This is a genomic window from Parendozoicomonas haliclonae, assembly GCF_900174585.1.
Taxonomy (GTDB): Bacteria; Pseudomonadota; Gammaproteobacteria; order Pseudomonadales; family Endozoicomonadaceae; genus Sansalvadorimonas; species Sansalvadorimonas haliclonae.
Genome location: NZ_FWPT01000001.1, coordinates 57,672 through 114,957, shown reverse-complemented (window position 1 = coordinate 114,957; position 57,286 = coordinate 57,672). Strand labels below are relative to the sequence as shown.

Sequence of the window (57,286 nt, the reverse complement as noted above, 5' to 3'; positions counted from 1 at the left end):
GCATCTGCTGATTTGATTTCCCATCGTGGTGATCGTATTGATGCCGCGCTTCAGGAAACAATCAAAAACCATCATATTCGTCTGAAAGGCCTTCTCTCGACCGCACTCTCATCTGATGATTCAGAGAAACTGTCAACCGCTCTGGATAGCTACCTCACCATTGCCGAGGATGCTCTGGCTTATGACCCTCGGGAAATCGATTACTACTGGGAATTTAACCTGAACTTCAGCAATGCCATGTATGAGCTGGATAAACAGATTATCTTGCAGGAAGCCAAAGCAACACCTTCCAATCCTGATACAGAAGACTTGCTGGAACATGCCGTTCGTCTTGAGTTCCTGGCCACTCGCTACGCTTCCCGTGCTTACATGAGCCCGCTGCACACTCGTAGCAAAGAAGGCTACTTCGGTATGGACCTTCAGATTCTGGCAGAAAACACCGAAGAGATTTTTAACTCCTCAGCGTTTAATGAAAATAACAAAGCCTATCGCTTCTGGCAGTTTATCAAGTCCCGCTATCTTGATTACGAACTTCAGCTGGCCCCTATGATTGTGGTGCGCAACTCCCGCAAAATTACCGACTGGATCTTTGCCGACGAAGGCATCTCAGCCGAAGCTGGCTAATAACCCGCACGGGATGCCTTGGACATGACCAGGCATCCCTGTTTATCCTGTCCCTCCGATAGACTCTCCATAACAATAAAAAGCAGGTCAGTTCATGGATATTTCGAGTGCCGTTCTCAACCGTCGTTCATGCCGTGGTTTCAAGCAAGAGCCAGTCAGTGAGGCTTTGCTGCGAGAGATTTTCAGTCTGGCCCAGCAGGCACCTTCCGGCTGCAATGTTCAGCCCTGGCAAGTCATTGTTGTGTCTGGCGAGAAAAAGGATCAGCTCAAAAACCAGTTAATGATGGATGTGATGCAAAAGCAGAAGCCCTATCCTGACTTCGATTGGAGCGTTGCCTACAGCGGCAAACACAAGGAGCGCCAGTTCGGCTCTGCCGATGCGCTGTACAGTGCGATGGGTATTGAGCGTCAGGATAAGATGCAGCGCAATATCGCCATGATGAAGAACTGGGCTTTCTTTGATGCGCCCCATGTCGCCATTTTCACCATGGATAAATATCTGAACCTGATGGGTGCTGTGGATATCGGCATCTATGCACAAACCCTCTCTCTGCTGATGATGGAGCGGGGAATCAGCAATTGCATGCAGGGTGCTCTTGGGCAGTTTCCAGGGCCGATCCGGGAGATGTTTGATCTGCCAGAAGAACGGGGTGTTATCTTTGGCATGTCTTTTGGCTATGCCGATAATGATGTGCCGGCCAACACCGCCCGCACCTCACGAGAAGCTTTGGAAGAGGCCGTTCTGTTTGCCAGCTAAACTGGCAAAGGTGACCTTTTCCCGATTATTCCTATACAAACAGTGATGCGTTTATGGCCACGACCTCTGAGAGTCATCAATTTGTACTGAAAGCCACCTGTCAGGCTGGCACCGGTATTGTTGCCGGTGTAACTTCCTTTCTGGCAGACCATGGCTGCTATATCAGTGAGTTGAACCAGTTTGATGATCAGGACAGTGGTCAGCTCTTTATGCGGGCCCGCTTCCATGTTGAACAGGGCAATCTGACCCTGAAAGATCTGCAGAACAAATTCCCATCCGTTGCAGAAACATTCGGCATGGAATGGAAGATTCAGTCTGCCACTGCCCCAGTCAAAGCCATTATCATGGTCAGCAAGTTTGACCACTGCCTTGATGACCTGCTCTACCGCAAGCATAAAGGCGAGCTGAATATGGATGTGGTGGCTGTGGTCTCCAACCACCTCGATCTGCGCCCAATGGCTGAACGTGAAGGCATCCGCTTTATTTACCTGCCAGTCAATAAAGGCAACAAGGCTCAACAGGAGCAGGCATTAATGGATGTGGTTGAAGAAACCGGCACCGAGCTGGTGATCCTTGCCCGCTATATGCAGATTCTCTCGGACAATCTGTGCCAGCAGCTGGAAGGTCGTGCCATCAATATCCATCATTCCTTCCTACCGGGTTTCAAAGGGGCACGTCCTTACCATCAGGCTTATGAGCGCGGTGTTAAGCTGATTGGCGCAACCGCCCATTACGTCACCAAAGATCTGGATGAAGGCCCGATTATCGAACAATCCGTCCAGCCCGTAGATCATACCTTCACACCAGAGATGCTGGTTGCTGTAGGCCGTGATACTGAAACGGTGGCTTTGGCCCGGGCGGTAAAACTGCATACCGAGCATCGGGTCTTTATGGACGGTAACAAGACCGTGATTTTCAAATAGCCTTTATCTGACAATCCCGCATTACTTCCGTCTGTAACCATTGGGAGGACGATGCCCCGGTGGCCTGGTGCGGGTAAATTTAACATCAGGCTGTGGCTGCATCTGGTAAACCGGCTGTACCGCGACTCCCTGAGGGGTTGGCGGTTGACAGTAAGGCGTACACACCTCAATTGTGATCTGCTGCTCTTTGGTAATCGTCAATTCTGCCTCAGTACCGTTTTCATCCTTAGCGGTTATCTTTCCGTCCTTAATCTTAAAGTCCGAGGAATATTCCTCGGCACTGCCCTCATCCGGCTTTTGCATGATGATCGCCATAGTTACCAGCGTCTCTTTTTCATAAGCCGTCTTAGCCGGGTAATGACGGATATAAAATGCATTCCCGGACTGATCTTTCACTATGTACTGCTTCACCGTGGTTTTCCCTGCCCACACTCCGCTGCCGCTCAAACCAGCCAACAGCAACAGTCCCCAAACCATAACTCTCGACCAGAATGACCACATCGTTGAAAACCCGTTCACTCTCTCGTTCAGGAGAGTATAATCCCGCGATTCATTTACGCCTTATCCCGCCCGCGAGGAGCCATGTCTGACTTTATCCAGGAAGTGAACAAGCGCCGCACGTTCGCCATTATTTCTCACCCCGACGCCGGTAAGACCACCATTACCGAAAAGCTGCTGCTGTTCGGAAACGCCATCAAGATGGCGGGCACCGTCAAGGGCAAGAAGTCCGGGCGTATGGCTACTTCCGACTGGATGGCAATGGAACAGGACCGTGGTATTTCCATCACCACCTCGGTTATGCAGTTCCCTTACAACGGCCGTATGGTCAACCTGCTCGATACCCCGGGACACGAAGACTTCTCAGAAGATACCTACCGCACCCTGACCGCAGTGGACAGCTGCCTGATGGTGATCGACGGCGCCAAGGGTGTCGAAGACCGGACCATCAAACTGATGAACGTGTGCCGGATGCGTGAGACGCCGATCTTCACCTTCGTCAACAAGATGGACCGTGAAGTGCGTGACCAGATCGAAGTGATGGATGAGATTGAATCCATCCTCAAGATCGACTGTGCGCCTATCACCTGGCCGATCGGCATGGCCAAGAGCTTCAAGGGTGTGTACAACCTCTACACCGATACCATCCACGTATTCCAGCCGGGTAAAGGGCACACCATCCCTGATGATGTGCGCATTCAGGGTTTGGAATCCGATGAAGCCAAAGAGCTGCTGGGTGATTACCACGAAGAGTTTGTCGATGAGATCGAACTGGTTCGTGGTGCTTCCCACGAGTTCGATATGGAAGAATTTATGGCTGGTCAGCAGACGCCTGTATTCTTCGGTACCGCTCTGGCGAACTTCGGTGTCCGTGAGATGCTCTACTACTTCACCGAGTGGGCACCGGGCCCGCTACCTCGTCCAACCGAGAATCGTGAAGTAGAACCGTCCGAAGAGAAGTTCTCCGGCTTTATCTTCAAGATCCAGGCAAATATGGATCCGAAGCACCGTGACCGTATCGCCTTTATGCGGGTTTGCTCAGGCAAATACACCCGTAATATGAAGATGAAGCACGTGCGGATCGGCAAGGACATCAAGATTGCTGACGCTGTAACCTTTATGGCCGGCGACCGTGAGCAGGTGGAAGAAGCGGTATCCGGTGACATTATCGGTCTGCACAACCACGGTACTATCCAGATCGGCGATACCTTCACTCAGGGTGAAGAGCTGAAGTTTACCGGTGTACCTCACTTCGCCCCGGAACTGTTCAAGCGCGTGCGCCTGAAAGACCCGCTGAAGATGAAGCAGCTCCAGAAAGGTCTGCAGCAGCTATCTGAAGAAGGTGCAACCCAGCTGTTTATGCCACAGCGCAACAACGACCTGATTCTCGGTGCTGTCGGTGTGCTCCAGTTCGACGTGGTTCTGCAGCGTCTGAAGGATGAGTACAAGGTTGATGCCATCTACGAGCATGTGAACGTGAACACTGCCCGCTGGGTTGAGTGCAGCGATAACAAAATGCTGGAAGACTTCAAACGCAAGAACGTTGAGAACCTGGCTATCGACGGCGGCGGCCACCTGACTTATCTGGCTCCTACCCGCGTGAACCTGTCCCTGGCAGAAGAGCGCTGGCCGGATGTGAAATTCCGCAACACCCGCGAGCACTGATTGTGATGGATATGCGTTCCTACGGGAGACCGTAGGAACGAGTATCCAGAGTGAGCTGCTCCAACATACTGGCTCCCATGCTCCTGCATGGGAGCCGTTATCCCGCCTAACCTGACAGATTGCCCTGCTCGGACACCTGCTTTTTCACCACAGCATTCACAGTAATCTCTTTGCCATTACTGAAGGTCAGGGTCAGAGGAACAGACTCCCCGACTATCGGGTGCTTTTTCAGCCCCATAATCATGATATGCAGACCACCCGGCTTGAACTTCACCTTCTTACCGGCAGGGATATTGACGGACATCTGATGAACCATGCTCATCTTGCCATCTTTCTTGATATTGTCGTGGAGCTGAACATTATCCGAGATTGGTGAGGTCGCCTTGACCAGTTTCACATCGGACGTGCTGACATTTTTGATCGAAAGGTAGGCCGCCGTATTCATACTGCCGGGGGGCATGGCCCGAATACGAGGCTCGGTGACAATGATATCGCCAACCGGGGCAGCAAGACTTAACGTACTGCAGAAAAGAACCAGAACACCTAACCACAAAGACAGCTTTCTTTTTATCATTTTGCTACTCCCTTTTATTCAGCCCAAGACTGGCAAGAGTTTAGGCCGCTTTTTTATTTCCGACTGCAAACTTACTCTGCCCTATCCCTCAGCAAAAAAGAAGCGACATAAAGACGCACCCTGCGCTTTTTTTGTGAGAAAACTTCCGCTTTAAAAATCTCTCCCTGTGACATAGGTATCCGTCGTCGTACACTCGAGCACAACCACAACTCCTTGAAAACAAAAACAATATGGCTTTGAGAAAACTATTCACGATTCTTTTATGCAGTGCCATGCTGACTGCCTGTAAGGGCGGTGGAGGCGGAAACGACTCCTCTGATGCAAATGCCCAGACGCCCACACCTACACCACCTGCGCCTACAACTCCTGCAGATCCGAATGACCCGACAACTCCCACTGATCCGAGCGATCCGACAACTCCTGCAGATCCGAGTGACCCAACAACTCCCACTGACCCGAGCGATCCGACACCTCCTGCAGATCCGAGTGATCCAACAGCTCCTACAGATCCAACTGAACAGGCTTTGATGAAGGCATTCAGAACCGGTGATGCTTCGGATATCGCTTCTGCCGAACCTGTGCTGGCAAAAATTGATGCCCAGATTGCAGAGGATCGCTTTCAGCATAAAGAGATCATCAACCGCCTGTTTCAGCTTAATGACGATGGCACAGCCAACAATAACAGCCTGACCAGCATCACCTGGGATGTCACCTGGGATGCGCCGATCATGGCGCCAACCTTTGGCAAGAACAGAACCTTCCTGCATGCCAATGGCAGTAACAAGGAGAGTTTTGACCCCAGCACCTCTGGCACGTTGGGCATCGTAGGAGAAGACGGTGACAGCCGTTACATTGCTTTGTCATCCAGCCCAATGCGGATATGGAAGCGCTATCCGGATGCGATCAATGATCAGACCCACAGCCTGACGATCAATTCTATTAACTGGCTGGCCGGCCCGGCTGATCAGGCTGATGAGCCCCGCAAAATTGTTATCGCTAATCTGCCTGAGTCCTATTATTTCCCGGATCAAAGCTCGACCCGTGAGTGGCTGGACGAGTATATGCCCGGCAAGTTCACCTATAACGATGCCACCGTCTGCGATAACGAGGCTCTTTATAGCTGTCTCGACGGTGCCTCTTTGCTGATTCACTCCAGCGTTGGCGAAATCTCCGATGACTGGAAGAACGCCATCGCCCGTGCCCAAAGCGAAGACATCGGCATCCTCTACATTCATACCGATGGCGGGCAGACAACCGTTGGCCAGCATATGTTTGAGGAGCTGGATCTCAGCTATGTTGGGGACAACTACTGGCAGCAGTTGGTACTGAAAGAGTTTGATATCACCAATCTGGGCTATCAACTCCCTGATAATCTGCAAAAGATCGTCGCACTGCTCGATACCGCCAGAACACCGGGTAGTATTGATTTCAGCCGCTGCGACGGCAGCGACTGCTCACCGATCGCAGATATTAATGCCAAATTCTTTGATGGCCTCTCAGCCCTGCAGGGTGAGCTGCGCCGCCTGGATCGTGAAGCTGGCAGCCTGTTCACCTCCGCCAATGATGACTACGCCGTCTGGCGCTGGCTGATTCTGCTGGCTGATTACTACCGGGGGCAGACCAGCTATCCGCTGGACAAGGTGAAAGATTCCGAAGCCTTTATTAAAGCCGCGTTTTCGGATGCCGGTGTTTACCAGTCCCGATCAACCAACACTGTTCCGGCCGACCTTGGTAACTTCAGCCGCACCGATTTCAGCCATATTACGCCGGTGACCAAAACCATTAACCTGATCAGCAAGAGCAACTTCCGCTCAACCGGCGTTTATGTGCTGCCTGGTCAGGAAGTCACCATCCGTCGAACAGATAACAGTGATGTTGTGGTGAGTGCCTTTGTAAACTCCGTCCGCGATGGTGCCACCCATTGGCTGGATGTAGATGGTTACAAGCGTCCGCGCTACCTATGGGGGCAAAGCTTTCCTCTCGTCACCGGTGAGTCGGTTTCCTTTACCTCCCCCTATGGCGGACCTCTGCAGCTGAGCTTTGACCGCAACCATGAACCAGTCACCATCGAGGTTCGCAACGTCGGTGAACACCCTTACTGGAACGGCCCGGAAGATGATGATGCTTTTGCCGCCGCTCTGGAAGCCGGCCATTACGACTGGGCCGAACTGGCAACTGACGGCTTCGAGGTTCACTCCAAGCTGGATAAGATGCAGGCCAGCATGAGCAACTGGAACAACTCGGCATCCGATCTGGCGGCTGCGACCGAGCTGTACATGTCCAACCTGCCTCACGCTCTGGCCGGATTCCGCGGAGAGCGCATTGAAGTCTTCGATGAGGTGCATGACTTCGCCGGAGACAAAGACCTCACCATTGACCTGATCGATATGGTGAAACATATGAACGCCGATCAGGCGACCTGTGGCTATGGTTGCTCCGGCAACCCTTATGATGCTTACTGGGACTTTGATCCTCTGGGCCACGGTGATATTCACGAGCTTGGACATGGTCTGGAAAAAGGCCGATTCCGGTTCACTGGTTGGGAAGGTCACTCCACCACCAACTTCTATTCCTACTTCTCGAAGTACAACTCCTGGAAGCGGGAACAGCGCAACCCAAGTTGTCAGGCTCTGCCCTTCCGCACGCTGTTCGATTGGCTGCAAACCGCTCAAGACGCTGATGACCCGGTTGCCACCATGGCAGACAACGATGACGGCGGCTGGAGTTACGGTACTGCCATTTATATCCAGATGATGATGGCGGCTCAGGATCAGGCTGGTCTGCAGGATGGCTGGATGCTGCTGCCACGCCTGCATATTCTCGAGCGAGAGTTTTACCGGGCTACCCGCTCGGACGAAGCCTGGGCTGAGATGAAAGATCGTCTGGGCTTTGGCAGCTACACCCGAGAACAAGCCAACGCACTGCCCCAGAACGATTGGCCGACCATCGCCCTGTCTGTGGTGACCGGCCGGGATATGACAAATTATCTGGAAACCTGGGGGCTGGTCAGCAGCGTTAAAGCCAAGGAGCAGGTAACTGCGCTCAGTCTTCCGGCCATGAGCCCGATCTTCTACACGGCAGACGGCAGCGACTTCTGTTATGGTCTGGATAAACCCGGTGTTGAAATTAAGAAAGGCATGGAGTGGCCTGAAACGCCGGCAGAGTAAATCCAGCCAAGAGGTTACGCATGCTGTTCGACAGCCACTGCCATCTGGACTTCCCGGTCTTTGATCAAGATCGGGATGTTCTCCTTCAACAATGTGCCGAAGCCGGGATTCAACATATATGTATCCCGGCGACCGAGCGGGAACATTGGCCAAGGCTGCAAAACCTGCTGGGGCGTCATAACAGTGGTGTCCATATCTGGGGCGCTCTCGGCCTCCACCCTTACTTTTTAAACAGCCATAAAGATGATTATCTGGCCGAGCTGGACAGCCTTGTCGCCAGCAAGCCGGACAATATTATTGCGATTGGCGAAACCGGCCTCGATCTGTTTATTGATGACCCTAACCTGCCACGACAGGAGGAGTTGCTTGCTGCCCAGATTCTGATTGCCGCTCACCATGGCTTGCCTCTGATCCTGCATGTACGAAAAGCTCATGATCAGGTTGCCAGCCTGCTGCGCAAACTGAAGTTTCAGGAAGGGGGAATTGTTCATGCCTGGTCCGGCAGTGATCAGCAGGCGGAGGCTTTTTTCCGACTGGGGTTCAAGCTGGGTATTGGTGGCAGCCTGACTTACGACCGTGCTAAACGGTTACATAAACAGGTTTCCAACTTCCCTCTTGAGCACTTTGTTCTGGAAACCGATTCCCCTGACATTCCGCCAGCAGGACTGACAAACGGCCGTAACACTCCGTTAACTCTCGTTGCCGTTCTTGCGAAAATGTCTGAGCTCCGTGAACAGGACAGCGCTGTTATCGCACGACAAATGTTTACTAACACCCGTGACGTGTTTCGTATCCCCTGAAAACAAGGGACTTTGCGAACTTATGGTTAAGGGAAATAACACCTGCGTCAGCCTCGGTTATCCAAACCAACAACCACAACAACGCTGCCTCAACTTCTGACACCGGAGAAACTTTCTCCCGTTCTCCTATTCCAACCTGAGCATTAACCCTGACCGGTTTATCACCATTCTCCCAACGGAGACAGGCAAGACTGGTCCTAACGAGTGACAGGTAAGGTAGAACATGGCCGACTTACAGGCGTTTTATTCCTTCCGCCACACACTGGATTACAAAGTGGCACTGTTACGCAACCGGATTGCCTGGATCGATTACCACAAGGGTCAGAACGAACTGTTTGTTCAAGACCTGCCTGATGGAGAGCGGCGCTGCCTGCTCACCAGTGAAGGCGATGATGGTCAGCCCCTGCGGCTGGTGCAAATCGCACCTTCGGGCCAACACCTGCTCATCACCCGTGGCGAGTTCACAGAAGATGCACCCTGCCAGAATCCCCGTCAGTCGGTTCTGCCGCCGTCAGGACAGCTGCAGGTCATTGATCTGGACAGCGGCAGCCCTCTGCTCTCTCTGGGCGAGTTCACCACCGCCACCCTGACTCCCGATGACCGGGCCGTACTATGGGCGGAAAAGGGAACCGTGTATATCCAGAATCTGTACGAGCGGACACCACGCATTCTGTTCTCGGTGCGTGGACAGGTGATTTCTCTCGACTGGTCGCCCGATGGCCAGCATCTGGCGTTTATCTGCCAGCGCCAAGAACGAACATTGCTGGGGCTGTTCACGTTAGGCAGCTCTCGCATCCAATGGGTTTCCCCTGGCTTTGATCGGGATATGTCGCCCTGCTGGTCACCCAACTCCCGCTACATTACCTTCCTGCGCTTTCTCGGGCCGGCTATGGATGTGGCGGAACGGTTGTTCTCCAATCAGGCCGATAGCTTTGCCATCATGCTGGCTGATCTGGAAAGCAATATCGTACAGACCATCTGGGATACCGGGCAGGAGGAGCATGCCGGGCTGTCGCTGGAGTACGGCAACCGCCCACTGACCTGGCTGGATAATGATCGCCTGCTGTTCTCCCACGATAACTGTGGCTGGGATCATATCTATCTGTTTGAGCTTGAAAACAATCAAGGCTTTGCCGTGACGGATGGCTCCTGGCTGGTACAGGATTATGCCGCCAGTCGTGATGGCCAATGGCTGGCCTACAGCCATAACCGCAGAGCACGCCATCACTATGCTCTCGATCTTATGGATATGGACTCCGGCAAAAAGGTCGAGCTGCCTTTCGATATTCAAGCTTGCGATACCAAGAGCAGTACCAATCAATATTGGAAACCGGCCATCAGCGGTGACAGCGCGTATCTGGTGTTTATGTCTGGCAGCAAAACCGCGCCGTGCCACCTGAACTATCTCGATCTCGCCACCCAGACCTCCCACCGCCTGACCGCAGAAGATAATTATCCACAACACATCACCAGCCACTTTATCACTCCGGTCAAGGAAGTGATTAAGTCCCGGGATGCGCAGGTTCTCTATTCCCAAGTCTTTGAGCCGGAAGGGCAAGGACCATTCCCAGCCATTATTAATATTCATGGCGGCCCCTGGGTACAGAGCCTGCCCGGCTTCCACCCGGAACTGGGTATGAGCTTTCAGTACGCCTTCTGCCAGTTGCTCGCCAGTTCCGGTTATCTGGTGCTGGATATCAACTATCGTGGCGGCAGCGGGTACGGAAAATTATTCCGGCAAGCCGAAGAGCGGGGCTGGGAAGGGGCAAGTGATTATCTGGATGTGCAGGCAGCTGCGCAGTGGTTGTCTCGGCATAACAATGTCGATCGGTCACGGATTGGTGTGATTGGCGAGTCCTGGGGCGGTTATCTCAGCGCCATGGCACTGGCGAAAGACAGCACGCTGTTCAGGGCAGGCGTGGTGATCAATGGCTGTCACAGCTTCCCACGGGAGCTGCGCCGCTCCCATTGGGGCTCAACACTGTTCTCCTGTCTGGAAGGTGAAACCGCAACAGAAGCGATTGCCCGCGCCAAGATTGCCGAAGAATCATCCCCCTGGGGTTGGCTGGATCAATGGATGAGCCCGGTGCTGATTGTTCATGGCGATGATGATCGCACAGTCAGCTTTGAAGAGAGCCAGCATCTGGCTCATGCCTTACAGATGCGTTCAGTGAAAGTAGAAAGCCTTGCTCTGCCCGATGAAGCGCACAGTTTTCTGCTCCATGAATCCTGGCTGCGTATCGGCAACCGGGTGTTGAAGTTTCTGGGAAAAAACCTGAAAGGTTGAAGGGCTGAACGAACGTCAGCCCAGTTTGTTCTTCCTGCGGAACTTGCGTGATTTGTTCTGCACCATCTGCTTTTTCACCGGTTGCAGATGGTCGATAAACAGAACCCCGTTCAGGTGATCAATTTCGTGCTGCAGACACTCCGCCAGTAAGCCATCCCCGCCAATCTCGAAAGGCTTGCCGAACCGATCCTGTGCTTTCACCCGCACAGTCGCTGAACGTTCTACTGCAGCAAAAGCACCGGGCACAGAGAGACAGCCTGCTTCCATATTATGAATGCCGGTGCGCTCAATAATTTCAGGGTTCACAATCACGAAAGGGTTGGCTGGCTCTTCACCGAGATCTATCACGGAGACCTGCAAGCCAATACCGATTTGAGGAGCAGCAAGACCACAGCCTTTATTGGCATACATGGTCTCGAACATATCATCCACCAGCTGCTGGAATTCATCGCCAAAGTCAGAAACCGGATCAGCCTTCTTTCTCAGAATGGAATCCGGCTCGTACACCATTGCTCGCTCAGCCATACGCGTCTCTTGTGGATCGTATGGCTATGAGATTAGCGTTTTTTCAGCAGCATGGTTTCCAGCCCCTGACCGGCCAGTTGCTGGCGAACACTCTCGGCACTGGCTTCATCACTGAAAGGCCCTAACTGAACACGGTGCCAGGTTTCCTTGCCGCGAACTGTCACGGTTTCTACCCGAGCCTCATGGCCGGTAATAATCAGCTGAGCGCGCAGACGGTCCGCATCCTGTGAGCTGCGGAAAGACCCGGCCTGCAGAAGATATTGCCCCTGAGCTGCCGGCTTAGGTGTTCTCTCGACAACAGCGGGCTTACTGGGCTGTGTAGCAGGTTTGCTCTCTGGCTTGGGTTTTGGCTTCTCTTTAACCGGAGCCGGTTTATCTGCAGTTTTAGCAGAGCCGGATTGTGGAACCATAACTTCCGATTCTGGAAGCAGGGTATAAAAATCAAAAACCGGGCCCTGATCCTCTTTGGTTTCCGCCTGTTGCTGACCTTTGGACCCCTGTCCGCCCGGAGGTGTTACCCCAACATTCGGTGAAAGGCGGGTCAACATGGTGACAAATACACCAATCACAACACCTGCCGTCAGCAGCAGCCAGCCTGGAACCCGTGAAGAAGTGCTTTTGGCCGGTTTGCTTTTTGCCGTTCTCTTTCCGGTTTTGGTACCAGTCCTTGAACTGTTTGCTGCCATATATCCCTCTGATGAGCAAAGCTTCATGAACTCTAAGTTCATGACAACATGAAACTAGCGGCTGTAGTTTCATGATAGAAATCGGACTGCCCATCCTGCCATAACGCAGCATTTTGTGCATGGCAAATAACCGTATTTCCGGCAATCCCTGATAGCATAGAAGCAGCCCGGATAAACTCTCAGGTACATGGCATGTCCTTCTACTTCACCAACATAAATTCCATTGTCGTGCTGACCGGTGCCGGCATCTCGGCCGAGTCCGGCCTTAGCACCTTCCGCCTGAAAGACGGACTCTGGGATAACCATCCGGTTGACGAAGTCGCAACGCCTGAAGGTTTTCAGCGTAACCCGGCACTGGTGCATGAGTTTTACAATGCCCGTCGACAGCAACTTTCCTCCGTAGAGCCCAATGCTGCTCATCTGGCGCTGTCCGCTTTTGAGAAAAGCTTCTCTGGCAACATTCTGCTGGTTACCCAGAATGTCGATGATCTGCATGACCGGGCCGGGTCACACAACCTTGTGCATATGCATGGCGAACTATTGAAGTGTCGCTGTACAGCCTGCGGAACTATTAAGGAGATTCGCAGTGACCTCTCCACAGACAGTCTCTGTGAAGATTGCGGCCGCAAAGGCACGCTGCGCCCGGACATTGTCTGGTTTGGCGAAATGCCCATGGAGCTGGATCGTATCTATGATGCGTTAGCCCAGTGCGACCTGTTTGTGAGTATCGGAACATCTGGCAATGTTTATCCTGCAGCCGGGTTCTTTCAGGAAGCTAAGATGGCAGGCGCTCACACGGTAGAGCTCAACCTTGATCCCGGCGAACACGCCAGTGGTTTTGATCAATGCCTGTATGGTCCGGCCACACAACTGGTACCGGAGTTTTTCGGCGCCAGCTAACGCAAATGAGCCTGATCGTCTCAATATCTCTGACGCTTAAAATCAGGCGCGAATGCTTTTCTAATACCTGATCACAATAACTACTGAAAATATGAGGAATACCAAGGGCTTGGTGTCTTGTCGGGGTTATGGATTTCCTATAGCATTCGATGCATGATGACAGCGAACTATTCAACCTCCCAGCACTTAGCGCACGTCGGCACTCTCACCGTCGCAACGGCTGCTGCCTGTGCAAACGCTGCTCATCTCGCTCGAAAAGATTCCTGCCGACGACGATTTCAATGATCATCGCCCGGGCGCCATGTGGTAATTTTTTACAACTGGCGGCGCCACCATTTTTCCAAGACCTAAACTTACGCCTGTATTCCAATTTGTTGTTAACAAATAAGGCACAGCCTGAATTAAGGATTGCTCCATGAACGTGCTCAAGTTCCTTGACCAGAAGATAACCGCCGCCCTTGTGGCTGCCGGCGCCCCGGAAGGCAGCCAGGCCATGATGCGCCAGAGCGCTCGTGCCCAGTTCGGTGACTATCAGTCCAACGGTGTAATGCCGGTGGCCAAGAAGCTGGGCATGAACCCGCGCGAACTGGCACAGAAGGTTATCGACAATCTGGATCTGGGCGATGCCTCAGAGAAAGTTGAGATTGCCGGCCCTGGTTTTATCAACATTTTCCTGAAGCCTGAGTGGATGGCTGAGAAGCTGGCCGCCACCATGAGCGATGACCGTGCCGGTGTTGAGAAAGCTGAAAAGCCTCAGACCATCGTAGTGGATCTGTCTGCTCCGAACGTTGCCAAAGAGATGCACGTTGCCCACCTGCGTTCCACCGTTATCGGTGATGCAGTGGCCAAGACTCTGGAATTCCAGGGCCACAAGGTTGTGCGCGCCAACCACATCGGCGACTGGGGTACCCAGTTCGGTATGCTGATTGCCCACCTGGAAGATCTGCAGGCGACCAACCCGGACGTTATGAACTCCGAATTGGGCGATCTGGAAGAGTTCTACCGTCAGTCCAAGAAGCACTACGACGAAGATCCGGCTTTCGCAGAACGTGCCCGTAACTACGTGGTAAAACTGCAGGGCGGTGATGAGTGGTGTCTGGAGCAGTGGAGAAAGCTGGTTGATGTAACCATGGAGCAGAACCTGCACACCTACGGTCGCCTGAACTGCAATATCACTGCCCAGGACACCATGGGTGAAAGCATGTACAACGACATGCTGCCTGGCATTGTTGCTGATCTGAAAGAAAAAGGTCTGGCGGTTGAAGACCAGGGCGCCATGGTTGTGTACCTGGACGAGTACAAGAATAAGGATGGCGACCCGATGGGCGTTATCATCCAGAAGCGTGACGGTGGCTTCCTGTACACCACTACTGACATCGCCTGTGCCAAGTACCGTTATGAGACTCTGGGCGCTGATCGTGTTCTGTATTACATCGACGCCCGTCAGGCTCAGCACCTGCAAATGGCATGGACCATCGTTCGCAAGGCCGGCTATGTGCCTGAGAGCGTACCTCTGGAACACCACGCTTTCGGTATGATGCTGGGCAAGGACAACAAGCCGTTCAAGACCCGTGCTGGCGGCGTTGTAAAACTGGCGACCCTGCTGGACGAAGCTACTGCCCGTGCCACCAGCCTGATCGAAGAGAAGAGTGGTGATCTGCCAGCCGACGTGAAGGCTCAGGTTATCAATGCTGTTGCCATGGGTTCGGTTAAGTACTCCGATCTGTCCAAGAACCGCACCAGCGATTACGTGTTCGAGTGGGACAACATGCTGTCCTTCGAGGGCAACACCGCACCTTACATGATGTACGCCTACACCCGTGTACAGAGCATCTTCCGTAAGGCTGGCGTTGACGCTGCAAGCCTGACTGGCCCGATTGCGATCACGGAAGAAGCCGAGCGTGAGCTGGCCATGAAGCTGATGCAGTTCAGCGAAGCAGTTGAAAGCGTTGCCCGTGAAGGTATGCTACATATCCTGTGCGCTTACCTGTACGATCTGGCCGGCAGCTTTATGAAGTTCTACGAGTTCTGCCCAATCAACAAGGACGACGTACCTGCTGACGTGAAGAACAGCCGTCTGCAGCTAGCTGCTCTGACTGCCCGTACCCTGAAGCTGGGTCTGGGTTGCCTGGGCATCGACACTGTTGAACAGATGTAATTGAGCCTCTTACAAAAAAGCCGCTAATGAAAGCGGCTTTTTTGTATCTTCAAGACAAGCCCCTAGGGATTCGAGGCAATCAAAGTCTGCTCTTCTGGAGTCAGGGTCAGCAGAGCCGCTTCCTGCTTCGTAAACATTTCCACATTCCCCTGCTCCCGTAATCCATAGATCACCCGGAAGGCCAGCACATTCTGAACATAGCCACGGGTTTCATCATAGGGAATCGTTTCAATCCAGATATCCAGTGGCAGATCACCTCGGGCCGCCAGCCAGCGCTTCACAGCAGAGCTGCCAGCGTTATAGGCAGCTGTCGCATAAATCGTATTACCTTCAAAGCGCTTCGCCAGCCAGGCCAGATGTGCCGTGCCGATGGAGATATTCTTCTCCGGGTTATACAGGTCTGAGGCTCCACGATATGGCACATCCCCCTTTCTCGCGGCCTGTTTTGCCGTTCCCGGCATCAGCTGCATCAAACCTCTTGCCCCAGCATGGGAACGAGCTCTGGCATTAAAAGCACTTTCCTGACGGGCAATAGACAACGCCCACAAACCATCAATCTCACGATCTTTCGAGTACCGGGCAAACAAGCTGCTCTCTGGTGAGGGAAAGCGCAGCTCAAGATCATTCCAGAGTGCTTCCCTGGCAGCCGCCATAATCGCCTGATGATGCCAGCCGTAGCCCTTGGCCAGATAAGGCAGCAGCTTTCGCTCTTCTGCAGTTAACCTTGGACGAATACGGTTCAGCTCAGATTGAGCAAGGCTGACTCGCTCCAGCTCCAGCCACTCTCCGATTCGGGCAAAGCCTCGGTATTTAGCCGCCAAAGCTTCAATACTTTGAGGGGAATGTTCTGGCGTCTGATGATTAAGCTGGAAAGGCAGCTCTGTCATCCCAGCCACCAGAAAGCCATAGAAACTACGTTCCTGACTCAGACGAACAAGTGCCTGGTTGTTGGTCACACTTTCATAATTATTCAGCTTCAGTCGGGCAACTGTATCCCAGTAGCTCCAACGGTTTTTATTCCGCAGGGACGGTGGCAGCTTTTGTATCCGTTCAAGAACATCGCCCCAATTTTGCTCAGACAGTGCCAGACGAATACGCCACTTGGTCACTTCCGGGTATTTGTAGGCTGGATCAATGCGGGCAATCTGCTCGTCAGCATTATCAGTAAAGTTTTTGGCAAACTTCAACGCCAGCCGCTTGTCTGTTCGCTCAATCTGGGCAACATCAAAGGCGTGCTTATTCCGCAATGCCAGCCAGATATCCGCAGCCTTATCTTTGTCTTTGGAGATCAGCCGGTTGATCCCGTACAGCATGATCTTTTGATGACTTTTCTTTTTACCATCAAACAGATTCTGTTTTGCCAGCAGGGATGCGTCTTTATGAATGCGCCAGAACAACCGGGTGGAATTTTTGTATTGTGGAGCGGTAATAGATCTGTCGATATATCTGGCCAGAGACAGTTCTCGTTTATCCACTGCCAGCCAGAACCTTTGAGCCGCCAGTTTCTGAGTTAGCCCACCCGCTTTCTTCCAGCGAGTAAACAGCATATCGCAGGTTTTATCCTGGGATTTCCCTACCAGCCACAGCTGCTCAGCTTCTTTCCAGGCTTTACTCTTTTGGCCTGTGGCCAACAACGCGCGCCCTTTAAAACACTGGTAGCGGCCGCCCTGAATATTCATTTTGTCATAGGCAATCAGATAGTTTTTCCAGTGCTTTTTAGCCGCCAGCCAGCGGAGCCACTGATATTGCAGGGAATAGGCCTGAGGCAGATCCGGGTTACGGGCAACAAACCGATCAATATCTTTCTGACTCAGCTTGTCGAAACGATTGGCAAGATAAAGGGACTCCAGATAATCCGTAAGAGGGTAGCCCTCCAGCTGATCACGACTATCAAGGTAGAGTTGGGAGTTACCCTTTTTCAGCGCTGCTTCCATCTCCAGGAACAACGCTCTCTGATCGCTCTGCTTAGCCTGTCCGCTTGCGGCATAAAGAAAAGCCGGCAGCAACAGACAGCTACAAAGAAGAATAAAATTTTTATAAAAACGCTTTGGCATCACAAACCCGAGGTTATTCGCCAGAAAGCCCGTCAAATTTTTGTTATCAACGCTTTCTGGCTGGCTTCACAAGTCAACTTCCTGGTAGAAAACTGTCCTTCAGCTTTATTATCGGTTCTTGTTGCTAACCCTAAGCGTATTCCATCCTCTTTGGTTGCTACAAGGAATTTTCAGCTCTCCAGCCAAAATGTCACAGGACCGTCATTTAACAGACTGACCTTCATATCTGCCCCAAACTGGCCTGTCGCAACCTCACCATGGTTGCCTCTGGCCTGCTGAACAAAGTACTCATAAAGCTCTTCTCCCAATGCTGGCGACGCTCCTGAACTGAAACTCGGACGCAGCCCTTTTCGGGTGTCAGCCACAAGCGTGAACTGGGAAACAACCAACAAGCCACCACCGGTATCGGCCAGACTCAGATTCATCTTTCCATCGTCGTCTGAAAAGACACGGTACTTGAGAACCTTATCCAGCAGCTTCTTTGCCCGCTCAGGCGTATCGTCTTTCTCAACACCCAGAAGCAGCAAAAGGCCGGCACCAATTTCTCCGACGGTCTCGCCATCAACAACTACACTTGCATGGGTTACACGCTGAATCAGCCCTTTCACTGTTCACTCCGTTAGCGTCGCTTAATCTCAGATTGCTAGTTTCAGATTATTAATCTCACCTAGCTTCAGATTATTAGTCTCACATAGCCGGCCAGCTTCCCACAGATTTCCGGATTCGACCAGTATTGGGAACGACCTGCTCTCCAACTCATTTCATCTCTTGCGCTGAGAGGAGCACATCATGCTTCATGACAGCCTGACCGCAGCACTCAATGCCAGCAAAAACTGGATCAAACACTTTAACCGGGGCGATGTCGATTACTGCGTCTCGGCCTATGCCATCGATGCAATTATGGAAGCCAAACCTCTGGGCGACTATTCGGGGCGGGACGATATAGACAACTTCTGGCGGCCGTTTGTGCAGTCCGGTGCGACTGATCTGAATTACACCAATATCTGGCTGAAGCTTGTGGATGAAAACACCGTTCACCTTGGCGCCAACTGGACCATGAACGTGGGTGAAGGTGTGATCACACTGGAAGAGTGGGTGAAGTCAGACTCAGGAACCTGGAAGCTGCTTGTGGACAGTTTTGAAATCCACAAGCAGTTCTGAGTACCAAAAGGATCAGGAGGTTCTGTCGAGATTAAAATCGGCTTTGAACCGACGCGCCATCTCATCAGTAGCCCGCACTAAAGCATCACGAATACCAGGCTCGGCGGCGGAGTGTCCGGCATCCCGAACAATATGCAGCTCAGCCGTTGGCCAGAGCTGTTGCAGGGTTGTCGCATTTTCCAGCGGGCAGATCATATCGTAGCGACCGTGCACAATAATCCCCGGGATACCGCCAATACGTGGCAGGTCGCTCATAATGCCCTGCTCTCCCAGGAACAAATCATTGGCAAGATAGTGAACAGAAATTTTAGCCAGTGCCATCGCCTTGTGAGGGTCGGAGTAGGCATCCAGAACTTCCTGATTGGGTCGCAGCGTCGAGCAGTGGGCATCCCAGGTGCAGAACGCCTTGGCGGCCCCCATCCGGGCCAGCTCATCAGTACCCGTCAGACGCTTGTGGCAGGCAGTCAGCAGGTCATCCTGTTCGTCTTCATGGAAATGGCTGGCGAAGCTCTGCCAGTAATCGGGGAAGATGCGTCCGGCACCATTACGATCAAACAACCATTGTGAATCACTGCGACGCCCGAGGAATACGCCCCGGAGAATCATGGCCAAAACCTTGTCCCGATGTGAAGCTGCGTAACTGAGTGCCAGCAGCGAGCCCCAGGAGCCTCCAAACAGCACCCAGCGCTCAATCTTCAGCTCATTACGGATCACTTCCATATCGGACACAAGATCCCGCAAGGTGTTGTTTTGCAGAGAACCATACGGAGTCGAGCGACCGGTTCCCCGCTGGTCCCAGGTGATAATGCGGTACATCTGGGGATCAAAGAAGCGCCGACTGTGCTTGTCACACCCTAACCCCGGCCCACCGTGCAGAAATAGAACCGGTATTCCGTCCGGATTTCCGCTCTCATCCACATAAAGCTCATGCCCGCCGGAAACAGCAAGCATATGTCGTGCATAAGGTTTGATCTGTGGATAAAGGGTCAGCATGGTTTGTCCTTGTTGGTTCCCGCCTGATCGAAACCGATCTCTCCTTAAACATTACTCCTCATGACCGCTGGCGAAAAGAGGTGTAAGGCTATGGGACAAATATTAGCCTGTTATCATCCTGGGCATGCCGCTATTCCGTCAGGCTCTTATCCGTCTGAATGCATTTGTGAAAATCGAAAGGATATTTTTAGCCGTGAGTGGAGCCAGGCAAACCAGACGGTCACCCTCTGCATAATTGGGATTTCTGGAGAAATAGAAGGCGATATGAGGATCAGCCAGATGCTTCTCAGTTATTGGAGCAACGGTTGGTTTGAGCTTTTTCTTTTGGCAGCGTCTGGCTATCCCCTGTTCGGGATCCCAGTCATCCCCAAAACGATGACTGGAAAGATCATGAATAAATTTCTGAACACGTTGTGGCGTTTCCATCCCGGCTTTTGGCCAGTACTCAGAGAAATTACGGGGAAGGAGCAGGTAACTCTTATAGCTGTAGGTATCAAAAAACCAAAAAGCTGGGGTCAGAGGATTTTTCAGCTTTTCCCTGAATAGATAAGACAGACCCAGCTTCTGGATCATATGACACCCGCGCCAGGCTTCATCAATCAGAGTGTTGGACGTGAATATCACAGTTCTTGACTGCTGATCCCAATGAAACCGATAAGCGTCTACAGATGCGATTCCTACAACATCTCTTGAAGTCTGATCACGAAAAACAGCCAGCTCCCGGCACTCACCAATATTTGCCTTCAGGTAATCCAGTGTTGTATTCACATGGGGATTCACAAACTCCCAAATCTCATCCCAAAGCCGTCCCTGCACCTGGCAAGTTTCATGTACTTCCCTGGTATATTTTTTCCCTCTTTGCCTTGAGACCAGCATGGTTTTTTCCACCAAATGATTTTTGGGCTAAAGAGGTTAGACAAACCATTTCTTTCCGCTTCTTTTTTTCTGTCATATGCAAAGTTATGCGTGGTATATATTGGGAAACAAAGAGAAATCTAATGCCGACACATAACTATTCGATAAAAGCGCTCCTTTGCACTGTTTTGCTTTTCCTCCTCAGTGCATGCAGTCAGATTCCGGACGAAGAAGCCATTAACCAGCAAATCGATGCCATTGTTTCCGGCCTGAATGAAAAAGATAACGGCAAGGTGCTGGAACGCCTCAGCCCGGACTTCCAAGGCTCACACAATCTCGATCGGCAGAATGCACGACGCCTGATGGCGGGTTACTTTCTCCGCCATAAAAATATTGATGTCGTGTTAACCCATAGAGAAACCACCGTACAGGGTTCTTCCGCAATTACTCAGGGAGCAGCATTGCTTGCCGGTCGAGACCAGCTTCTGCCAGAAACAGGGCGGGTTGTTCAGCTTACTGGCTACTGGGAAAAGAACGATGATGAATGGCTTTTGGAAAAGCTGGAGTGGAAATAACTGGCAGACATCGGCTTTCGCGTACAAAAAGACCTGAAAGCCATACTCACAACACCAACAAACAACCAATCAAAGATAGAGAAAAAGCCAATAAAACCAAAAACATACAGGAAATAGAAAAATCATCGCAAAAATGATTCAAGTCAAAAATCCATCCTCGAAACGCCTGTATTTTCCGTAAAGCAATATCCAACCTCTTTTTTGGGAAACGGTGTCTCTCACCCATTGCCCGATCCTCCCCAGGTTGTGAGCCCCTCTAATAACGCGAGCCGAACAAGCCCCACAGCGACACGGGTTTTGCCTGCTCCCCATAAATGCTACGGAGTTACTAGATGTCCCGGGCCAATGCTCACTCATCAGGCGATATGCCTAACAAGTCATCGTTCACTGAACGAGCCCTGAACTTTATCGAGCGTAACGGTAACCGGTTGCCTACTCCGGCGATGCTGTTCCTTTACTGTCTGGCCATCACCTTTGTCGTGTCATGGGTTCTGTCCATGATGACCTTCGACATGATCAACCCACGTACGGGTGAAGCCATTGTCATCAGCAACCTGCTGAGCGGTTCTTATCTGGCCGGCTTCCTGGCCTCTCTGGTAAAGACCTTTATCTCCTTCCCGCCACTAGGTGTGGTTTTGATCGCCATCCTGGGTGTTGGCGTTGCTGAAGAGTCCGGTTATATCAATACCGCACTCAAGAAGATGCTGAACCTGACTCCAGCCAAGTTCATTACCCCGGTTGTGGTTCTGATTGGTGCCATCAGCTCCATCGCTTCTGATGCCGGCTACGTTCTGGTTATCCCGATGGGCGGTATCATCTTCCACGCGGCAGGTCGTCACCCTATCGCTGGTCTGGCTTCTGCTTTTGCTGGTGTTTCCGGTGGTTTCTCTGCTGGCCTGCTGCCAAGCCCGATCGATCCGATGATCCAGGGTTTCACTCAGGCTGCGGCGCAGACTTTCGATCCTGCTTATCTGGTTAACCCGCTGTGTAACTTCTTCTTCACCTTCTCCTCTACCTTCCTGATTGGTGGTATGGGCTGGTACGTGACTGACAAGATTGTTGAGCCGCGCCTGAACAAGAACCTGAAGATTGATGAGAACATCGAAGAAAGCCACGACATGTCTTCTATCTCTGAAGATGAGTCCCGCGGTTTCCGTAATGCCAGTCTGACCATGCTGGGCATGTTTGTTCTGCTGATTCTGGCTTGTCTGCCTGAAACCTCTCCACTGCGTAACGCTGCCGGCTCCCTGACCGACTTCAACGCACCACTGATGGGTGCCATCGTTCCGCTGATCTTCATCATCTTCCTGGTTCCGGCCATCATTTACGGCCGTACCACTGGCAAGTACAAGAATGCGGCTGATGTAATCGATTCCATGAGCAACAGTCTGGTACCGATGACCAGCTACATGATCATGGCCTTCTTCTGTGCCCTGTTCCTGAAAGCTTTTGGCGACTCAAACCTGGGGACTCTGATTGCTCTGTCCGGTGCCGAGCTGCTGCAGGCTCTGAACATGCCTGGCCAGCTGACCATTATCGGTATTATTCTGCTGACCGGTGTCGTAAACCTGTTTATCGGTTCTCTGTCTGCCAAGTGGGCTCTGATTGGTCCAATCGTGATCCCAATGCTGATGACTGTGGGTATCTCTCCGGAGCTGGCTCAGGCGGCTTACCGTGTGGGTGATTCTTCCACCAACATCATCACTCCAATGATGGTTTACTTCCCACTGGTTGTAGTGTTCTTCCAGCGTTACAACAAGAACGCCGGTCTGGGTACCGTAGCATCCACCATGCTGCCTTACTCCATCACCTTCCTGATCGGCTGGACTGCATTCCTGCTGCTGTTCTGGGCCTTCGATCTGCCTCTGGGCTTCGCGGCTCCATACAACTACGTCCCTGCCGGTTAAGTTTTTAACGGGCATAAAAAAACCGCAGCCATTTGGTTGCGGTTTTTTTTGTTCTGCTTGAGAGCTTACTTGCGGCTGTGACGCTTACGCTCGTTCTCAGTCAGGTACTTCTTACGCAGACGAATGTGGTTTGGCGTTACCTCTACCAGTTCATCGTCGTCAATAAATTCCAGAGCCTGCTCCAGAGTATGACGAATAGGTGGGGTCAGGATGATATTCTCATCGGTACCCGCCGCACGTACGTTGGTCAACTGCTTACCCTTGGTCGGGTTAACAACCAGATCGTTGTCACGAATATGCAGACCAATAATCTGTCCTTCGTAAACATCAACGTTTGGATCGATGAACATACGACCACGGCTCTGCAGGTTGAACAGGGAGTAACCCAGAACCTTGCCTTTCACCATAGAAACCAGAACACCGTTGTTACGCTGGCCAACAGTACCTTCCTTCACCGGACCGTAGTGGTCGAAGATGGAGGTCAGGATGCCGGAACCAGAAGTCAGGGTCATGAACTGGGAACGGAAACCGATCAGGCCACGCGATGGCATCATGAAGTCCAGACGTACACGGCCTTTGCCATCAGGAACCATGTCCTTCAGCTCAGCCTTACGCAGACCCATTTCTTCCATTACGGAACCCTGGTGCTGTTCTTCGATATCAACAACAACCTGTTCGTATGGCTCTTCCTTCACACCGTTGTTATCACGGATAACAACCTGCGGACGGGATACCGCCAGCTCGAAACCTTCACGACGCATGGTTTCGATCAGAACGGACAGGTGCAGTTCACCACGACCAGCAACCTGGAACTTGTCCGCATCGCTGCCCTGCTCAACACGCAGTGCCACGTTGTGGATCAGCTCACGATCCAGACGCTCTTTGATATTCCGGGAGGTTACGAACTTGCCATCCTGACCACAGAACGGGGAATCGTTAACCTGGAAGGTCATGGAAACGGTTGGCTCGTCAACAGACAGCGCAGGCAGAGCTTCTACCGCAGAAGGATCACACAGGGTGTCGGAGATGTTCAGGCCATCAATACCGGTGATACATACAATATCGCCAGCATTGGCTTCTTCAACTTCGATACGCTCAAGGCCGTGGTGGCCCATCACCTTCTGGATCTTGGCGTTACGTTCCTGACCTTCACGGGTCACCAGACGTACAGGAGTACCTGGCTTGAGAGTACCACGCTTGATGCGACCGATACCGATAACGCCCATGTAGCTGTTGTAGTCCAGAGCGGAGATCTGCATCTGGAAAGGACCGTCCAGATCAACGTCCGGAGCCGGTACGTTCTGGGTGATCATCTCGAACAGCGGAGTCATGTCGTCAGCCAGCTGATCTGGTTCCAGACCGGCGATACCGTTCAGGGCAGAAGCGTAGATAACCGGGAAGTCCAGCTGTTCTTCGGTTGCGCCCAGGTTGTCGAACAGATCGAATACCTGATCGATAACCCAGTCAGGACGCGCGCCAGGGCGGTCAACCTTATTGACAACCACGATCGGACGCAGGCCCTGCTCGAAAGCTTTGGAGGTTACGAAACGGGTCTGTGGCATTGGGCCATCGACCGCATCCACCAGCAGCAGTACGGAATCCACCATGGACAGAACACGCTCTACTTCACCACCGAAGTCAGCGTGCCCTGGGGTATCAACGATGTTGATACGATAATCGTTCCAGGTAATGGCCGTGTTCTTGGCCAGAATGGTAATACCGCGCTCTTTCTCCTGATCATTGGAGTCCATAACGCGCTCAGCGCCCTGATCCTTACGGCCCAGAGTGCCGGACTGCTGCAGCAGTTTATCAACCAGGGTGGTCTTACCGTGGTCAACGTGGGCGATGATTGCCACGTTACGCAGCTTTTCAATCACAGCGGAGATGCCTCTTGCTTCCTGAGCTGATTCACTCACCAGACAGGATAGTATCCAGTTTCAACCGGAACCCCTTTGAGGTTCCGGCCATATCGTTATAGGTTTCTGCCAGCATAGCCGCTGAATCCCCCAGTAGCTCCATATCTTCACGATACCGGGCCAAATGCCGGAAGTTGCGCAGTCGGGCTCGCAGACCAATGCTGTGGCTCGTACAGCGCATATCGGAGATATCGATCAGCCCCAGGCGACCATCGGGCATCATCAGGACATTCCCCAGATGCAGCGAGCGGAAGTACACTCCCGAACGATGCAGTCTGGCAATAAACTGACCCAGTTCACGGGCCAGCTGTTGCCGTTCCAGCGATGTGCAGGTTCTCAGCCATGTCCGCAGGGTTTCGCCAGCCAGTGGGCGGTAGTGAACCGCAGTCCTCTCAATAGAAGGAATTCTGTATACCGTAATAATATCAACGGTAGGAATACCACGCTGCTCCAGCTCGCGGGCATTATCCGCAAACCGTTGGGAGTAAGGCTTGAGCAAGTCTGAGGTTAACAGACGCTTACGACGAAAAAGTTTCAGGAAGCTTTCGTCCTTCAAACGAAGAACCTTCTCCCCAAAATGATCCGCCTCTATAACCTCGCCACCTTCCCGCAGTCTGTTGTAATCCGTCGCAGTAAGAGTCTGCATTGAAATCTTCTATGTTCCTGAGGCTTGGCAGGCGCAACCTGCAGGCCATCCTGCGGGTGCTGATTGGCAAAAGCGGCGATTCTACCTGTAGAGAAGCCCAAGGAAAAGCAAACTCAGCGAGAAGTGGCGTTCTTCGCAGGGAAAACGTGGAAAAAGACCAAAATAGCAGCATTTACACAGTATAAACGTAGGTGGCCCACACACCGGCACACATTGGAATATGGGCACGACTCAGCCAATCTTGTGTTATCATTGGCGGTTCTGTAAGGATTCCTCCTGACGTCTGTCACTCCTGGTTCACGGTTTACAGGTTAATTTATGCCAAAACAGTCCCGCCCCAGTGAAAACGGGTTGGCGATTTACCTGCGCCTTTTGGGTTATGTGCGCCCATACTGGCCTTTTTTCGCCCTGAGCATTCTGGGCTATGTCATGTTTGCTCTCAGCCAGCCAATGTTCCCCAAGCTGGTCGATTACTTCACTACCGCTCTTATTGGTGAATCCCAGGCTCCTGTTGAGATCTGGGGATTAGGCATGGTGACACCGGAGCAGCTTATTATGATCGTCCCGTTGGGGATGGTATTTATAGCAGTGTTCCGTGGCATCGGCTCATTTCTGGGCAATTACTATCTGGCCCGGGTTTCTCTTGGTGTGGTTCATGATCTGCGTACCCACCTGTTCAATGCCATGCAGGTGCTGCCCAACCGGTTCTTTGATGAGAACAACTCTGGCCATCTTATCTCGCGTATCACTTACAACGTTGGCGGCGTAACCACCGCAGCCACCGATGCCATCAAGGTTGTCGTACGTGAAGGTTTGAGTGTGATCGCCGTAATGGGCTATCTGCTATGGACCAACTGGCAACTGACCCTGATCTTCATTCTGATTATGCCAATCATTGCCGCCGTTGTGGGTCTGACCAGCAAACGCTTCAAGAAGCTGAGCAAGAAGATCCAGAACACCATGGGGGATGTGACCCATATCGCTTCTGAATCCATTGTCAGCCACCGTGTCGTGCGCAGCTTTGGCGGTGAGCAGTACGAGAAGAACCGCTTTATGGCAGCCAGCATCGACAACACCAACAAAGGCCTGAAAATGGTTAAAGTTGGCGCGATCATGACGCCGACTCTGCAGTTTATTATTCTCTGCGCCATGTCCGCCCTGATGTACGCGGTGCTGTATCTGCAAAGCCTTGGTGGCTCCGGCAACACTCCGGGTGAGCTGGTTGGTTTCCTGACCGCCGCTGGCCTGCTGCCCAAGCCTCTGCGCCAGCTGAGTGAAGTTATCCCCAATATTCAGAAAGGTATTGTCGCGGCCCAGTCGGTGTTTGAACTGGTCGATGAAAAGCCGGAAGAAGATAACGGCACGCTGGAAGTTGATCGTCTGGAAGGTGCACTGGAAATCCGCAACCTGTCGTTCACTTATCCAAACAGCGAACGTCCGGCACTTCAAGACATCAACCTGACAGTGAAACCTGGAGAAACCATCGCATTGGTTGGCCGCTCCGGCAGCGGTAAAACGACACTGGCCAGCCTGCTGCCACGGTTCTACAACCATACCGAAGGTGACATCCTGCTCGATGGCAAACCTATCGAAGAGTATAAACTGAAGAGTCTGCGCCGCCAGATTGCACTGGTGACTCAACAGGTTTCCCTGTTTAACGATACTGTTGCCAATAACATTGCCTATGGCGATCTCCGTGATGCCGACGAGGAAGATATCCGGCTGGCGGCTGACTCCGCCTATGCTCTGGAATTTATCGAGCGTATGCCTCAAGGTCTGCAGACTCTGGTTGGCGAGAACGGTGTTCTACTCTCCGGCGGCCAGCGCCAACGTCTGGCGATAGCCCGTGCCATCCTGAAAGATGCGCCACTGCTGATTCTGGATGAAGCGACTTCGGCTCTGGATACGGAATCCGAACGTCATATCCAGCAGGCGCTCGACAATATTATGAAAAACCGGACGACGCTGGTTATTGCCCACCGTCTCTCAACAATCGAAAAGGCTGACCGTATTCTGGTTATGGACCAGGGTCGTATTGTTGAATCCGGAACCCATGACGAACTCTTAGCTAAAGACGGTGCCTACGCCCGCCTGCATCAAATGCATTTCGAGAATGAGCAGGATGAAGGCAAGGATGAGGCTACAACTGTCACCGAGATTACCGCATGAAACTGACACTGCCCCGTTTTGACAAAACCCGCGTTGTGGTAGCCGGCGATGTGATGCTGGATCGCTACTGGCACGGTTCCACCAAGCGCATCTCGCCGGAAGCTCCGGTACCGGTGGTTAAGGTTAATGGTTCTGAAGACCGCCCTGGCGGTGCTGGCAACGTAGCCCTGAACATTACTTCTCTGGGCACACCTGTCTGGTTGCTGGGCGCAACCGGTGATGATGAAGCAGCAGACAGTCTGGCTAATACGCTGGAGTCTGCGGGTGTCAGCTGCGATTTCATTCGCCACCCAGACCTGCCAACCATCACCAAACTACGGGTTATCAGCCAGCATCAGCAGCTGATTCGTCTGGACTTTGAAGAAACCTTTGCTGAAGCCTTCCAGGAAAATATTCCTGAGCATCTTCAGAAGCTTCTGGGGAATGCGGATGCACTGGTACTGTCCGACTACGGCAAAGGCACCCTGAACGACCTGCAGGCGCTGATCCAAATTGCCCACGCCCGGAATATTCCCGTTCTGGCCGATCCGAAAGGGACAGACTTTGAACGCTACCGCGGCGCAACCGTGATCACGCCAAATCTGAGCGAGTTTGAAGCGGTTGTTGGCCAGTGTCCGGATGAGCAGACACTGATTGAACGCGGCCAAAAGCTGCGTGAAGAGCTTGAGCTGGAAGCCCTGCTGATTACCCGCAGCGAACACGGCATGACTCTGCTGCGCGCCAATGAGCCGGAAGCTCACTTCCCGGCTCAGGCCCGAGAAGTCTTTGATGTGACCGGTGCTGGCGATACCGTTATCGGAACTCTGGCTGCGGCCTTGGCTGCAGGTATGACCATGCCGGAAGCAACCGCACTGGCTAACATCGCAGCCGGTATTGTTGTTGGCAAACTGGGAACCGCAACCGTCAGCATGCCGGAGCTGCGCCGCGCCGTCAGTCAGGTGCAGGGCGTTGAACGTGGTGTGATGACCCGCGAGCAACTGGCACTGGTAATCGAAGAAGCCCGCGCTAATGGCGAGAAGATCGTTTTCACCAATGGCTGCTTTGATATTCTCCATGCTGGCCATGTTGGCTATCTGGAAGAAGCCCGCAAGCAGGGTGATCGTCTGATTCTTGCCATCAACGATGATGCTTCCGTGCATCGTCTGAAAGGTGAAGGACGCCCGATCAACCCTGTAGAGCGTCGTATGGCAGTACTGGCTGGCCTGGAAGCTGTGGACTGGGTGACATCATTCCATGAAGACACACCGGAAGCCCTGCTTGAACTGCTAAAGCCGGACGTACTGGTAAAAGGCGGTGATTACACTGTTGAGCAGGTTGTGGGCGCGCCAATCGTTCACGCCTACGGTGGCGAAGTGGCTGTACTGGAGTTTTTGGACAACTGTTCAACGACAGCGATCGTTCACAAGATCCGTAATGAAGCAGCACCTGCTTAACGGTCTGTATTGATGCTCCAAACGAAAACGGGATGAAAGTTTCATCCCGTTTTCATATTTAAGAGCTTGCCTGTTCTCGCTGAAACTCAGCTTTAAGCTCCTTGCGCAAAACCTTCCCGACCGGCGTAACCGGCAGTTCTTTCCGGAACACAACCTGCCTTGGCACCTTATACGCCGTGAGTCGTTCACGACACCAGCTAATTACATCCTCTTCACTGAGCGTCGTATTTCTCGGAATCACATAAAGCCGGGGCGCTTCACCAGTCTTTTCATCGGGAATACCAATACACGCGCAGTTCGCAACACCGGGATGGTTAGCCACGACATTTTCAATTTCGTTGGGATAAACATTAAACCCTGATACCAGGATCATGTCTTTTATCCGATCAACAATCCTGATATAGCCATCCTCGCCCAGAACCGCGATATCACCGGTTTTCAGCCAGCCTTCCGAATCCAGCACTTCTGCCGTCGCTTCTGCACGACGCCAGTAGCCTTTCATTACCTGAGGTCCACGAACACAGAGCTCTCCCGGCTCCCCCCGAGCCACATCATTGCCATCAGCACCGACAAAACGAATCTCTGTAGAAGGCACCGGCATTCCCGCAGTACCCGGCTTTGCTGCTTCGCCCAGAGGGTTCACGCTGACCACCGGTGAACACTCTGTCAGACCATAACCTTCTGATACTCGAGTGCCGGTCATCTCTTCCCAGCGTCGGGCTGTCTCTTCCAGCAGTGCAGTACCACCGGACAGCGTCACTTTCAGATGGCTGAAGTCCAGCTGCTTAAAATCCGGGTGGTTCATCAAACCGACAAATAAGGTGTTCAGACCGGAAAAGAAGGTGAACTTATAATTCTTGATGGCTTTGATAAACAATCCGATATCTCGCGGATTGGCCACCAAAATACTGTGCTGCCCGGTATGTGGAAAGAACATCAGATTCACGATAAAGGCATAGATATGATAAAGCGGCAAAGGAGCAACGGCCGTTTCCTTACCATTCTCCAGCCAAGGGGTACCATCATCGCGCACCTGCCCCAGACAGGCATCGGTCTGTTCAAGATTACTCAACAGATTGCCATGAGTAATCATCGCTCCTTTGGCGACTCCAGTTGTGCCGCCGGTGTATTGCAGCACAGCAATATCGTCCCGGGTACGCGCAACTGGTGAATAAGCTGCCGACTTACTGCCCTTGGCCAGCACTCCACGAAAATGCACAGCTTTGGGAAGATCAAAATGTGGCACCATTTTCTTCACATGGCGCACCAGACCATTCACGATCCAGCGCTTGGGAGCCGGAACCAGATCCGCAAAAGCCGTTCTGATCAGATACTCGACCGGAGTATCGCCGACCACTTCTTCAACCGTACTGCCAAAGTTTTCCAAGAAGACCAGCGCACGGGCGCCGGAGTCGTTTAACTGGTGATGCAGTTCACGGGCGGTATAAAGAGGGTTAGTGTTTACAATCACCAGACCTGCGCGCAACGCACCATAGGCTGCGACCGGATATTGCAGAAGGTTGGGAAGCTGAATAGCTATGCGATCGCCAGGCTTAAGGTCAGTATGGTTTTGCAGCCAGGCAGCAAACTGTGCACTTAACCGATCAATATCCTTATAGTTCAGCGTATGCCCGATCCCGGTAAAAGCCGGGCAGTCAGAATAGCGCGAGAAAGAATCATCAATCAGTTCAGTCAGAGATTGAAAGGGAAGTACGGATGCCTCGGCCGGCACGCCTTTCGGTCGTTTATCATCCCAGAAACCAGAATCCATACGCTCCCCCTGATCTTTTTGATCACATTTTTATTTTTATAGTCCCCCATTATTACCTTCTCATAACAGTGATGACAAACCGCTGCCGCAACTGGGGGACACGAAACGATCTCTATGACTATCACTATGGACACTTTACAGGGAGGGAAGGATAAGGCACTCTCGACTCGACGTATTTTTATAGCAGAGAGAACCTTGGACATAGACTATCGCCTGATCGCCTGTCAGGATCGTTTTCGTCAGATATCTCATCGCATCAATATCCAGCAGCTGGTTGAGGATTTTAACCGCCTGCGCCAAAAAGCCTTCTTCAAAGGTATTCATGCCCGCAATGAGGCCATTTCCTTTATTACTGTGCGTCTGGATGTGATGGCAGTTGTAGAAGATCTGGATGCGGAGCAGGAAGAGTCACGTTCTTTGCTGAGCAATTTAGTCAGTGAGCTCTATGATCTCAAGCCGGAAGTTGCAGCAGCTCACTAAGAAAAAACCACCCGATCTACTACTGATTGGGTGGTGAAATGAGCAAAATAATTTGATCACCTTTAACCTCTATTGAAGCGGGAACCCCTGGAGCCTGAATTATTTGGTTGGCAAAAGGAAGATCGCTTGTTCCGCCGTTACCATTTCCCCTGTTAGGAAATACCAGCCTTATCCCTGCACCACTCAAACCTTCAATGCTTCCTGAGTTGGGCAGCCCTATTTGGTAGCCCCCACCTCGACCTCCAACTTGGATAGTGTCCGATACCTCTTCACCATTCACTGTTCTTGTAAAAGTTTCTGGGTACGTCGTTTGACTTGGTAATTGAAAAGGTCCGTAAACCTCTCCATTTAAAGGGCTGACATGACTCTTTGCTAAGGCTTCCTGCACACGCTCATCGACACTTAACTCAATCTTTTTTTCTGGCTTAGGTATCTTCGCACTTATCGCGGCATCCACATCACGAGATTGCACTTCACTTGTTATCTGCCGCTGTATATCACCAATCGTATTTTGTATAGACTGCCGGGTTCCCAGCGGCACCGAGTTATCAATATACATATTGCCCATCTGATGGTTGGGCAATGGCTGGATATCACCCAATGCCGGCGAAGAGAACAGAAGCCCGGCTAGTACCAGCTTCAGCCCCGCCTCTTTGCTCATGATTCCCTTCATCGTGATATCCCCGGTATTCTGGCCTAACAGATAATATAGTTATAGACACCCCAGCCCCTGAGAACGCCTCCCTGACAAAATCTGGTCAGATTTCACCTCCCCAACCCGATTCCAGCCGCACCAACGCATTACAACTGGCTCTCCCGCACTCATCCCTTATAATGCGCGCAATCCTGATTTTGAGCCTTGGTTATCCATGAACCTCACCACTGTACGCCTGAAGAAAAACGCCGACCGCCGCATCAAGGCCGGCCACCTGTGGATCTACAGCAATGAAATTGATACCGCAGCCACGCCTCTCACGGCCCTGACACCTGGACAGCAGGCCGTTGTGGAATCCTCCACCGGCAAGGCTCTGGGTATCGCCTATTTCAACCCTAACACCCTGATCTGCGGCCGTCTGATCAGCCGTGACACCAAGCATGCTCTGGATGCATCACTGCTGGTACACCGCATCAAGATCGCTCTGAGCCTGCGCGAGCGTCTGTTCCCGGAGCCTTGCTACCGACTGATTTATGGCGACAGTGACAACCTGCCGGGTCTGGTTGTGGATCGTTTCCACGACTATCTGGTCGTACAGATTGGTACGATCGGCATGGAACTGATGCGTGATGAAATCGTAGAAGCTTTGGTTAAGGTTCTGAAGCCGACCGGCATTCTGCTGCGCAACAATGGCGGCGCCCGTACCCTCGAAGGCCTGCCTGAATATATTGAGGAAGCTTACGGTACCGTTCCTGATGAACTGCCGCTGGTTGAGAACAATACCCAGTTTCTGGCACCGGTTCGCACCGGCCAGAAAACCGGCTGGTTCTACGATCACCGTCCTGCCCGTGCATGGCTGAACAATATCGTCAAAGGTCAGCGCGTGTTGGACGTCTTCAGCTACATCGGCGGCTGGGGTGTTCAGGCGGCCAACCACGGTGCCAGCGAAGTCTTCTGTGTCGACAGCTCCCCGCTCGCTCTGGAATACGTACACAAGAACGCAGAACTGAACGGTGTTGGTGACAAGGTCGCCACCATGGAAGGTGATGCCTTTGCCGCACTGAAAGAGCTACACACCGCCCAGGAACGCTTTGATATTGTGGTCGTTGATCCACCGGCGTTTATCAAGCGCAAGAAAGATATCCGTAATGGCGAACAGGCTTACCGTCGTATCAATGAGATGGCCATGCGTCTGCTGGGCCAGAACGGCATCCTGGTGAGTGGTTCCTGCTCCATGCATCTGCAGAGAGATTCGCTGACAGATATCCTGCGTGCCTCAGCACGCCATATTGACCGTGAGATTCAGCTGTTTGCCGAATGCCATCAGGGTGCCGACCACCCAATTCATCCGGCCATTCCAGAAACCGCTTATATCAAAGCGATGTTCGGCCGCGTGCTGCGCGTTTAATAAAACAGGCATTAACTGAGAAAGCCTGACAATTAACAATAAAGGCTGACAAAAACAAAAGCCCTGCATCAATTTTGATACAGGGCTTCATTTTGTTTTCAAGAAAGTGATTATTTTATTGTTATGGGTAGCAAATCAAATTCTTGTGACGGACTGCACATTTTTTAAATCAATCTGAAATCATCAAGCAGACTTTGGCAGCTCGTCTGTACTGATTTCTTCGCCATTCAGGTCATAAACCTTGCAGGCTGCAGAAGCTTTGGCACGCCCCTGAATATAGGCTTTATCAAGCTTGGGAACACCAAAGCTGACATGCCGGTTGGACTGCCGGGCCTCAACACCAAGCTGGAAAGCAGCTTCTTCCGCACGCTGCGCCCAGCCCAGGCCTTTAATGTAATCTTCTTCCATCCGTGACATGACACCAGCGGCATACATGGTAAGAATATCTTCAACGCGCTCTTCCATTGCATCCATCACAGATGTATTACCAGTAACCATGAAGCATACCTCCTGAACCACTCTTTATATGTTTTTATAAAGGAGTGTTGTAGACAATGATGTGGTTAAAAAATTCCTCTTACCAAGCAGCTGATTTATTACAGCCCTTTCTGTGAAAAGTTTTTATATCGATTGCCTGCTTGTGTGAATATTTATACAGATATCTTTTTTTAAAGGCTTGCCTGTAAGTGGACAGTGACTTGACGATAAGTCTACAGGCTGTTCAAATGGTCACACGAATGTATAAGGATTCACATTCGTCATCAGTTGTAATGTGTTAATTCGACAGGTTGTCGCTGGCTAAGTTCCGTATCCCTCGGTCAGGGAAAGCTCAGCAATCAGTATGTCATATTGACCAGACAAACGTTACCAGGGATCTGGAGACTGCTGATGATCAAAATTATGGACACGGAAGGTCAGACTTCCCAAAGCCCGCTATCGCTTTGGGGTGACTTCCTGAACCATCTCCAACCTGTTGCCCTCGAACCACTCCCTGACACCAACCCTGAAGAGTTTCATGGACGCTTGCGTCTGGCCCATCTTGGCGACTTGCGTATCAGCATCCTCAACGCTACCGAACATTGCCTGCGCAACAAACCACCGTCTATCTCAGGAAAGCTTCGTAAAGAGTATGTCCTGATCATGCCAATCAATGGCTCCATCGTCGTACGACAGGATCGGAAGAACATTCCATTAGAAAGGGACAGAGCGTTACTGATTAATATCAGCTACCCCGTTGAAACAATTTATATGTCGCCAGCCAGCTGTTTGCAGGTGATGATTCCTGAAGCAAGACTGCGCCACTTGCAGAAGCTGCTGCCTGATAATCAGCCTCTGACTCTTACCTGCAAATCCGGGCTGGGAATGATCTTGCGCAATCAGAGTCTGGGGCTGATCAGTGGTCTGGCGGATATTGCCTGCGAGAAGGTCTGTCACACTCTCGGCCAGCAACTTATTAATCTGCTGACCCTGACTCTTCAGCATAATCAGCCGGAAACACAAAAGATCTCCTCTGAGCAGAAGCGACTGGCTGCCATTCTCACCGCCATTGACCGCCAATTGGAAGATCCGGAGATCAGTACAGATTCCGTGGCCAAAGCGGCCTGTATCTCCCGAGCTTACCTCTTCAAACTATTGAAGAGGCACCACACCAGCTTCCGGCAGGAAGTACTGAACCGACGGCTTCGGCGGGCAAAGGAGCTATTAAAAGACCCCAACCAAACTCATCTGCCAGTCTCAGACATTGCCTGGCGGCTCGGGTTCAACAGCCACAGCCATTTCAGCCGTACCTTTCAAAAAGAAACCGGCGTTACACCGACTGACTTCCGAAAACAGGATGAAACCGATATTTACAACCAGAATTTGGAGCTGGACCTGAACCTTTAACCACCCCGATGCAGCCCCAACCTCTAAATTAAAGCCCCATCTGCTTGGAGATAATCTCGTTCATGATCTCCCGGGTTCCGCCACCCAGAGACAGAATACGATTATCCCGGTAAAGCCTTTCCACCAGGCACTCTTCCATAAAGCCCATACCGCCAAACAGCTGTACAGCCTGATGAGTGATCTTGTCACTGCAATCGGTCGCAAAGTTCTTGGCCATAGACACTTCCTTAATGACAGAACGCCCCTGATTCATGGCATCAGCCACCTGATATGTCAGCGCATCGGAAGCCTGCAACAGTGTCGCCAGATCAGCCAGCTTGTGTCGTGTTACCTGGAACTTGGAAATCGAACGACCAAAAGCTTCACGTTGTCGCACATACGCTGTCGCTTGCTCCAAAGCGAGGCGGGAGGTCATATTAGCCATCAAAGCCAATAGCAGACGTTCATTTTGGAAGTTACCCATAATCGCTGCAAAGCCCTGATTTTCAGCACCAATCAGGTTACTGACAGGCACCACACAGTCTTCAAAGAAAAGCTCTGCGGTGTCTGAACAACGCCAACCCATCTTTTTAAGCTTCTTTCCTACAGAAAAACCCGGAGTACCTTTCTCCACCATAATCAGGCTGATACCACCAAAACCTTCACCACCGGTTCGTACGCCGACGGTATAGTAATCTGCACGACAGCCGCTGGTAATAAAGGTCTTGGAGCCATTTATTCGGTAGGTGTCGCCTTCTCGCACGGCACGGGTTTTCAGATTAGCCACATCCGATCCACCACCCGGCTCAGTAATCGCCAGAGCCGCAATTTTCTCCCCCCGCAAAACCGGAGGCACAACACGTTCCTTAAGCTCTGCACTGCCAAGACGAACAATGGGTGGAAGGCCAATATCATGGGAGCCGATACCGGCTGATAAACCACCAGACCCTGCTCTCATAATTTCTTCAGTGAAGACAACCTTGTGAAAAACATCACCGCCGCAGCCGCCCAGCTCTTCGGGGAAACCTATCCCTAAAAAACCGGCGTCACCGAGCTGTTTGTACAATTCAACTGGAAATTCCTGCGCGCTTTCCCATTCATCGATATGGGGCAAAACATTCTGCTCCACAAAGCGCCGGACAGATTCTCTCAAGAGGGCATGTTCATCGTTGAAATAGTGCTGAGAGAGCATAAATTCACCATATTTTCTTATTCTAATTTAGGTACTGCGTGCCGTTTTTTTCTTTGTCACTCCCCCTTATATTATGGGAAGAGAGCAAAGTTTGACCTCTATCAATGACACCCAGTAAGAGATTACCGAATACTGGTATCGAAAAATACAATCAGATAGGGATATAGGTACCGATATGTCAAATACCATCGAGAAGTTGAACGTCGTTCTTGCTAACGCAAACGTACTGTTTACCAAGCTTCACAACTACCACTGGCATGTTAAAGGTCCTGCGTTTTTCCAGCTGCACCTGAAAACCGAGGAGTACTACACTCGTTTCGCCACCATGTATGACGATGTAGCCGAGCGTATTCTGCAGCTTGAAGGCAAGCCTCTGGTAACCCTGAAGGATATTCTGGCCAAGGCCACCATTCTGGAAGAAGAGAAGACTGAGTTCAGTGTTGAGTACATCCTGAAGTCCATCATGGCTGACTTCAAGGAAATGCAGATGCAGTTCCAGGCGATCTCCGCCGACGAAGCCACTGACGACATCACCCGCGCTTACACTGATGAGCAGATTGGTCTGATTGAAAAAGACCTGTGGATGCTGAAGTCCAGCCTTTAATTCTTATAGCCTGTTCATAAGAACGGAAAGCCCCAAGCTACCAGCCATAGCCAAGTCCAAAGGTCAGGCTGGTAGCCGTTCTTACTCCATCGCTGGATGGCTTAGAGTCATAATCAAGGCTGTACAGAAGATTGAACCAGAGCCTTGAGCTGATCCGGTACTTCAAACCTAAATCCAGATCCCAGAGCAGCTGATCTGCATCCCCCAACCGATAAAACACGACCGAACCAAGCGTAGAATAAAGATCACCGCTTAAGTGCTGCATGCCGGATACGCTCCAACGAAGAGCCCAATGCTTCACATTGCCGCCGGTTTTGTAATCTTCCCAGAGATAGTTCAAACCGGTATCGGTTTTCAAACTGCCGGTACTGCGATCCCAGAACTCGTATCCCAAACCGCCACCCAGTGAATAGCGTCGGTAAGGGCTTTCATCGAGATCGTAAAGCCACATTCCGTTGGCCAGCGTATACCAATGTCGATCTAGAAAGCGGTTGTAGTCGTAATTAAGCCGCAGCCGCTTATCATCAAGAACATCATCTTCTTTGGCGTATTTGCCTTTCCAGGCAAATATATTCCGATGAACTCGGTCTCTCACATTTACAGAGCCAGAAGTGTTCACTTCACGTTCTTTGTGTTCACCGTCATTCAGCGCCAGTCCGAGATTCACAGAACCACTGTGCACCCAGCGATCGTCATCCGGCTCAACCGCTTGCAAAGACGCCAGATTCTCCTGACTGTCCAGTCTGGTACTATTACCTGATTCATCCGCCAGCCAGGTATGCTCTCCCTCACGGTAGAGACGAACCAGTCGGAAATTATCCTGACCTTTCATACGCACCCAGAGAAGAGATTCAGTCTCCACAGATTCGACAAAGCGGATATCAATATTGATCTCGCCAGCCCATTCGGTATCAAAGCGTACCTTGCCATCCTTAAGTTCAAGGATTTTGCCGGACAAAACATTTCCGTTATTCAGCAGCAGCGTATCCGCAAGACCAGGCAGGGATATAACAAGGCAAGTAACAAATGACACACAGAACCTGAAACAGCTCCGAATATACTCAGGCATCTCAAACATCTACTGGAGGTTATCTGATCAACAACAGGTGGAGATTACTCTCTAGCCGGATGATATGCTTGCACACATTTTATCGGACAGGAATACCATCGTGAGCGAACTCACGAGAAATCAGAAAATCTGGCTTGTGGTCAGCGAGATTCCAGAAGGCAAAGTAGCGACTTATGGCCAGATAGCCGAGCTTGCCGGTCTGCCCAACGCTGCACGGCTAGTCGGAACCGTTCTCTCTCAGTTGCCACCGGGAAGCCACCTGCCCTGGCATCGCGTAATCAATAGCCGTGGCGAGATATCTTTCCCTCAGGACTCTTCCCGCTACAGCGTTCAAAAGGAACGTCTGGAGCAGGAAGGTATTGTATTTATTGAGTCCAGACTAAGCCTAAAAGAATTTCGCTGGGACGGCGTCTCTATTTAACGCCAGAGTTAACTTTTGGGCGACATATGTCGTCCAAGATAACCCACCAGGAACAGAACCGGCAGGCCAATTAAAGCCGAGCCAATAAAGAAGGTCGGGTAACCCACAGCATCAACAGCAGTACCTGAGTACCCCGCCAAAAGCTTCGGAAGAAGCGTCATCAGAGAACTGAAGACCGCATACTGCATGGCGGTAAACGCCCGATTGGTAAGCCCCGAGAGATAAGCGACAAAGGCTGCTGACGCCAGACCACCACTCAGGTTATCAGCAGCAATTACACCAGCGAGCATCCAAGACTGTGGCTCAGAAACCGCCAGCAAGGCAAACAACAGATTGCTGACAGCCGCCAGAAAAGCTCCCAGCCACAGACTCTTCATAACGCCATAGCGTATCGCCAGGATCCCGCCAAGGAAGCCACCAGCAATGGTCATAAACAAACCAAATGTTTTTGTGATGGTGGCGATCTGCTGTTTGGTGTAACCCATATCGTCATAAAAGACGTTAGCCACCGCGCCCATAACAATATCGGAAATACGGAAGGTGCCCACCAGCAACAGGATAATAATTGCCAAGCGTCCAAAGCGGCTGAAGAAATCCCGGAACGGCGCAACGTAGGTTTCATCCACCATGGCTGGCGAGACAATATGCAAACGCACCATAAACCATGCTGCCAACAACCCACCAGCAGCACTTAATATCAGCCGCAATGCTTCTGCCAGAAAGGCTGCAACCAGCTCACCGGTAAGAGGTTGAAACAGCGAGGCAACAACACCTGTCTGTGTTCCAAAAACAATAAAGCCCGCCACAAACACTGCCGTAGCAACAGCAAACAAGCCGACAAAGCGCAGATAATCAACAGTGCCGTATTTGTGGGTGGATGACTGAACCTCAGGCTCGCGCACGCTGAAGGTGGTTATGATGCCCACCAGCATCAAGGCCGCCATACACAAATAGGCGTAAGACCAGGCCGTGTAATTGTATGGCGCACCATCCACGGCACCGAACCAGCTTGCCAGTGCCAGGGCTCCTGCCCCAGCAGCCAACATGCCTACTCGATAGCCGGCAATATAGGCCGAGGACATAAGCGCCTGAAGGTCGCTATCAGCCGCTTCAATCCTGTAGGCGTCAATCACAATATCCTGGGTCGCGGAGGAAAACCCGAGCAGCACCGCTCCCAAAGCCATCATCACCAAGCTGTCCTGAGGATTATGCAATGCCATAAATATCATCGCGCCGACAATAGCGAGCTGAGATACCAGCAACCAGGAGCGACGGCGACCAAGCCAATTGGTCAGAACAGGAAGAGGCAACCGATCAACCAGCGGTGCCCAGACAAACTTGAAGGAGTAACCCAGAGCAGCCCAGCTGAAAAACGTCACGGTGGAGCGTGCTACACCAGCATCCCGTAGCCACAGGGATAAACTGCTAAAGATCAGAAGGATAGGTAGACCAGCCGAAAAGCCGAGAAACAGCATGGAGAGTACACGCCCCTGAAAACAGGCTGCGATTGTTTCGCCCCAGCTGCGCGTTGCCTCAGACTGAACCTGCGCTGATGAATCCTTTCCCATGATTTATTTTCGGCTCCGTTGCCGGTTCGCTTTGGCGGTTTTTAGCAGAAACCGACCTGAACAATATCAGGCCGGTCATCCACAATAATTAGTCGCGGAAGTTATCGAACTGAACAGGCACTTCGAGCTTAGCTTCACGAATCGCAGCGATCGCATCCTGCAGATCATCACGCTTCTTACCAGTAACACGCACCTGGTCGCCCTGGATAGCAGCCTGCACTTTCATCTTGCTGTCTTTGATCAGCTTAACGATCTTTTTGGCCTGCTCTTTGTCGATGCCCTGCTTGATAACAACTTCCTGCTTAACCTGCTTGCCGGATGCATAGTGATCTTTCACTTCCATGCACTTGATATCAATCTTGCGGCTCACCATTTTGCCCTGCAGCATTTCCAGCATCTGCTTCAGCTGAAAGTCTGCTTCAGCAGTCATGGTGATGTTCTCTTTCTTGTGATCAAAGCTGGCATCAACACCGCGAAAATCGTAGCGGGTTGTCAGCTCACGGCTGGCCTGATCAACAGCGTTGGTCAGTTCGTGCATGTCCACTTCAGAGACGATATCAAATGAAGGCATTCACCATTCTCCTGTCTATTCAGAATGTTCCGTTTCAATGGCAGGATTTTAGCGGATAACGCGCGCCATAACAGTGCCAACAACCTTATTTATACACAGGTCCGTGTCTGATGTTCAGCCTTCCAGCCGGAAGCCTATTTTCACCGTCACCTGATAGTGAGCAATCTTGCCATCCATAATATGGCCCCGGTGTTCAACAACCTCATACCAATCCATATTTTTTATTGTCTGTGCCGCTTTCTCGATAGCATTTTTTAAGGCATCGTCACTGCTTACCGTTGAGCTGCCAACCACTTCCACTTTTTTATAAACATGAGCACCCATCATCCAACCTCCATTCACTGAATACACTAAAAAGTCTTCGTTCAGTATAGATAGCCTTTGAAATAAATAGCCTGTGAAATTCGTTGCGCAAATGCACTGATCAACAGGAGCGAGCTGTGCAACAATGCAGAACTGTTTCTTTGCTATAACGCTCTGTGTGAATCCCGTGACCCAACAGCAGCCTCAACATACCTGGCATATCCTTGGCGCAGGTGCCATTGGCACTTTGTGGACGGCTTTATTAACCCGAAGCGGTCTTTCGGCAACACTTTTGGTGCGCCCACAACGTCTTCCTGATCAGAAACAAGTATGTGATCTGAACATTCAGGAAGATGGTGAAACTACAACACTTCCCGTCACTCTCGAATCCACGAATTACACGACAAAAATTTCACACCTGCTGGTCACCACCAAAGCTGGCGATACCCTTTCGGCTATCGAATCTGTCAAAGAACGCCTGACAGAAGACGCCTGTATTGTTCTTTTACAAAACGGTCTGGGCAGCCAACAAGAGGTGGCTGAAAGCTTTACCAATCATCCAGTATTCGCAGGCTCAACCACAGATGGTGCCTGGCTTGCAGAATTCCTCAGCGTAAACCGAGCTGGCAATGGTGTGACCTGGCTTGGTGCCTCCAACCCGCTTGCGGAAGACAGGGAAGGTCTGATTTCGGATTTATTGAATCTGCCCGGCCTTGATGTTCGCCCAACCGATAACGTGTTGCAGAAACTCCAGGAAAAGCTGGCCATAAACTCTGCGATTAATGCTCTAACGGCTATTCATGGCTGCCCTAATGGCGAACTGCTAAAGCCTGAATTTCAGCCTCGCGTCGCAGCCCTCTGTGCAGAGACAGAAGCTCTGCTGGAAACGGAAGGCTTCCAGAGTGACTCTCCTTTGATGGACAAGGTGAACCATGTTCTGACTGTCACCTCAGCCAATATCAACTCTGCACTTCAGGATGTTCGCAATAACCGGCCAACCGAGCTTCCCTGGATTAATGGCTACCTTCTCAAGCTGGCTCATCGTAAAGGGCTAAAAGCGCGACATCATGAGCAACTTATGGCGGAACTCAAGGCCAGAGGCATTGAATAATAAAAGCGGAACGCTTTGCCATTTAAACAAGGCCATGTAATCTGGAGACTCTTTTTGCCACAGTGAGCCTGCGGACAAAGACGCAAAATGAACAGTTTCCAGGATTACCTGTCCCGACTGTCAATCAGCCGAAAGCTGGTATTGGTGATGCTCAGCGTTGTGCTGGGAGTTGCCATTGTCTCCAGCGCAGTGCTGATTGTGTCGGCTTACCTGGTTTCACGAAATAACTTTGTTCCTGCTAATGTGCAGGCTGTTTCCCGAATCCTTTCGGAACCAACCATTCTTAATACTCTACTGAGCAACCCTACCGAAGCCGAAAATATTCTGCAGGAAGCCAGCGAGTATTCTCAGATTAGTGCCATTGGCATCTATCAGGCTGATGGCTCGATCTATGCCTGCTTTGTACCGGCCGGTCTTCCCAAGCTTCCCAAACAAGCTCCGACCGAAGCGATTGAAGATACTGACTACCTGAAGATTGTCAGTGCCGGCGATGGCAAGGTGATCACCATTTACATTCAGGCCGATGCTTCACTTCCCATCGACTTTTATGCCGGAATGACCATTGCCGTTATCATTATTCTGGTTTTCATCCTGCTGTTCAGCAGCCTGGCAGCGGGCATGATCCGGCGAATTATCACACTCCCGGTTCTGCACCTGATCCGCATTGCCAATACCGTTTCCATTGAAGAGAACTACAGCGTTCGGGCGCAATCCTTTTTCCATGACGAGATTGGCATACTCGCTCAGACCTTCAACACTATGTTGACCCGAATTGAGGCGCGTGATCAGCTACTGACCACTGCCAGAGACAAGGCCGAGCAAGCCAGCCTTAAAGCCCAGGCGCTGGCTATCGAAACCCATCTCAGCAACAAACAGCTTGAGCAGGAAGTTCGTGGCCGCAAAGAAACTGAACGGCAGCTGACACGCCTGCAGCATCATCTGAACAGCATTGTCGATTCCATGCCATCAGCCCTGGTGGCTGTCGATGAAGAACTGACGGTGGCTCAATGGAATCGGGAAGCCTCTCTCCTGACCGGCCTGGATCACGATGAAGCCATGGGCAGCTACCTTGGCGAGGTGATGCCGTTTCTGATTGACACTCTGGGACAGGTGCAGGACGCACTGGATAATGAAAAAGCCGTTAATATTGAAAAGCTGCTGCTGGCTCTGCCAGTCGGCGAGCGTTATATGGACATGATGATTTATCCTCTGGCTGATGCCGACCAGCATGGTGCCGTGATTCGCTTGGATGACATCAGCCGCCGCATACAGCTGGAAGAGATGATGGTCCAGACCGAAAAAATGATGTCTGTTGGCGGCCTGGCAGCGGGAATGGCTCATGAGATCAATAATCCTCTTGGGGCTATTTTGCAAAGCGTGCAGAATATCCGACGTAGAGTGTCACCAGATCTACCGGCCAATACAGAGGTGGCAGAATCGCTGGGGCTAAAGCTGGAAGCCGTTGACGATTACCTTGCCCAGCGGGATATCAATAAATTCCTCGATAATATTCACAATGCCGGCGTGCGAGCCTCACAGATTGTTTCCAATATGCTGCAGTTCAGCCGCAGGGAAAGCCGGGATCTGACACCGACACCGATGGATGATCTGATTACTCAGACTCTTGATATCGCCGCGTCCGACTTCAATCTCAAACAAGGTTTCGACTTCAAACGGATTACCATCAATAAAGAGATTGCTCCTGATCTTCCTCCAGTTCCCTGTATTGCCAATGAAATCCAGCAGGTACTGCTTAACCTGCTGAAAAATGCGGCTCAGGCGATCAACAACCGCGAGGAGACAGACTGGCAGGGGCAGATCACCATAAAAGCCGAGAAGAAGGATAATCAGGTCATTATCACCGTAGAAGATAATGGTACGGGTATGCCTGAAGATATTCGCAGGCGTATTTTTGAACCTTTCTACACCACCAAGGATATTGGCAGCGGCACGGGACTTGGCCTTTCCGTCTCCTACTTTATTATCACCAACAACCATCACGGTTCGATTGGTGTGAAATCAACCCCAGGTGTAGGCACCGAGTTTACAATCGGGCTCAACCTGCCCACCTGACCACCCGATTCAGGCTTGTTATAATCCCCCTCAAATAAATTCCTATGCAAATAACAGATAGAAAGACAGAGGTTTCGGATGTCCTCCTGGCAGCAGCCTGATATTGAGTTAGTCATCACTGAAGATGTTCGCCAGGCACTGGCTGAAGATATTGGCAGTGGCGATATCACCGCAGAACTGATCCCTGCAGAGACTATGGCCGAAGCCCGGATAATCACCCGGGATGACGGTGTAATCTGTGGCCGTCTGTGGGTCAATGAAGTGTTCCAGCAGGTTGATGCCAGAGTCTCTGTGGAGTGGCATGTACAGGATGGTGATAACGCAGCTGCCAACACCGTACTCTTTACCCTCAAAGGCCCGGCCAGAGCTCTGCTAACCGGCGAGCGCACCGCTCTTAACTTCTTACAGCTGCTTTCCGGCACATCAACCCGCTGTGCTGAATATGCTCACCTCGTCGAGGGTACAGGAGTGAAGCTTCTGGATACCCGAAAAACCATTCCGGGCCTGCGACGCGCCCAGAAATTTGCGGTCAAAACAGGTGGTTGCCATAACCATCGCGTCGGGCTCTACGATGCATTCCTGATTAAGGAAAATCATATTGCGGCCTGTGGCGGTATTGCGGAATCTGTAACAACAGCCAGAACTCTGCACCCTGGTAAGCCTGTCGAAGTCGAAGTCGAATCTCTGGCTGAGTTTGATATCGCTCTAAAGAGTCAGGCCGATATTATTATGCTCGATAATTTCTCTCTGGATGATATGGCTACAGCGGTTGCGATTAATAAAGCCAATCCTGCCCATCAGGCCAAACTCGAGGCTTCTGGCGGCATCACCGACAGTACGTTACGAGCGATTGCAGAAACCGGAGTCGATTACATTTCCATTGGCACCCTGACCAAAGACTGCAAAGCCATTGACCTGTCCATGCGCCTGACCATGGAGAAACCGGCATAAATCAGCGTGCCTTTCTCCGTTAGACCGGTGCATAATGCGCCCTTAAAGCGATTGCAAACGTTTTCAATCAGGAGTTACGTATGTCTTCCACAATCCTGGTGACTGGCGGTGCCGGCTACATTGGCAGCCACACCTGTATTGAGCTGCTTGAGGGCGGCTATGACGTGGTTGTTCTGGATAATCTCTGCAACAGCTCACCGGAAGCTCTAAAGCGCGTAGAAACAATTACCGGCAAAGCCGTCACGTTTGTTGAAGGTGATATTCGTGACCGCACCATTCTCAAAGAGTTGTTTAATAAGTATGCCTTTGAGTCGGTTATTCACTTTGCCGGTCTGAAAGCTGTGGGTGAATCCTGCCAGATTCCATTGAAATATTATGATAATAACGTCAGTGGCACGACCATCCTTTGTGAAGAGATGGCACTGCACGGCGTGTTTAATATTGTGTTCAGCTCTTCAGCAACCGTTTATGGCGACCCTGCCAGCCTGCCGATTCGTGAAGACTTCCCTCTCTCTGCCACCAATCCTTATGGCCGCTCCAAGCTGATGGTCGAAGAGATTCTTGGCGACCTCTACAAGTCAGATAACCGCTGGAATATTGCCCTGCTGCGCTATTTCAATCCGGCTGGCGCACACAGCTCCGGCATGATCGGTGAAGACCCGAACGATATCCCAAATAACCTGATGCCTTATATCAGCCAGGTGGCTATCGGTAAGCGGGAAAAGCTATCGGTCTTTGGTGGCGACTACCCAACCATCGATGGTACCGGCGTGCGCGACTATATCCACGTTGTCGATCTGGCCAAAGGGCATGTATGTGCCATCAAGAAGCTCAGCACTGGCTGCGGTCTGAAAGCCTGGAACCTGGGTGTTGGTCAGGGGCACAGTGTTTTGCAGATGGTCGCAGCTTTTGAAAACGCATCCGGCCAACCTGTTCCTTATGAAGTGGTTGCACGCCGCCCTGGCGACATTGCCGAATGCTGGGCCGATGCTTCACTTGCCGCCCAGGAGCTCGGCTGGAGAGCTGAGAAAGGTCTGGATGAAATGATGGTAGATACTTGGCGCTGGCAGTCCTCCAATCCTAATGGCTATGGTAAAGAGTAACCGGTAGCAAGGATGACCCGCTTCCTGCCGGTTTTATTCTATCGGCAGGGAGCCTTTTCATGCGTTTGTTGTTCCGACAATTTATCCCAATCCTGCTTCTATCTTTACTCCTGATCACGAGTGCCAGAGCGGACTCGTGCCCGGATAGTTTCAGAGATAGCTCCAGAGATACCCTCCAGCAGGAACTGAGCACTCTTCTCAATTCCATAAACCATCATAATGATCTCTATGAAGATGGGCGTCCGGTTATAACTGATGAAGAGTATGATGCTCTTACCCGCCGACAACGTCTTCTTGAGCGCTGCCTGGGACTCACTCAAACAGCATCCACGCCACCATTAGATCAAAATCATCGTTACCCAATGGGCAGCCTCAGCAAAGCCGATGGTCCGGATGATATTGAAGCCTTTCTCGATAATGCCAGACGCTTGGGGTCTCCCGTCATCCTACAACCCAAGATTGATGGTATCGCCATCGAACTGGTTTACCGTTACGGAAAACTGGTTCAGGCACTGACACGTGGACAACGGCGTTCCGGAAAAGGGATTGATTTGATGCCCTTGATTCCAGCTATCTCCACCATTCCCAAACAGCTCCCCAACAACCTCGCTGAGATTGTTCTACATGGTGAACTGTATGCGCTAACCAGTAATGAGCATGCTAAAGGCTCTGCTTCCGCACGCCATTATGTGGCTGGACTGGTCAACAGAGGCAGTCCATCTATAAAAGAGCTGAAATATTTAAAGTTCTTCCCATGGCATTGGGTTAAAAGCCCCTTGGGCAATATTCAAGGTAATAACCTGGAGCTTGAGGAGTGGGGCTTTAACAACATCACAGCATCTACTCACCCGGTAAAGGATCTCTATGATGTCGCCAGCTTGAGAAACCAATACAGCCTCAAAAACAGGATGGAAGATATTCCGATGGATGGGATTGTGCTGAAACTCGGCAGTACGACTATTCAGCAGCGGCTCGGACATCTTGATGGCACGCCTTACTGGGCCATCGCCTGGAAATTTCCGTCCACAACCAAAGCAACATCCATTAAAGATATTACCTGGACAATCGGTCGAACCGGACAGGTTACAGTGATTGTTGAAGTAGAGCCTGTCACTGTGAACGGAATAACCATAACCCGCGTTAATATCGGGCCAGAGGAATACTTCTCCTCTCAGGATATAGCCATTCACGACACCATCTCTGTGTCTCTAAAAGGTGCAGCAACACCCGTGCATGGCAAAGTACTCAATCGCCCTGAGCACAGACATCATACGACGGTTCCGGCACAAAACAGGTTTAATGGAATGACCTGTTTACGCTACAGCCCGGAGTGCAAGGAACAGTTTTTGTCTCGGGTCTTGTGGCTTATTGGAAACAACGGCCTTGATATGCCGTCTGTGGATAAAAGAGATATCCAAACACTTATCGAAGAAGGAAAAATTCATACGCTAGCGGATCTATTCACCCTCACTGAAGATGAGTTACCACAACCCGCTCTGGATATTCTTAAAGAACCACAGCTCTCTTTGGCGCAATCGCTGAGGGCATTAGGTATTCCGGAAATCGGTCAAAAGCGAGCCGATAAACTTGCTGAAAAAGCGCGAAATTGGAGTGCTGTTTTTAAAACTTCACCAGAGCAAATTCAGGACTGGTTAGGCTGCTCAAGCAATAAGGCTCAGATGATGCACGACTATATCCATAGCCCTGAGATCACTGCGTTAGCACAGCAATTAATGAAATAACTTTAAGGAGCAGCATTCCGACAGTTAGAAGGCAGATACTGCACGATTGAAGGGAGAACATCCCGGTACTGGCAGTTCCAAATCGTACTTCCAGCAAGAGTGGGCGTTAACTGAATATAGCCATTGACACCGCTGTCACCTAATTCGGACCAGTCTGGATCAATCCGAATAACACCAGCCGTAATTGAAACTGATGAGATAAATCGGCTACTACCCGCTTTAGCCGTTTCATCAATATCGGAATTGGCCGCACTGCAATCACTGACATTGCCACGAGACTGGATACACTGAGAGACTGAAGCTTTCATCTCCGACATAATCGTTATGATCTCAGCGACTTTGGCACGAGTGGTATAACGCTGGTAGGCAGGTATGGCGATAGCGGCAAGAATGCCAATAACGCCAATGACGATCATGATTTCCAGCAAAGTAAAACCACGCTTTGATCTTCTATTGGCCATATCCCAAGTCCAGACAGGTGCTTTTAATAACCATCGACACGAGACGCTACAGCTTTACAGTCTGACATGATAGCTAGCCTTTGTAGTAACGCCTTAGCGGCGATAGTGCTTTGATTTTTTCCCGACTCTGATGGATAAGAATATCTATTTTCTCAGCCTTTTCAGGATCAACAGCCTCAGCCAGACGTTGAGCCTCCAACCAATAGACCTCAGCCTTTGGCCATGAAGTGATATTCAGCCAAATCAGTTGCTTGCCTAACAAATAATCCAATGCTGCCTGCTTCCCTTTCTCTGACTCTATATATTGAGAAACTCTTAAATGCGCAGGGATATATCCGGGATGTACTTCCAGAGCCTGCAACCAATGCCCCACCGCCAGATTGGCAGACACTTCTGCTATTTTGTGGCGCTTGGCCTCTGCCAGCAAATCACCAGCCAGAACATGAAATCTGGGCAGGGATGGATACCGTTCCTGCATGCGAGAAATCTGCTCCCATGCCAGCTCAAAAGCTTTTTCTCTTTGTTTCGGCTCCAAACCGGGAATAGCGGCAAGCAACTTCTTGATATACACCTCAGACGCCTGGGTATTATCAGGATCAACTCTCAAATACCAGGCAAGAAGCTCTTGATCCTGAGCCAGTTTTTGAAAGTACTGTGGCTTGTTTTCATAGCTACCATAAATAGCGTTGGCACTCTCTACCAGCATCAGATTTCCAGTAAAAAGCAATAACACTACCGAGGTTAACGCCCCCAAAGCCCGATTGTATTTTGAACGTTTTAACAGACGAATAAGCCCGCTTCGCATGGCCAGCCAATAGATACGACCAAAAAGCAGCCAAGCAGTAATATTGAGGTAGAGATTATAAAAAACAAAATTAAAGGTTGCCTGAGAGAACAGTGCCAGATTAATAATTAGCAGTAATGCCAGTTCGATTTTACGCTTATCCCCTGCACCTTGTTTTAGAATCAGCAATCTGAACAACAACCGGAGATGAAACAACATCCAGCTGACAAACAGTCCAAAAACAAGAATACCGCCTTCCAGCCAAAGCTGAAGATAATCGTTATGGGCAACCAAACCTGCGCTGGCAAATTCGGTTCTGACCGAAGGATAAAGAACGGCAAAAGAACCAAAACCATGCCCCAGCCATGGTGCTTCTTTTATTAACTCCCAAGTGGAAACCCACATCGGCCAGCGAGCATTGAGATTATGCATATCCTGAAAGTGTCGTGAGACTGACTCATAGCCAAAGAGTAAAGGCACAATCTTCACTGCTGCATAAGCCACAAGAGCAATAAGGAGATAAGAAGCAAGCTGATTTTTTCGCTCGGGTGCAAGGCGCAGGATGGCTATCCCATAACCAATAACAGCCAGTACCCAAGCTGCTATACCACTGCGAGAGAATGTGGCAAACATAGCAAATAAAAAAAGAAACTGAAGGGCAACCGTTATCAGATTTGTTCGATGAAAGCTCAATAATAGAAGGCTGCTTACATACATAATTGCTGCAAAATTATTGGGATCAATAATCGTACCTGCAACACGGTCAAAGCTCTCAAGATATTGAATCCATGAGACAATAGCGGAGATTAAAAAAGCGATCAAAAATGAAAAAGAAAGTAATTTCCAGTTCAGTTTTATGTCTTTCAATCCGATATATATTGCGCAGAGAATAGGGCTAATCAAGATAACAACAGCATGCCCAGGCGCAATTGGTGACATCGAAACAGTTAAGAGAATATACAGTAAAAGAACAGAGATCACGGCATAGGAAGCAAGCAGCCCCCCTGATCGCCTACATGCAAAATATAGAAATATACTAACTGATACCAAAAAAAATATTAGAATAAAAAATGGTGATTCACCGAGATAGATCTGCCCTGCAGTTAGAAAAGAAAATAGAAAAAAAGAGCTTAACAAGCTCTTTTTTTCTTTATTTAGCATATCAAACATTAGCGACAATTAGCTGGTAGAAAATTGTCAGGTACTGGATTAGTTGCCGGCTGAGTACAATTCCAAGTAATTGCACCATTTTCATCAGTAGCAACAAGGTTGAGATATTTATTTGTTGAGTCAACCTCTGTGTCGTATTCAACTTGAATTACACCGCAAGAAGTAATACTCCCCCCACATACGGCCGCACTAGTGCCTCGACTCACTGTAATGCTGCTTACAGCATTGCCACTGATTGATGCTGCCACACCTGCAGTGCTGTTATCACTTGGCCATGTACCTGTTGAGGAATAATATTCTGCAATACCGGCTTTAGCACCCGCCGCCAGGTTCAACCCCTCAGACACATGAGCCCGTTTGGTGTAATCCTGATAAGCCGGTATCGCTACTGCGGCCAAAATCCCGATAATCGCAACAACGATCATCAGTTCGATCAGGGTAAAACCCTGCTGCTTACTTCTCTTTAAATCTTTCATCGCGCTCTCCCTGATACGATGTTGCCAACTTAACCAAGGCATCCTGCCTGGCACATGTCGCACACTACAAAGCAGCAAATCACGCGCCAGACCATCCTTACATTCCTAAGTTGTCTGTCGCCTGCACTGGCTATTTCTTTAGGGAGTTAAAACAAAGCCGTCGAGTAAGGTTCGCGATAAATAATAGGCTTTTGATTTCTATTTGTTATTACCCACCATCCGCAGCAGTGCCGAGACTTTAATAATCAAAACCTGCCAGGATGCTCGAAATGACATTAATAAATGACCTCCCACTGAAGAAGGTGACCATTTTTATCATTCGAGCCATTATTTACACCGCCATCACGGTATTACTTTCACTTTTTCTTCTTGGAAAGATTAAAGATTCTCACGAAGGCATAGCCCTTTTCTCACTACAAAATATCGCCAGTAGCAAACCTGCAATCTTTTCTCTGGCTACAAGCCATATCGCGGTTTTACGGGCAAACAAGGAAGCCGACTACTACCGGGAGCTGACCTCAGAGCAACTGGGCAACTACCAGAGCCATAAGCTTCTGCAGTGGACTGTGGATTTTCGCACCCTGCTGGTATCAGGCACTCTGCCCATCGAGCTGTACTACGAAAGCCAGTATGAACATGGCATGACGTTGCAAAGCTTTCGGGTAGAAGGTGCATTACAGCCGGAGCTGATATCACAAAGCGTGCGTATCCAATAAGTTGCGCTGATTCATAGCGATGTCTACCTACAAAAGGTATCATCACTCACTAAATAACATGTACGCATAAATAATATTTATGGCAGAAATTCCTCTTTCCGGTCTGGCCCGCAAACTGATTGCAGACGGCCTTATTGACCAGGAAGCCGCACAGGATGCGGTCAAATCGGCTCAGAAAGAACGTGTCGCATTCACTTCCTATGTAGTGCAGAACGGTCTGGTCAGCAGCTATAGCATTGCCAAAATCAACTCCGAGCTGTTTGGAATCCCGCTCTTCAATATTGAAGCTCTGGATCACGAGCACATCCCTCGTACAGCTATCAGCGAGAAGTTGATTCGCAGCAACCGCTGCTTCCCTCTCTTCAAAAGAGGAAATCGTCTGTTCGTCGGCGTATCAGACCCAACCAATGAGAAAGCCATCGAAGAGGTGCGTTTTCACAGCGGCCTGAACGTCGAAGCCATCCTTGTGGAAGAGGACAAACTGACCGCTGCCATCGACAAGTTTCTCGACTCAAGCGATCAGGACCTTGGTGATCTCGACGATGAAGAGCTGGACGGTCTTGATGTAGAAGCCGTCGATGAGGATGCTGACGAAGGCGCTGTTACAACTGATGCCACCGATGATGCGCCAGTCGTAAAGTTCGTGAACAAGATGTTGCTTTCAGCCATCAAGCTCGGAGCCTCGGATCTTCACTTTGAACCTTACGAAAAGAGCTATAGGGTTCGCTTCCGTATCGATGGCGTGATGCAGGTTGCGGCCCAACCACCTATTGGTCTGGCACCCAAGATTTCTTCACGTTTGAAGATTATGTCCTCCATGGACATCTCCGAGCGTCGAAAGCCTCAGGATGGCCGTATCAAGATGAAGCTGTCCAAAACCAAGGCTATCGATTTCCGGGTCAACACCCTGCCGACCTTGTGGGGTGAGAAGATCGTACTGCGCATTCTTGACCCTTCCAGCGCCAAGATGGGTATTGATGCCCTGGGTTACGAGGAAGATCAGAAAGCCATGTATCTTGAGGCTCTGGAACAACCTCAAGGCATGATTCTGGTGACTGGTCCGACCGGTTCTGGTAAGACCGTATCCCTGTATACCGGTCTCAATATCCTGAACACTATCGAGCGAAACATTTCGACTGCGGAAGACCCGGTGGAAATTAACCTTGAGGGTATTAACCAGGTTAACGTAAACCCCAAGCAGGGCATGGACTTCTCCCAGGCACTGCGGGCCTTCCTGCGTCAGGATCCGGATATCATCATGGTGGGTGAGATCCGGGATCTGGAAACAGCCAATATTGCGATCAAGGCTGCCCAGACCGGTCACATGGTTATGTCCACTCTGCACACCAATAGTGCTGCAGAAACCCTGACCCGTATGCTCAACATGGGTGTGGCCTCCTTTAACCTGGCAACCTCCGTCAACCTGATTATCGCTCAGCGTCTGGCGCGCCGTTTGTGCCCAAACTGCAAGAAGAAACTGGATATCCCTAAAGAAGCGCTGCTCCAACAGGGTTTCTCTGAAGAGCAGGCCGAAGGAGCTGCTATTTACGGCCATGAGCCAAAAGGTTGTGACAAGTGCAACGGCGGTTACAAAGGTCGGGTGGGTATCTATGAAGTTGTAAAGATCACTCCTGGGATGCAACGCATCATTATGGAAGAAGGCAACTCTATCCAAATCTCCGAACAGGCTCAGAAGGAAGGGTTCCGTAATCTGCGCCAGTCTGGCTTACTAAAAGCTTTGCAAGGCGTCACCAGTCTTGAGGAAGTGAACCGGGTAACCTTGGATTAATCTTCGTACTTACAGGCAGCTGCTCCACCAGCTGCCTGTAAACTTCCCCTCTCGTGATACCATTCCCAAGCACAGTTATTGTCTAAAACAGCTATTGTCTAAAGAAGCCTCTGGAATCTCTTGCATGAAAACCTATCTGGTGGGCGGTGCCGTCCGTGACAAATTGCTTGGCCTGCCAGTCAAAGATCGAGACTGGATGGTCACAGGTGCCACACCTGAAGATATGACTCGAAAAGGTTTTCGCCCTGTAGGGCAAGACTTCCCTGTCTTTCTCCACCCAAAAAGCAATGAAGAATACGCTTTAGCGCGCACAGAGCGAAAATCCGGCCATGGTTACAGTGGCTTTGTCTTCCATACCAGCCCGGATATTTCTGTCGAAGATGATCTGCTGCGCCGTGATCTCACCATCAACGCGATCGCCGAAGATGAACAAGGTCAGCTGATTGATCCCTATCAAGGTCAGCAAGATCTTCAACAACGCATTCTGCGCCATGTCTCTCCTGCCTTCCGGGAAGATCCTCTACGCATCCTTCGCGTCGCTCGTTTTGCCGCACGCTTTTATGAGCTTGGATTTACTGTGGCAGAGGAAACTCTATCACTGATGCAAGAAATGGTCTCGGAAGGCGAAGCTGACTGGCTGGTTGCAGAGCGGGTCTGGCAGGAGACCACCAGAGCACTGGATAGCAAGAACCCTGAAATTTATTTTCAGGTTCTCTATCAGGTCGGAGCATTGCAAGTTGTGATGCCGGAAGTTTGTGCGCTCTATAAATCTACACCGTCGCTCAACAGCTCGGCTCTTCAAGTGGCTGCAATAGAGTCAAAAGACACAGTCGTTCGTTTTGCCTGCGCGACAGTTGCCGAGACTCCTGAACAGAAACTGGCCAAGCTCTGCCAGCGGATGAAGATCCCGGTACAATTCAAAGGCGTGGCCATTATTTGCGAGAAGGTTCTGTCTTTTTGGGGTCAGGATACTCTGACAGCAGAAGAAAGTCTGACTCTGCTGCAACAGACAGACGGCTTCCGCCGCCCTGAACGTTTCGAGCAGATTCTGGATGCCTGCGAAATTCTCGCTCAAGCGGCCGGTCACAATCATTCATGGAAAGAGTATTTGAATAAGAGCCTTGCTGCGTGCAAAGCTCTCAATGTGCAGGACTTCCTGCAGCAGGGCCTGAAAGGAAAAGAACTAGCGGACGCACTTAACAATGCCCGTATCGAAGCGATCAGGCAGCTTTAAGCTCTGCCACACACGCCCCAAACTCCAAGCCATTATTGAGGTTGAGCGATACGGTATTCAACACGGAACCCACCGTCGTCTTACCCAAAACACTGTCGATCAGCGGCTGAAGATACGCTTCAGCCACGACAGGATAAGAATCCCTATCCCCTGAATCCCAGCTATACAAAAGATCAATATCTGCCGTTACGGCTGAGGAAGGGCGTATACGTCCAAGACTGGACTCTATGGATTTACAGAGCGTTCTGACTTCCGGAGGAGAAAGTGTACTTTTCAGGTAAACGACAGCATTTAGATAGTCACGCCCTTCACCTTTAGCGCATGGCGTTTGACAGACCGGGCTGACACACATCACGCCAAACTCCACCAGCAAGGCTTCAATCATGGCCGTGATGTGCTGTTCTGCTGACTCGTTACTTCCCAATCCCAGGAGGTAACGAAAGGTCATGGCAGGGAGATTCCCATCTGTTCACGAGTGCGGTAGGTTTCGATACCTGCCACAGCATCACGTAGTGCATGGGGCTTACGAATCTTCAGGCGAACATCATTCACCGGGAACTCGGAGAAAAGGTGCATAACGATAGCACCAGCCAGACGTTCCAGAAGATGAAAACGGCTTTCCTGACAAAGCTCTTTAACCTGCCTGCGGATCTCGGCATAGTTCATGGCATCGCCCAGATCATCGCTGACAAAGGCATCACTGAAATCCGTTCCCAGCTCAAGATCAATAATCAGCGGCTGCGGCTCTTCATGCTCCCAGTGGTAGAAACCAATCACAGTTTCTACATACAGATCATTGATCAGAACCTTATCCATAAAAGCCTCAGAATAAAAAGTGAAACGACTGCCCACTCAGAGGGGGAGCAAATCCGCCATTGGCCAACGCGGCAAAGGACGAATGCCTTCCATATCGGTTTGGCCCGCCAGCAAACGCTGACAACCCGCGTAAGCGATCATCGCGCCATTATCGGTACAGAATGCCGGACGCGCATAGTATAACGAAGCCTTTTCGCCCTGTACCATCTCTTCCAGACGAGCGCGCAACCGCTTATTCGCACTCACACCACCAGCGATGATTAGCTGCTTCATTCCAGTCTGGCGAAGAGCGCGGCGACACTTGATAGCGAGAGTCTCCACCACGGCATCTTCAAAAGCGCGGGCAATATCAGCACGGGTCTGATCATCACATTCTTTACCACCATGGGCCTGAACAGTATTGAGAGTGAAAGTCTTCAGGCCACTGAAGCTGAAATCCAGACCTGGGCGATCCGTCATCGGGCGCGGGAACTTGAATCGTCCACTCACGCCTTGTTCCGCCAGAGCAGCCACGCGCGGGCCACCGGGATAGTCCAGCCCCAGCATCATGGCCGCCTTATCAAAGGCTTCACCGGCTGCATCATCCACAGACTCACCCAGCAGCTGATACTGACCAATACCTTTTACTTCCACCAGCTGGGTATGACCGCCAGAGACCAGCAGCGCGACAAACGGGAACTGAGGCGGGTTTTCTTCCAGCATCGGCGCCAGAAGATGGCCTTCCATATGGTGAACCCCCATAACGGGAATATCCCAGGCCCAGGCTATGGATTTGGCGATAGAAGAGCCCACCATCAGAGCACCGATCAGACCAGGGCCGCGGGTATAGGCGATAGCGTCCACATCCTCACGGGAGCAGCCAGCCTTCTCCATAACCTGCTCAATCAGCGGCAGCACCCGACGCACATGATCCCGGGACGCCAGTTCAGGCACAACACCGCCATAGTCATTGTGCATATCAATCTGGCTATACAGAGCATCAGCAAGCAGGCCGTGTTCGCTATCATAGAGGGCGATACCGGTCTCATCGCAGGAAGTTTCGATGCCAAGTACTTTCATGGGGGCAGAGCTACTCAGTTCAGGTGGGCGGCCAATAATATAGCGGCGAGATGGTTGAGTACACCGTTACCGGGCTGTTTCTACTCACCGGAACCCCGTTACAGTTACCCATTCAGAGGGGGCAGAAATTCGGTTACAACCGCCGGCTCGCCAGCACTCCCTACCAAATCTGTCAGATCCACTTGACAGACTGCTATTGACCCGATCACGCCCGCCCTCTAAAATTCGCACCCTTGTAAATACCCGTCTACCCTGATGGGTATTTTACAAAGCCGTATTTTATGGCTGTTCATATTAGCGGCTACTTTTAACTACTAGATATTTAAGGAAGGTGAGGCCGCATGCCTGCTGTCAAGGTTAAAGAAAACGAACCATTTGATATTGCCCTGCGTCGCTTTAAGCGTTCTTGTGAAAAAGCCGGTATTCTCTCTGAAGTTCGTCGTCGCGAGCATTACGAGAAGCCGACCACTGTACGTAAGCGCCAGGCAGCAGCAGCAGTCAAGCGCCATCTGAAGAAGCTGCAGCGCGAGCAGCGTCGCCGCGAGCGCCTGTACTAAGAACTCATCTGAGTTCACACATTAGTCTTTGAAGGTTCTCCTTTATAGATTTATGTGAGTACCAGC

53 protein-coding genes (1 of these 53 running past the window's edge) are annotated in these 57,286 nt (G+C 51.0%); 29 read left to right on the top strand and 24 right to left on the bottom strand.

Translation table 11 applies throughout. From position 1 onward, the window contains the following. The 3 genes from EHSB41UT_RS00540 to purU form a co-directional block, all read left to right on the top strand. Positions 1-624: the 3' portion of a hypothetical protein gene (locus tag EHSB41UT_RS00540; protein ID WP_133060334.1), read on the top strand. 117 nt of this gene lie to the left of the window's left edge; only the last 624 of its 741 coding nucleotides appear in the window; the start codon falls outside the window, past its left edge; the stop codon is at positions 622-624. 94 nt (positions 625-718) lie between these two features. Continuing rightward, on the top strand, positions 719-1,381 hold the full coding sequence (locus EHSB41UT_RS00535) for a nitroreductase (RefSeq protein ID WP_087105856.1): 663 nt from the start codon (positions 719-721) through the stop codon (positions 1,379-1,381). A 53-nt stretch (positions 1,382-1,434) separates the two neighbouring features. Then, positions 1,435-2,304: a formyltetrahydrofolate deformylase gene (gene purU / locus EHSB41UT_RS00530; protein WP_087105854.1), complete on the top strand. Its 870-nt coding sequence runs from the start codon at positions 1,435-1,437 to the stop codon at positions 2,302-2,304. 21 nt (positions 2,305-2,325) lie between these two features. Here the strand turns inward: purU and EHSB41UT_RS00525 are convergent, their stop codons facing one another. Further along, complete coding sequence (locus tag EHSB41UT_RS00525) at positions 2,326-2,715, bottom strand: hypothetical protein (protein WP_133060333.1); 390 nt, start codon at positions 2,713-2,715, stop codon at positions 2,326-2,328. A gap of 171 nt (positions 2,716-2,886) precedes the next feature. Between EHSB41UT_RS00525 and EHSB41UT_RS00520 the strand changes: the two genes are divergently transcribed. Next, a complete protein-coding gene (locus EHSB41UT_RS00520) occupies positions 2,887-4,467 on the top strand; it encodes a peptide chain release factor 3 (protein WP_087105852.1) in 1,581 nt (526 codons plus the stop codon). Positions 4,468-4,573: 106 nt separating this feature from the next. Here EHSB41UT_RS00520 and EHSB41UT_RS00515 read toward each other — a convergent pair whose 3' ends face one another. Then, positions 4,574-5,041 carry a copper chaperone PCu(A)C gene (locus EHSB41UT_RS00515; RefSeq protein ID WP_087105850.1) on the bottom strand — a complete coding sequence of 156 codons (468 nt, stop codon included), beginning with the start codon at positions 5,039-5,041 and terminating at the stop codon, positions 4,574-4,576. A gap of 230 nt (positions 5,042-5,271) precedes the next feature. Here EHSB41UT_RS00515 and EHSB41UT_RS00510 point away from each other — a divergent pair, with 230 nt between their 5' ends. The 3 genes from EHSB41UT_RS00510 (at position 5,272) to EHSB41UT_RS00500 (ending at position 11,295) form a co-directional block, all read left to right on the top strand. Continuing rightward, positions 5,272-8,208, top strand: coding sequence for an ImpA family metalloprotease (locus EHSB41UT_RS00510; protein WP_133060332.1), 2,937 nt, complete (start codon positions 5,272-5,274; stop codon positions 8,206-8,208). A gap of 20 nt (positions 8,209-8,228) precedes the next feature. Further along, complete coding sequence (locus EHSB41UT_RS00505; protein ID WP_087105846.1) at positions 8,229-9,008, top strand: TatD family hydrolase; 780 nt, start codon at positions 8,229-8,231, stop codon at positions 9,006-9,008. 223 nt (positions 9,009-9,231) lie between these two features. Beyond that, on the top strand, positions 9,232-11,295 hold the full coding sequence (locus EHSB41UT_RS00500; RefSeq protein WP_087105844.1) for a S9 family peptidase: 2,064 nt from the start codon (positions 9,232-9,234) through the stop codon (positions 11,293-11,295). Positions 11,296-11,310: 15 nt separating this feature from the next. Here EHSB41UT_RS00500 and def read toward each other — a convergent pair whose 3' ends face one another. Together def and EHSB41UT_RS00490 are read right to left on the bottom strand one after the other, a co-directional pair. Next, positions 11,311-11,820, bottom strand: coding sequence for a peptide deformylase (gene def / locus EHSB41UT_RS00495; RefSeq protein WP_087105842.1), 510 nt, complete (start codon positions 11,818-11,820; stop codon positions 11,311-11,313). A 32-nt stretch (positions 11,821-11,852) separates the two neighbouring features. Continuing rightward, entirely contained in the window at positions 11,853-12,506 is a 654-nt protein-coding gene (locus EHSB41UT_RS00490) for an SPOR domain-containing protein (RefSeq protein WP_165767104.1), read from the bottom strand. Positions 12,507-12,698: 192 nt separating this feature from the next. On the opposite strand from EHSB41UT_RS00490, the gene cobB reads away from it, so the two are divergent. Both cobB and argS read left to right on the top strand, forming a co-directional pair. After that, the gene (gene cobB / locus EHSB41UT_RS00485; RefSeq protein ID WP_087105838.1) at positions 12,699-13,406 is read left to right on the top strand and encodes a Sir2 family NAD+-dependent deacetylase; all 708 of its coding nucleotides are present in this window, start codon (positions 12,699-12,701) and stop codon (positions 13,404-13,406) included. 415 nt (positions 13,407-13,821) lie between these two features. Further along, positions 13,822-15,564 (top strand): arginine--tRNA ligase, encoded by a 1,743-nt coding sequence (gene argS, locus EHSB41UT_RS00480; protein ID WP_087105836.1) that lies wholly within the window; start codon positions 13,822-13,824, stop codon positions 15,562-15,564. 62 nt (positions 15,565-15,626) lie between these two features. On the opposite strand, the gene EHSB41UT_RS00475 is transcribed toward argS, so the two are convergent. Together EHSB41UT_RS00475 and dtd are read right to left on the bottom strand one after the other, a co-directional pair. Further along, positions 15,627-17,498, bottom strand: coding sequence for a transglycosylase SLT domain-containing protein (locus EHSB41UT_RS00475; protein WP_207626529.1), 1,872 nt, complete (start codon positions 17,496-17,498; stop codon positions 15,627-15,629). A gap of 290 nt (positions 17,499-17,788) precedes the next feature. After that, positions 17,789-18,226: a D-aminoacyl-tRNA deacylase gene (dtd, locus tag EHSB41UT_RS00470; RefSeq protein WP_087105832.1), complete on the bottom strand. Its 438-nt coding sequence runs from the start codon at positions 18,224-18,226 to the stop codon at positions 17,789-17,791. A gap of 181 nt (positions 18,227-18,407) precedes the next feature. Between dtd and EHSB41UT_RS00465 the strand changes: the two genes are divergently transcribed. Next, complete coding sequence (locus EHSB41UT_RS00465; RefSeq protein WP_087105829.1) at positions 18,408-18,779, top strand: nuclear transport factor 2 family protein; 372 nt, start codon at positions 18,408-18,410, stop codon at positions 18,777-18,779. Between the two features lie 12 nt (positions 18,780-18,791). Here EHSB41UT_RS00465 and pip read toward each other — a convergent pair whose 3' ends face one another. Beyond that, positions 18,792-19,772: a prolyl aminopeptidase gene (pip, locus tag EHSB41UT_RS00460; RefSeq protein ID WP_087105827.1), complete on the bottom strand. Its 981-nt coding sequence runs from the start codon at positions 19,770-19,772 to the stop codon at positions 18,792-18,794. Positions 19,773-19,910: 138 nt separating this feature from the next. Continuing rightward, positions 19,911-20,648, bottom strand: a complete 738-nt coding sequence (locus tag EHSB41UT_RS00455) for a hypothetical protein (RefSeq protein WP_133060331.1) — start codon at positions 20,646-20,648, stop codon at positions 19,911-19,913. A gap of 122 nt (positions 20,649-20,770) precedes the next feature. Between EHSB41UT_RS00455 and EHSB41UT_RS00450 the strand changes: the two genes are divergently transcribed. The 3 genes from EHSB41UT_RS00450 (at position 20,771) to EHSB41UT_RS00445 (ending at position 23,109) form a co-directional block, all read left to right on the top strand. Next, on the top strand, positions 20,771-21,202 hold the full coding sequence (locus EHSB41UT_RS00450) for a nuclear transport factor 2 family protein (protein ID WP_133060330.1): 432 nt from the start codon (positions 20,771-20,773) through the stop codon (positions 21,200-21,202). After that, positions 21,172-21,339 carry a hypothetical protein gene (locus tag EHSB41UT_RS24560; RefSeq protein ID WP_165767103.1) on the top strand — a complete coding sequence of 56 codons (168 nt, stop codon included), beginning with the start codon at positions 21,172-21,174 and terminating at the stop codon, positions 21,337-21,339. The genes EHSB41UT_RS00450 and EHSB41UT_RS24560 overlap by 31 nt, the downstream gene beginning before the upstream one ends. Positions 21,340-21,534: 195 nt before the next feature. Continuing rightward, the gene (locus EHSB41UT_RS00445) at positions 21,535-23,109 is read left to right on the top strand and encodes an AbgT family transporter (protein ID WP_242667212.1); all 1,575 of its coding nucleotides are present in this window, start codon (positions 21,535-21,537) and stop codon (positions 23,107-23,109) included. Between the two features lie 65 nt (positions 23,110-23,174). On the opposite strand, the gene typA is transcribed toward EHSB41UT_RS00445, so the two are convergent. Together typA and EHSB41UT_RS00435 are read right to left on the bottom strand one after the other, a co-directional pair. After that, positions 23,175-24,986 (bottom strand): translational GTPase TypA, encoded by a 1,812-nt coding sequence (typA, locus tag EHSB41UT_RS00440; protein WP_087106846.1) that lies wholly within the window; start codon positions 24,984-24,986, stop codon positions 23,175-23,177. A 31-nt stretch (positions 24,987-25,017) separates the two neighbouring features. Then, positions 25,018-25,671, bottom strand: coding sequence for a lipopolysaccharide kinase InaA family protein (locus EHSB41UT_RS00435; RefSeq protein WP_087105821.1), 654 nt, complete (start codon positions 25,669-25,671; stop codon positions 25,018-25,020). 318 nt (positions 25,672-25,989) lie between these two features. Here EHSB41UT_RS00435 and msbA point away from each other — a divergent pair, with 318 nt between their 5' ends. Next, positions 25,990-27,840, top strand: coding sequence for a lipid A export permease/ATP-binding protein MsbA (msbA, locus tag EHSB41UT_RS00425; protein ID WP_087105817.1), 1,851 nt, complete (start codon positions 25,990-25,992; stop codon positions 27,838-27,840). Then, complete coding sequence (gene hldE, locus EHSB41UT_RS00420) at positions 27,837-29,273, top strand: bifunctional D-glycero-beta-D-manno-heptose-7-phosphate kinase/D-glycero-beta-D-manno-heptose 1-phosphate adenylyltransferase HldE (protein WP_087105815.1); 1,437 nt, start codon at positions 27,837-27,839, stop codon at positions 29,271-29,273. Before msbA ends, hldE begins: the two co-directional genes overlap by 4 nt. A 58-nt stretch (positions 29,274-29,331) precedes the next feature. On the opposite strand, the gene EHSB41UT_RS00415 is transcribed toward hldE, so the two are convergent. Then, the gene (locus tag EHSB41UT_RS00415; protein WP_087105813.1) at positions 29,332-31,044 is read right to left on the bottom strand and encodes an AMP-binding protein; all 1,713 of its coding nucleotides are present in this window, start codon (positions 31,042-31,044) and stop codon (positions 29,332-29,334) included. 195 nt (positions 31,045-31,239) lie between these two features. Between EHSB41UT_RS00415 and EHSB41UT_RS00410 the strand changes: the two genes are divergently transcribed. Further along, complete coding sequence (locus tag EHSB41UT_RS00410; protein WP_087105811.1) at positions 31,240-31,524, top strand: hypothetical protein; 285 nt, start codon at positions 31,240-31,242, stop codon at positions 31,522-31,524. A 19-nt stretch (positions 31,525-31,543) separates the two neighbouring features. Here EHSB41UT_RS00410 and EHSB41UT_RS00405 read toward each other — a convergent pair whose 3' ends face one another. Next, positions 31,544-32,197 carry a hypothetical protein gene (locus EHSB41UT_RS00405; protein WP_087105809.1) on the bottom strand — a complete coding sequence of 218 codons (654 nt, stop codon included), beginning with the start codon at positions 32,195-32,197 and terminating at the stop codon, positions 31,544-31,546. A 196-nt stretch (positions 32,198-32,393) separates the two neighbouring features. On the opposite strand from EHSB41UT_RS00405, the gene EHSB41UT_RS00400 reads away from it, so the two are divergent. Beyond that, positions 32,394-33,587, top strand: coding sequence for a class I SAM-dependent rRNA methyltransferase (locus tag EHSB41UT_RS00400; protein ID WP_087105807.1), 1,194 nt, complete (start codon positions 32,394-32,396; stop codon positions 33,585-33,587). 183 nt (positions 33,588-33,770) lie between these two features. Here EHSB41UT_RS00400 and EHSB41UT_RS00395 read toward each other — a convergent pair whose 3' ends face one another. Continuing rightward, a complete protein-coding gene (locus tag EHSB41UT_RS00395) occupies positions 33,771-34,085 on the bottom strand; it encodes a hypothetical protein (protein WP_087105805.1) in 315 nt (104 codons plus the stop codon). 390 nt (positions 34,086-34,475) lie between these two features. Here EHSB41UT_RS00395 and EHSB41UT_RS00390 point away from each other — a divergent pair, with 390 nt between their 5' ends. Beyond that, entirely contained in the window at positions 34,476-35,471 is a 996-nt protein-coding gene (locus tag EHSB41UT_RS00390; RefSeq protein WP_087105803.1) for an AraC family transcriptional regulator, read from the top strand. Positions 35,472-35,499: 28 nt separating this feature from the next. Here the strand turns inward: EHSB41UT_RS00390 and EHSB41UT_RS00385 are convergent, their stop codons facing one another. Next, positions 35,500-36,642, bottom strand: coding sequence for an acyl-CoA dehydrogenase family protein (locus EHSB41UT_RS00385; RefSeq protein WP_087105802.1), 1,143 nt, complete (start codon positions 36,640-36,642; stop codon positions 35,500-35,502). Positions 36,643-36,817: 175 nt separating this feature from the next. Here EHSB41UT_RS00385 and EHSB41UT_RS00380 point away from each other — a divergent pair, with 175 nt between their 5' ends. After that, on the top strand, positions 36,818-37,246 hold the full coding sequence (locus EHSB41UT_RS00380) for a Dps family protein (protein WP_087105800.1): 429 nt from the start codon (positions 36,818-36,820) through the stop codon (positions 37,244-37,246). A gap of 37 nt (positions 37,247-37,283) precedes the next feature. Here EHSB41UT_RS00380 and EHSB41UT_RS00375 read toward each other — a convergent pair whose 3' ends face one another. After that, a complete protein-coding gene (locus EHSB41UT_RS00375) occupies positions 37,284-38,279 on the bottom strand; it encodes a DUF481 domain-containing protein (RefSeq protein WP_165767102.1) in 996 nt (331 codons plus the stop codon). 136 nt (positions 38,280-38,415) lie between these two features. Here EHSB41UT_RS00375 and EHSB41UT_RS00370 point away from each other — a divergent pair, with 136 nt between their 5' ends. After that, on the top strand, positions 38,416-38,736 hold the full coding sequence (locus EHSB41UT_RS00370; RefSeq protein ID WP_278248132.1) for an MGMT family protein: 321 nt from the start codon (positions 38,416-38,418) through the stop codon (positions 38,734-38,736). Between the two features lie 8 nt (positions 38,737-38,744). Here the strand turns inward: EHSB41UT_RS00370 and EHSB41UT_RS00365 are convergent, their stop codons facing one another. The 3 genes from EHSB41UT_RS00365 to EHSB41UT_RS00355 all read right to left on the bottom strand — a co-directional run bounded on the left by EHSB41UT_RS00365 (position 38,745) and on the right by EHSB41UT_RS00355 (position 41,202). Continuing rightward, entirely contained in the window at positions 38,745-40,304 is a 1,560-nt protein-coding gene (locus EHSB41UT_RS00365) for an AmpG family muropeptide MFS transporter (RefSeq protein WP_087105794.1), read from the bottom strand. An 88-nt stretch (positions 40,305-40,392) separates the two neighbouring features. Beyond that, on the bottom strand, positions 40,393-40,875 hold the full coding sequence (locus EHSB41UT_RS00360) for a YajQ family cyclic di-GMP-binding protein (RefSeq protein WP_087105792.1): 483 nt from the start codon (positions 40,873-40,875) through the stop codon (positions 40,393-40,395). 114 nt (positions 40,876-40,989) lie between these two features. Next, complete coding sequence (locus EHSB41UT_RS00355) at positions 40,990-41,202, bottom strand: dodecin (RefSeq protein ID WP_207626528.1); 213 nt, start codon at positions 41,200-41,202, stop codon at positions 40,990-40,992. Between the two features lie 121 nt (positions 41,203-41,323). Between EHSB41UT_RS00355 and EHSB41UT_RS00350 the strand changes: the two genes are divergently transcribed. From EHSB41UT_RS00350 to EHSB41UT_RS00330, 5 genes are all read left to right on the top strand, one after another. Next, positions 41,324-42,289, top strand: a complete 966-nt coding sequence (locus EHSB41UT_RS00350; protein WP_087105790.1) for a ketopantoate reductase family protein — start codon at positions 41,324-41,326, stop codon at positions 42,287-42,289. A gap of 87 nt (positions 42,290-42,376) precedes the next feature. Next, positions 42,377-44,362: an ATP-binding protein gene (locus EHSB41UT_RS00345; RefSeq protein WP_087105788.1), complete on the top strand. Its 1,986-nt coding sequence runs from the start codon at positions 42,377-42,379 to the stop codon at positions 44,360-44,362. A gap of 78 nt (positions 44,363-44,440) precedes the next feature. Beyond that, positions 44,441-45,313, top strand: a complete 873-nt coding sequence (gene nadC / locus EHSB41UT_RS00340) for a carboxylating nicotinate-nucleotide diphosphorylase (protein ID WP_087105787.1) — start codon at positions 44,441-44,443, stop codon at positions 45,311-45,313. An 80-nt stretch (positions 45,314-45,393) separates the two neighbouring features. Continuing rightward, positions 45,394-46,416 carry a UDP-glucose 4-epimerase GalE gene (gene galE / locus EHSB41UT_RS00335; protein ID WP_087105785.1) on the top strand — a complete coding sequence of 341 codons (1,023 nt, stop codon included), beginning with the start codon at positions 45,394-45,396 and terminating at the stop codon, positions 46,414-46,416. Positions 46,417-46,475: 59 nt separating this feature from the next. Beyond that, positions 46,476-48,158: a hypothetical protein gene (locus EHSB41UT_RS00330; protein WP_087105784.1), complete on the top strand. Its 1,683-nt coding sequence runs from the start codon at positions 46,476-46,478 to the stop codon at positions 48,156-48,158. Positions 48,159-48,160: 2 nt separating this feature from the next. Here EHSB41UT_RS00330 and EHSB41UT_RS00325 read toward each other — a convergent pair whose 3' ends face one another. The 3 genes from EHSB41UT_RS00325 to EHSB41UT_RS00315 form a co-directional block, all read right to left on the bottom strand. Then, positions 48,161-48,619, bottom strand: coding sequence for a pilin (locus EHSB41UT_RS00325; RefSeq protein ID WP_087106841.1), 459 nt, complete (start codon positions 48,617-48,619; stop codon positions 48,161-48,163). Positions 48,620-48,692: 73 nt separating this feature from the next. Next, positions 48,693-50,573: an O-antigen ligase family protein gene (locus tag EHSB41UT_RS00320; RefSeq protein ID WP_087105782.1), complete on the bottom strand. Its 1,881-nt coding sequence runs from the start codon at positions 50,571-50,573 to the stop codon at positions 48,693-48,695. Next, positions 50,573-51,049 carry a pilin gene (locus EHSB41UT_RS00315; RefSeq protein WP_087105780.1) on the bottom strand — a complete coding sequence of 159 codons (477 nt, stop codon included), beginning with the start codon at positions 51,047-51,049 and terminating at the stop codon, positions 50,573-50,575. The genes EHSB41UT_RS00320 and EHSB41UT_RS00315 overlap by 1 nt, the downstream gene beginning before the upstream one ends. A 269-nt stretch (positions 51,050-51,318) precedes the next feature. Here EHSB41UT_RS00315 and EHSB41UT_RS00310 point away from each other — a divergent pair, with 269 nt between their 5' ends. The 3 genes from EHSB41UT_RS00310 to EHSB41UT_RS00300 all read left to right on the top strand — a co-directional run bounded on the left by EHSB41UT_RS00310 (position 51,319) and on the right by EHSB41UT_RS00300 (position 54,788). Further along, a complete protein-coding gene (locus EHSB41UT_RS00310) occupies positions 51,319-51,765 on the top strand; it encodes a hypothetical protein (RefSeq protein ID WP_087105778.1) in 447 nt (148 codons plus the stop codon). Positions 51,766-51,844: 79 nt separating this feature from the next. After that, entirely contained in the window at positions 51,845-53,554 is a 1,710-nt protein-coding gene (pilB, locus tag EHSB41UT_RS00305) for a type IV-A pilus assembly ATPase PilB (protein WP_087105776.1), read from the top strand. 124 nt (positions 53,555-53,678) lie between these two features. After that, positions 53,679-54,788 (top strand): multifunctional CCA addition/repair protein, encoded by a 1,110-nt coding sequence (locus EHSB41UT_RS00300; RefSeq protein WP_087105774.1) that lies wholly within the window; start codon positions 53,679-53,681, stop codon positions 54,786-54,788. On the opposite strand, the gene EHSB41UT_RS00295 is transcribed toward EHSB41UT_RS00300, so the two are convergent. The 3 genes from EHSB41UT_RS00295 to tsaD are packed head-to-tail and all read right to left on the bottom strand — an operon-like array spanning position 54,775 to position 56,663. Beyond that, positions 54,775-55,236 carry a 2-amino-4-hydroxy-6-hydroxymethyldihydropteridine diphosphokinase gene (locus EHSB41UT_RS00295; RefSeq protein WP_087105772.1) on the bottom strand — a complete coding sequence of 154 codons (462 nt, stop codon included), beginning with the start codon at positions 55,234-55,236 and terminating at the stop codon, positions 54,775-54,777. The two genes, EHSB41UT_RS00300 and EHSB41UT_RS00295, sit on opposite strands and share 14 nt — an antisense overlap. Next, positions 55,233-55,604 (bottom strand): dihydroneopterin aldolase, encoded by a 372-nt coding sequence (folB, locus tag EHSB41UT_RS00290; RefSeq protein ID WP_133060329.1) that lies wholly within the window; start codon positions 55,602-55,604, stop codon positions 55,233-55,235. Before folB ends, EHSB41UT_RS00295 begins: the two co-directional genes overlap by 4 nt. Positions 55,605-55,640: 36 nt before the next feature. Next, complete coding sequence (tsaD, locus tag EHSB41UT_RS00285) at positions 55,641-56,663, bottom strand: tRNA (adenosine(37)-N6)-threonylcarbamoyltransferase complex transferase subunit TsaD (RefSeq protein WP_087105768.1); 1,023 nt, start codon at positions 56,661-56,663, stop codon at positions 55,641-55,643. A 341-nt stretch (positions 56,664-57,004) separates the two neighbouring features. Between tsaD and rpsU the strand changes: the two genes are divergently transcribed. Continuing rightward, on the top strand, positions 57,005-57,220 hold the full coding sequence (rpsU, locus tag EHSB41UT_RS00280; RefSeq protein WP_087105766.1) for a 30S ribosomal protein S21: 216 nt from the start codon (positions 57,005-57,007) through the stop codon (positions 57,218-57,220). Positions 57,221-57,286: the final 66 nt, after the last annotated feature.

Excerpts from the sequence above, each read along its gene's own strand:
- EHSB41UT_RS00385 (WP_087105802.1), bottom strand. The coding sequence starts at position 36,642 with ATGCTCTCTCAGCACTATTTCAACGATGAACATGCCCTCTTGAGAGAA.
- argS (WP_087105836.1), top strand. The coding sequence starts at position 13,822 with ATGAACGTGCTCAAGTTCCTTGACCAGAAGATAACCGCCGCCCTTGTG.
- EHSB41UT_RS00500 (WP_087105844.1), top strand. The coding sequence starts at position 9,232 with ATGGCCGACTTACAGGCGTTTTATTCCTTCCGCCACACACTGGATTAC.
- EHSB41UT_RS00520 (WP_087105852.1), top strand. The coding sequence starts at position 2,887 with ATGTCTGACTTTATCCAGGAAGTGAACAAGCGCCGCACGTTCGCCATT.
- hldE (WP_087105815.1), top strand. The coding sequence starts at position 27,837 with ATGAAACTGACACTGCCCCGTTTTGACAAAACCCGCGTTGTGGTAGCC.
- pilB (WP_087105776.1), top strand. The coding sequence starts at position 51,845 with ATGGCAGAAATTCCTCTTTCCGGTCTGGCCCGCAAACTGATTGCAGAC.
- msbA (WP_087105817.1), top strand. The coding sequence starts at position 25,990 with ATGCCAAAACAGTCCCGCCCCAGTGAAAACGGGTTGGCGATTTACCTG.
- tsaD (WP_087105768.1), bottom strand. The coding sequence starts at position 56,663 with ATGAAAGTACTTGGCATCGAAACTTCCTGCGATGAGACCGGTATCGCC.
- purU (WP_087105854.1), top strand. The coding sequence starts at position 1,435 with ATGGCCACGACCTCTGAGAGTCATCAATTTGTACTGAAAGCCACCTGT.
- EHSB41UT_RS00310 (WP_087105778.1), top strand. The coding sequence starts at position 51,319 with ATGACATTAATAAATGACCTCCCACTGAAGAAGGTGACCATTTTTATC.
- EHSB41UT_RS00330 (WP_087105784.1), top strand. The coding sequence starts at position 46,476 with ATGCGTTTGTTGTTCCGACAATTTATCCCAATCCTGCTTCTATCTTTA.
- EHSB41UT_RS00315 (WP_087105780.1), bottom strand. The coding sequence starts at position 51,049 with ATGAAAGATTTAAAGAGAAGTAAGCAGCAGGGTTTTACCCTGATCGAA.
- galE (WP_087105785.1), top strand. The coding sequence starts at position 45,394 with ATGTCTTCCACAATCCTGGTGACTGGCGGTGCCGGCTACATTGGCAGC.
- EHSB41UT_RS00355 (WP_207626528.1), bottom strand. The coding sequence starts at position 41,202 with ATGATGGGTGCTCATGTTTATAAAAAAGTGGAAGTGGTTGGCAGCTCA.
- rpsU (WP_087105766.1), top strand. The coding sequence starts at position 57,005 with ATGCCTGCTGTCAAGGTTAAAGAAAACGAACCATTTGATATTGCCCTG.
- EHSB41UT_RS00510 (WP_133060332.1), top strand. The coding sequence starts at position 5,272 with ATGGCTTTGAGAAAACTATTCACGATTCTTTTATGCAGTGCCATGCTG.
- EHSB41UT_RS00400 (WP_087105807.1), top strand. The coding sequence starts at position 32,394 with ATGAACCTCACCACTGTACGCCTGAAGAAAAACGCCGACCGCCGCATC.
- EHSB41UT_RS00445 (WP_242667212.1), top strand. The coding sequence starts at position 21,535 with ATGTCCCGGGCCAATGCTCACTCATCAGGCGATATGCCTAACAAGTCA.
- EHSB41UT_RS00395 (WP_087105805.1), bottom strand. The coding sequence starts at position 34,085 with ATGGTTACTGGTAATACATCTGTGATGGATGCAATGGAAGAGCGCGTT.
- EHSB41UT_RS00390 (WP_087105803.1), top strand. The coding sequence starts at position 34,476 with ATGATCAAAATTATGGACACGGAAGGTCAGACTTCCCAAAGCCCGCTA.
- EHSB41UT_RS00365 (WP_087105794.1), bottom strand. The coding sequence starts at position 40,304 with ATGGGAAAGGATTCATCAGCGCAGGTTCAGTCTGAGGCAACGCGCAGC.
- EHSB41UT_RS00450 (WP_133060330.1), top strand. The coding sequence starts at position 20,771 with ATGCCGACACATAACTATTCGATAAAAGCGCTCCTTTGCACTGTTTTG.
- EHSB41UT_RS00300 (WP_087105774.1), top strand. The coding sequence starts at position 53,679 with ATGAAAACCTATCTGGTGGGCGGTGCCGTCCGTGACAAATTGCTTGGC.
- EHSB41UT_RS00325 (WP_087106841.1), bottom strand. The coding sequence starts at position 48,619 with ATGGCCAATAGAAGATCAAAGCGTGGTTTTACTTTGCTGGAAATCATG.
- EHSB41UT_RS00295 (WP_087105772.1), bottom strand. The coding sequence starts at position 55,236 with ATGACCTTTCGTTACCTCCTGGGATTGGGAAGTAACGAGTCAGCAGAA.
- EHSB41UT_RS00535 (WP_087105856.1), top strand. The coding sequence starts at position 719 with ATGGATATTTCGAGTGCCGTTCTCAACCGTCGTTCATGCCGTGGTTTC.
- EHSB41UT_RS00515 (WP_087105850.1), bottom strand. The coding sequence starts at position 5,041 with ATGATAAAAAGAAAGCTGTCTTTGTGGTTAGGTGTTCTGGTTCTTTTC.
- EHSB41UT_RS00435 (WP_087105821.1), bottom strand. The coding sequence starts at position 25,671 with ATGCAGACTCTTACTGCGACGGATTACAACAGACTGCGGGAAGGTGGC.
- EHSB41UT_RS00345 (WP_087105788.1), top strand. The coding sequence starts at position 42,377 with ATGAACAGTTTCCAGGATTACCTGTCCCGACTGTCAATCAGCCGAAAG.
- pip (WP_087105827.1), bottom strand. The coding sequence starts at position 19,772 with ATGCTGACCCTTTATCCACAGATCAAACCTTATGCACGACATATGCTT.
- EHSB41UT_RS00415 (WP_087105813.1), bottom strand. The coding sequence starts at position 31,044 with ATGGATTCTGGTTTCTGGGATGATAAACGACCGAAAGGCGTGCCGGCC.
- EHSB41UT_RS00350 (WP_087105790.1), top strand. The coding sequence starts at position 41,324 with ATGCAGAACTGTTTCTTTGCTATAACGCTCTGTGTGAATCCCGTGACC.
- EHSB41UT_RS00475 (WP_207626529.1), bottom strand. The coding sequence starts at position 17,498 with ATGGAAGCAGCGCTGAAAAAGGGTAACTCCCAACTCTACCTTGATAGT.
- EHSB41UT_RS00380 (WP_087105800.1), top strand. The coding sequence starts at position 36,818 with ATGTCAAATACCATCGAGAAGTTGAACGTCGTTCTTGCTAACGCAAAC.
- nadC (WP_087105787.1), top strand. The coding sequence starts at position 44,441 with ATGTCCTCCTGGCAGCAGCCTGATATTGAGTTAGTCATCACTGAAGAT.
- EHSB41UT_RS00320 (WP_087105782.1), bottom strand. The coding sequence starts at position 50,573 with ATGTTTGATATGCTAAATAAAGAAAAAAAGAGCTTGTTAAGCTCTTTT.
- cobB (WP_087105838.1), top strand. The coding sequence starts at position 12,699 with ATGTCCTTCTACTTCACCAACATAAATTCCATTGTCGTGCTGACCGGT.
- def (WP_087105842.1), bottom strand. The coding sequence starts at position 11,820 with ATGGCTGAGCGAGCAATGGTGTACGAGCCGGATTCCATTCTGAGAAAG.
- EHSB41UT_RS00405 (WP_087105809.1), bottom strand. The coding sequence starts at position 32,197 with ATGAAGGGAATCATGAGCAAAGAGGCGGGGCTGAAGCTGGTACTAGCC.
- EHSB41UT_RS24560 (WP_165767103.1), top strand. The coding sequence starts at position 21,172 with ATGGCTTTTGGAAAAGCTGGAGTGGAAATAACTGGCAGACATCGGCTT.
- EHSB41UT_RS00505 (WP_087105846.1), top strand. The coding sequence starts at position 8,229 with ATGCTGTTCGACAGCCACTGCCATCTGGACTTCCCGGTCTTTGATCAA.
- EHSB41UT_RS00360 (WP_087105792.1), bottom strand. The coding sequence starts at position 40,875 with ATGCCTTCATTTGATATCGTCTCTGAAGTGGACATGCACGAACTGACC.
- EHSB41UT_RS00490 (WP_165767104.1), bottom strand. The coding sequence starts at position 12,506 with ATGGCAGCAAACAGTTCAAGGACTGGTACCAAAACCGGAAAGAGAACG.
- EHSB41UT_RS00465 (WP_087105829.1), top strand. The coding sequence starts at position 18,408 with ATGCTTCATGACAGCCTGACCGCAGCACTCAATGCCAGCAAAAACTGG.
- folB (WP_133060329.1), bottom strand. The coding sequence starts at position 55,604 with ATGGATAAGGTTCTGATCAATGATCTGTATGTAGAAACTGTGATTGGT.
- EHSB41UT_RS00455 (WP_133060331.1), bottom strand. The coding sequence starts at position 20,648 with ATGCTGGTCTCAAGGCAAAGAGGGAAAAAATATACCAGGGAAGTACAT.